Genomic DNA, 57671 nt, shown 5'->3' with positions numbered 1-57671 from the left:
GGAAGGCATTTGAGGACATCAAAATTTATAGTTAACTTTTCCAGAGAGACATCGGTTTTCATCATAATCCCTCTGCAGAGTCGCTCATAATCTGCCATACTATCATCCAACGTTGGCTGCGGCAGTTCAAGATACACTTTATTTACCAAAGGTTCTCGCCGGAAATGTTCTACTCGAGAGGTGGCTGCAGCCAGGGATCCTGAAAATTGCGGAAATTCACCAGCAAGGATTTGACTTTTATCAAGCTTCGATTCTTCGGGAATAATTACTTCCAGGTTGCCCATTACCTTCGTACTACATGCAAGGACAAACCCCTTTTGCGCTTCCGATACTGAGATATGTGTCGTGGGCATGCTTTCAATCATGCCGGAACCAAGAATCACCTTACACTTACCACACGTGCCGTCGCCACCGCAGAGGGCGTTTATAAACAAATCCCCCTTATACGCAGCATCGAGGATTGTTTTCCCCTTTTCAATCTCTACGGTAACATCAACGGGAAAGAAATGTACTTTACTGTGTGAGTTTTCCATATGTTGGACCTGAAGTGAAAATCCGTAAACAGCTTATTGTTTAACTCGTATAACCTTCTCTTTTTAACCTATAGTTGACCTCTCTCTTCGCACTTTTCGAGAGAGACTTATTTGCAGATTTTTGACGTATGTTACGATTTCCATACCGTTTTCAGATATGAAGGGAGTCCGGATGCCTCCCTGGGGCCTACCAGAATTTCCCACCCAAGGGTCTCCTGAAGTTTTCCGGACATTACTGCAACGAGGCCTGGAATTATCAGCTTCTTGTGCTTTACCTTGGTATCAACCTGCGCGTCCGTCATAGCCTTTGCTACAGCCTTATCGTTTAATTTATCCCCTGAGTACGCAGTTAATACAGAAGTCCCGCCCGTATCGACCGATAAAATATATGCAGGGATCCGGCTCGATTCAACCTCTCCCTCAACCGTGTAATAGGTAAGCGAAAAATTCGTGGTAAATAATACAGGAGAATCGTCCTTGACATCACCAACGGCATACAATCGTGGCTCCACCTGTATAGGCTTTTGCGGGTCTGTAAAGATATTAGTCCTGGCGGTAAGCAAGGGCATAATTGCCCATGGTTCGCATACATTCACCGCAACAATGCCGGCGTACTTCAGCAGATAGGTGCTCGCCAGCGCAATTTCCTGGAATGCATCTTCATCATTTACAAAGGTAATCATGGGGAATCCAAGGTCACGGAAGTTCTTCTTCAAGGCAAGACGTCTCACTTTGGTCAGTTTTTGCAGCACCTCTTTGGGATTATTACCACTTACATCTAACACAATTTCTTCAACACCCGCCTTCTTAGCACGTTCTGCAAGATCAACAAACTCCTCAAGGGTCTGAGCCGCTATAGTCATCGGGCACTTCTTTTCATGTGCAAGAGCTGCCATCGCCTCACAATTCCCTGCACTGGCTCCATGAATCAGAGGCCTCTTTTCTGCGCATTTTTGCAAGGCAGCTTTCATGTTGTCGACGGATGAACTACTTAAAATAATATTCAGGTGAGACCCATCGCTTACCTTTTTTGCCGTATCAGCAAATTTATCTGCTGTATTACTCTTATTTATGATGACAATCAGATCGATCTCGATTTCTGTACCAACACGCGCCATCTTTAAGCTGTTAATTTTTTTCAAACGATCGTTAAAAGCAGCTTCATCCAAGTCATCATGAATAGTAACGGCAACGCCCGTGGGATGATAAAATTTCTCTTCGTGCCTGAACAGGACATTTTCCTCACCAATCTGAACCTGCCTCGCTCCGGTGCCAACCGTCACGAGTTTAATGGGAGGGGCTGCAGCAGCTCCCAGTACCTTCTTCGCCTCTTCACTTACATCCGGACAATCTGACAGGTTTGCCTTTTTCTGTGCCAATTGCATTGCAAATGCCAGACAGGTAGGCCTTCCACACTTTTTGCAATTTGTTTTTGGAAGGAGTTTGTAAATGTCTAATCCTGTTAGTGCCATTCTCTACTATCCTTTCAAATTAAAGAAACTTGCGCAGTATCAAACAAAGAAACATCCATTCGTCCTTAATCGCAAAAGAAGGATGTCAATTTGATAACACAAAAAAATCTTCATATGATATTGCGCAATCACCATAGAATTATGCTTTTAAATCGTCGCTTGTCTGTATAATTTTCCTGACTAATCCATATTTGAAAGCCTCTTCAGCAGACATCCAGAAATTTCTCTTGGTATCTGTCTCCACCTTTTCCAGAGGCTGTCCCGTCTCAACAGAAATCAAACGGTTAATCTTTTCACGACATTTAAGGATTTCGCTAGCCTCTATTTGAATGTCGGCTGCAGTACCATGGATACCTGTGGAAGGCTGATGAATAAGCACACGGGCGTTGGGCAAACTAAAACGATTTTCCTTTTTTGCACCAAGCAAGATAATCACTGCTGCGCTGGCGGCGACACCTGCACAGATCGCTTTTACTTTGGGTTTTATAAATCGCATCATATCATAGATTGCAAAACCAGCATCAGCATCTCCTCCCGGAGAATTAATGAACATTTTAATGTCTTCATCGCTTTCTCCTTCAAGAAGGATAAGCTGGGTCATGATCTGTTGCGCCATTTTCTTACTCACCTCGTCTGAAACCATGACCGTGCGCGTCTTTAGCAATCTTGCAATCAGATCGCCTCCGGAGCGTTTTTCCTTTTCTTCACCACCACTTTCATCCTGCATACGCACCACCTGCCTCTTTCCTGCGAAGGGTATTGGCATATCAAAGATCATGTATCGACTCCACAAATTAAAAATAGATAAATTTAGTCATCCACACAGCCGAAAAAAATCAGCCTTTGCCCTTTTCTCTTTTATAGAAAAGAGTAGAAGGGAGATAATAATCGGCATCATCCAAATCCTGTTTTTCCTTTTCCGGTGTCGTCTTGTAAACGGGATACCCCATTATTCCCTAAAACATTGGCGCCATAGCAAGCGCCGGATGATTCACTTTTTGCATATATGCCAGCACTTCATCTTCGGTCTGGGCAACTGTTTCATCGGCTATTTTATTGAGAAAATCATCGAGGCCTAGTTCCTCCGCAGTCTTGACCAGTGTCTCTGTCAGCTCTTCCTTCAGAGCCTTGGGCATCCATACAACACGGCCCAACCCACCGTCTGCCGAAATAAACTTTCTGCTGCCCAAATAAAACTTGCTGTGGCCCATAAAGCCAGGGGTCTGCAAACCACCGCCAACCGTTCCGGCAAGCGTAGAAAATTTCATGCCGCATGGGGTCATTTCGGTAAAGTCGCGGTCTACCACCATGATACCATTAGTTGCGGGCAACATAGCTGAAATACATTCAAAACAGCCGCAACTAGTCATCGGGTCTGTCATAATACTATACAAACTCACCTTCTCCAGAGACCGGTTTGAACCATTGAAAATAAACGAATTTGTGCCTTCCCACTGACCAAGTCTTTCGTCAACGGTTTTTCCTCTTTCTATAGGCTGGTTTGGCCCCGTTGGATTTATCTCGTAACCCGCCTTGCCATCGAGCCAACTGACGGAGCCACAAAGGCCGGAGCGTTCCGGAGTAACAACACAAATATGGGTGGGAGCAAAACTTTGACAGAGCGTACAGCTATAAAATAAATTTACCGAGTCATCCGTCATACCCTTTAACCGCGCATCACGTTCTGCATAGGCAGCACGCACATCATTTAATACCTTTTCCACATCTTCTCTTTTTGTGTAAAAAGTAACCTGAACCTTATCAACAATAGCCCCGAAATTGTTATGGAACTGAGAGTGAATAATACTGCCGATGTGCTTGATCCTGAACCCTGACTTAAAGGCTTCTTTGCTGATACGATGACGAATGATATCCCTTTGCCCCATGTGAAACAACCCCTGGGCTTCACCGAGAAACCGATGCATCTGTCGTTCAAAGATTGGTTCGAAATCGGGCTGCATCTTTCTTCCAGCCACTTCAACCATAATGCCAATTGATACCCCAGGACCAGGCTTAATTTCGTCAAGATCGGGTCCAATAACCTGTATCTTACCGTCCTCTATCTCGTCAATTTCTTTGGTGCACACATATTCAAAGGCTGGGACGCCGGGGCCGCCAATCTCAATCTGCATATCCTCTTTTCTAATACGCTCACCTTCGAAGGCCGGACCGTAAGGCACAGGAATATCCATTTTATGGATAGAAACCTTCAAGCCGCGAACTTCAACACATTTATCCACAATCTTATCAACCGGCACTCGGGAGACAACATGTTCATAGGTACAAACACCCGTCGGCAATATCTCCGGGATGTCAATGTTCGAAATTGTAGGAAACCCGTAATTTATGGCACCAGCAGCATTGGCATACTGTTCATCGGTTACTGCAGTCCCTATTGCCATGACAAAGGCAAAAATACGGTTCTTATTGTATAAGAGGTTTCTTCTAAAATCGCCCGGTGGTACATTTCCAAAAGAAAGTGCTGCCCTATTTGCAAAACCGAGGGCATACACCGCTGCGGAAGTTTCTTTCCCGAATGGCACGAGCCTTGTGTCCCAACCCATCTGGACGCCCTTTTCAGCCAACTGCTCGGCAAAAGATATCCCAAGGTTGTCTGACTGTATAAAAACGTAAAGGTTCTTTTGCTGTAACTCTCTTGCAATTTTTACAGCTGCGTCCGCGTCAGGTGCACATCCAACAATAGCGGCAAATCCCGGCGCAGTACCATCCACGAACTCAATTCCACGTTCGCGCATAATAACATCGCTTGCCGCTCCCAACCATATCCCGTCAACCGGATGGGGCCCAATCAAATATTTACACGCCTCATACACCTCCTCGGCAAAAAGAGTGGCCATACCTGCATCCAAGGTATGCCCCAGATATGGCACCCAGTGGTGTTCCACGGGAAGCGGGGGCAGCATGCTCCGAGCCATACCCAGCACTTGAGCACAATCTTCCAGGGTTTTTACAGCAATACCTGTCATTGAATAAATAATAGGTAAGTAATAGGCCGTATTAGGAAATTCAACTTTACAATCACGCCCTTTTTGCTCAATTGCTTCAGCCAGTTTTTTATCAGCTTTATCAACAATCTGATATGCACCGCGAATAGCGGCGGAACATATAATTTTTGACATAAAAATTATCCCCTCTTAATTTCCCATTAATGATGTCCACCTGGAGTAGGCTTACACTCCCTTTCCAACGCTCTTCTTTCAGCCATATCGTAAAGTTTTCTTTCCTTTTTCACGTTTATACCGAGCGCATCTCTCTTCTTTTCTATATGATCCATCACCATTCTGGCGATTTTTTTGAAATCCTTTTCAAAATCCCACGTGGCGCCAACCAACTCTTCCATTTCACTGGTTAACAGCCTTTGCATATCAGGCGCACCTGCTACCGGAGAATTTGTACCAAAAACCGTGTATACGCCCGAAGCAACAAAATACTGGCCAATGGCTATTGCCTTTTCGCTCATCCATTCAAGGCATACCCCTGCGACAGGCAAATCGCTTATATCATTTCCCAAGCCTCCCTCTTTTGCCATTTCCGACACTGCTATAAGAATACGACTGTTATCGACACAAGCGCCGGAATGCAGTACGGGCGGTATGCCTACTGCCTCACAAACCTCTTTGAGCCCCGCACCGCACACATCTTTCATTTCAGGGATCATTAATCCCCCATCAGCACATTGTCCAGCAGCACAACCTGTCGCTACCACCAATATATCATTTGCTATCAACTCCTTTGCCAGATTTACATACGAAGTTTCACCCAATCCAATTTTGGGACTCGTACAACCGGCAATACCAACGACCCCCCGGATTCTTCCATTTATTATATTGTCGTTTAGAGGCCTGTAACTCGCCCTAAACCTTCCACCCAGCATATACTTAATTGTTTCATGACTAAAACCAGCAACAATATTAGGCTCTGCGCCACCGGGGATAAACACCTTCTTATTGTCACGATTTTTGTAGTTCTCAATAGCCATAAACAGAATCTTCTTTGCTGCCTCAATGGCATGCTCATCACTAAACTCTACGTGCTCTGCGCCAAATATTTTCGCTTTCGACAGCGTCGTTACTATCTTCGTATGGAAATGTTTTGCCGTCTCTACAATTGCCTGCATTACACATTGTATATCCACGACCATTAACTCCACCACACCTGTAGAAATCGCTGGCTCCTGCATTGTCATATGCCCAGCCATAGGAATTCCATGCCTGACAAGGAGTTCATTTGCCGTACAACACAGACCTGCAACCACCACCCCTTTGGCTCCTGTTGCAAGAACTGCCTTGGTAACCTCCGGATCGCTGGAAGCCAAAACTACCGCCTCTGCAAGTTGTGGTTCGTGACCATGAACAATCAGATTCACAAAATCTTTCTTAAGAACACCCATACTTGATCTTCCCTGAACGGGCTTGGGAGTGCCGAACAGGATGTCCTGTAATTCCGTCGCTATCATACTGCCGCCCCAGCCATCCGCCAGCGCAACACGCATGGCCTGTTTCGTCAGATTTCTATAGTCCTGATCGCCGCCTATTCCTGTTCTATGGAAACTTTCACACACCTCCCTATCTATAGCCCTGGACGCAATACCAATTTTTTCCCATATTTTTTGGCGCGCCTCTGGCGCTCTTTTTAGAAACAACAGAGTGCCATAGGGTTTTCCAAACTCCATCAGCGCCATCTCGCCTACCTCTTCAGCAATTTCATTAATCTTTCGATCCTTCGTCTTTATCCCGAAACACTCAGCAACCATCATCAGCTTATCGACGTCTTTGATCCTGTAGCCAGGAGCTTCTCCTCGCGCTGTAGCAACCAAAAGATGCGCCACCGCACGCCCGTGATCTGAGTGGCAGGCAGTCCCCGCACCGCTCATTCTCAGAAAGTGCCTTGCAGCAAAGGTATTGGCATCAGCGCCACAAATACCCTTCTTTGGCCCCTTGCCGAAAGGGTCGATATTACAAGGTCCATAGTTACAATGCCGACAGCATAACGCCAGACTACCATATCCACATTGCGGAAGCTGAGCCTGATACCTATCATACATTGTTTCCACTTTCATTTCTTTCATTCTATCATGCATCACCTGATCTATGTTTTTCTGTTTTTCTTCCATAATTTATAACCCTCCTTTGCTATATCCGCGAATACCACTCCGACTGCATTAAGACGTAATCTGCCAGTGCGCCAGATTACATATCCAGCACTCTCATGTGTAGCAATATAGAACAATACATTATAAAAATATACACATCGAAATCAAGAGAAAATAGAAACTTTTACGTTCCTTTTGTACTCTGCACCAAATTCTCTTTTATTTGTCTTACTTCTGACAGCAACTGATCATTTTCTGCGAAGACCGCCCTCCCCACAATGTCCGATTCAAGAATCTTATCATTGTAAGAAATAAACCCTAAGACAGGGATATTATTGAGTCCATTTTTAATCAGCGATTTATGTTCATCGGATGCCACCTTATTTCCAACGGCGTAAATCGACTTAAGGCCTATATCGTCAGCGAGTTTTTTTACCTGAAAAGCCGTCTGGATACTCTTGGAACCCGGCTCTACTATGACAATCAACGCATTTACCGCACGCACGGTAGCACGGCCAAGGTGTTCTACTCCAGCTTCCATATCCACGATTACCACCTCATCTCTTTGCACGATAAGGTGACTCAGCAATGCCCTCAAAAAAGCGCTTTCGGGGCAAGCACACCCGCCGCCTCCCCGCTTTATTGCCCCTAACACCAGCAGCCTTATGCCTTCATGTTCCAGAGAGAGTTTTTCAGGCAAATCTGTAACCTTGGGGTTTAATGAAAAAAACTTTCCATACTCATCAGAGGCACCGGTACGCTCCTTGATTAAGTCTTTCATCTGGCTAATCGGAACAATTTCTGATACATTTTTCATACCCAACGTTACTGCCAAATTGGCTACCGGGTCTGCATCTATTGCAATGACCTTTTTCCCGTTTTCCGCAAAAACCCTTGCCAGAGCAGCAACAAAAGTTGTCTTCCCAACACCGCCTTTCCCTGAAACTGCGATCTTCATAATATCATCACCTTTATCTCTCTGTTGATTTATGTAATCATTACAAATTAGTAGTAATTATATCATGATTTCAAAATATTTATATAAGAAAAATTTCAAGAAATTATTTTTTGTCCATAAAAGTTCGGCAAGGCATGATTCTGGTGCTTGCACGAAAACCAGATGAAGACGGATAATACGAAGAAGGCAAAAAAGAATTGAATAAATGAAACAGAAGAGATGCACTTGTGGCGAGAAATAAAGGTTTCGCGACCAGCGACAGAAAAGATATTTGTCTATGAACTTTGCAGTGCAATTGAACAAAAGGGGTCCGTCTTGTTAAACAAGATAGGCTCTATTCTCATTTTAGGCATGATTTACTGAAGCCGTGCAGTTACAAATTCATGTTGCCCTTTAAAGCATTAGATAGAATTCAGGCTATTTATCACAATGCCTGTTATTAATTTCGGATAAAAATATGTTGACTTAGGGGGCATGACCTTACGTGCTGTAGCAATTTCTCTGACTTGTTCAATACGGGTAGGCCTAAGAAAGAATGCCAGTTGATACTGTCCAGACTTCACGAGCGATACGGCTTCTGTCTCCTCCTTCACATATTTCACATAATCTTTCAAGGTTACGTCGTTGGAATCTATACCCAACACCTTGTTTATTATCGCACCGTGAAGGATACCCGCATCCAAATGTCGCCACTCGGGATGGTCTTTGGCAAATACCGCGTCAAGGAGTTTTTCGTTGCTCAGTTGCAATTTATAATAGGTATCGTCCTGACCGACATACATGATAAAAGCGTGGCCTTTGGTCTCATTGCTGAGGCTTGACATGAAATCCTCTACGCTGCACCCCCTGCCTAACCGCTCGACTTTAAAAGACTCTTGTATCGATTGTAGAATCCGGTCAAAGCGATAATCCTTTATATTCCGTACAAGCCTATGGGCAGGCAATATCTTCAGCCCATTATTATTCATTGACACGCATACCATCATCACATAATCCGAAGGCAGTTCCGCCCCGGTTCCGCCATTTTCTTTCCGCATCTGTTCTTTATAGACCAACGCAGTCTCATACCGGTGGTGTCCGTCTGCAATAAAAAGCGGTTTCTCCTTCATAAGGGCAACCAATCTGTTAATCGTGTGCTTTTCCTTGATTACCCAAAGTTTATTTTTCACCCCGGTATCATCTACAAAATCCACATCGGATTTTGTAGATGATATAGTAGACAAATAACTATCGATCTCATTATTCTCATCGGGAAAAAGGGCAAAGATAGAGCTGAGATTTGCCCGGCATGACTGGGTAAGTTTCAAGCGGTCAGCCTTTGGGCCAGGGAGTGTCTGCTCATGGGGATAAATATCTCCTTTATCAAAAGGTTCCAGCTTTACCAGCGCAACAAAGCCTCTCCGGACCAGCCACTTGTTACCAGACAAAAATTCCTGATCATAAATATAAATCGCAGGGGCGTCTTCCTGTTTAAGGATACCATTTTCCCTCCAACTCTTGAGAAATTCAGCAGCGCGGGTATATTTGTTGGATTCTTCGGTATCGCCGGGAAAATCCTTTCCCAAATCCAGGCGGATGATATTATTCGGGTGAATCTGATAAAATCTCTCTTGTTCCTGAGGCGAAATTACATCATACGGTGGCGTCACAACGGACGCCATGCCCGTAATGACATCTTGATTATACCGCAATCCCCGAAACGGTTTTATAATAGCCATAGTAAATTTATGATTTTTGATCTTTATATTCCATGTCGTTCACCTGTGTGTTTACGACAAAGTCCAAAATCGTAAGTCTGAAGTAAGAAATTCCCCACTTCGTTCAAATGCCATCCTGGGGCATTAAGATTCTTCGGCTTCATTTCAGAATAAGATTTAACGAAGAATGACAGATCTAGGTACCTTCCTCCCAGGAAGCAAGATACTTTTCCTGCTCTTTGGTAAGGGTATCAATCGAAATACCCATAGATTTCAGTTTGAGGCTCGCGACCCATTGATCAATCTCTTTTGGCACATCATAAACTTTTGGCTCTAATTTTCCCTTATTTTTTATGACATGTTCGGTAGCCAATGCCTGAGTTGCGAAACTCATATCCATCACGCACGCGGGATGGCCTTCCGCTGCGGCAAGATTAATAAGACGCCCTTCTCCCAAGAGATAAACCGATTTCCCGTTCTTTAAAACATACTGATCTACAAAATTACGAACCGATTTATTAATCTTTGATGATATTGTTTCTAATGCACCAATGTCTATTTCTACATTAAAGTGACCTGAATTGCAAACCATTGCCCCATTCTTCATGCCTTCAAAATGCTCTTTTCTGATTACATGAATATTTCCCGTTAACGTACAAAACAGATCGCCAATTTTGACTGCTTCACTCATTGGCATTACCATAAAGCCATCCATTGCAGCTTCCAGGGACTTAATCGGGTTAATTTCGGTAATTACCACATTTGCTCCCATACCCTTTGCACGCATGGCAAGCCCTTTTCCACACCATCCGTAACCAGCCACAACAAATACCTTACCAGCCAGCAGACTATCTGTGGCGCGAATAATGCCATCGATGGTAGATTGTCCGGTTCCGTAACGATTGTCAAAAAGGTGTTTTGTATCTGCATCGTTTACGGCGATGACAGGGATCTTCAATGATCCGTCTTTCTCCATAGCCCTCAATCGTATCACACCGGTAGTCGTTTCTTCCATGCTTCCCAAAATTTGCGGGATAAGTTCTTTGCGTTCTTTATGGATAGCAGAAACCAGGTCGGCACCGTCATCCATGGTAACAGTTGGTTTATGATCCAGTGCTGAGATAATATGCTTGTAATACGTTTTATTGTCTTCCCCCTTGATAGCAAAGACCGGAATACCATAGTCCTTCACCAGAGCGGCAGCAACATCATCCTGGGTAGATAAAGGATTCGAGGCGCACAGAACAATATCTGCCCCCCCGGCCTTAAGTGTCCTTGCCAGATTGGCCGTCTCGGCCGTTACATGAAGGCATGCCGACATCTTCATTCCTTTTAATGGCTTTTCTTTTTCAAACCTTTCCTTTACCTGAGCGAGAACTGGCATATCATTACTTGCCCATTCAATGCGTTTCTTACCGCCCGATGCCAGATTTATATCTTTAATATCATGGTTCATGAATTCTCCTTTTCTAAAGGTTTCCTTAACGGATGTTCTTTTTCCAAACTCTTTGTTAAGGACAGTTTTTTGTTAGCTCCGCTGTAAATAGCAAGGGGCACGTTGTAACGCGCCCCTTTATTCCACCAATTAAACGCCCGCAGCTTTTCGCAAGGCGTCCACCATGTCTGTCTTTTCCCACGTAAACGTATCTTCCGGGCGACCAAAATGGCCGTGACGGGCGGTAATCTTATATATAGGCCTTCTGAGTTTTAGCCGATCGATTATACCTTTCGGTGTCATATCAAAAACCTTTTCACAAATTTGAGTAAGTTTTTCGTCAGGAATCTTGCCTGTACCTTCTGTAGTAATGTGAACAGCAAGCGGTTTTGCCACACCAATAGCATAGGCCACCTGTGCTTCGCATCGGTCTGCCAGGCCAGAGGCTACCACATTCTTTGCAATATGTCGTGCCGCATAGCAGGCACTTCGATCGACCTTCGTCGGATCCTTTCCTGAAAAAGCACCTCCGCCGTGGCGTCCCCATCCTCCGTAAGTATCCACGATAATCTTTCGCCCGGTTAGCCCGCAGTCACCCTGCGGACCACCGACCACAAAACGTCCCGTTGGATTTATATGATAAATTGTTTTATCATCCAATAAATTAGCTGGAATTACCTGTTTTACAACCTTTTCAATCATATCCTCTTTGATCGTTTCATATTTTACATCAGGTGCATGCTGGGTTGAAACAACCACCGTATGTACCCGGACAGGTTTATGATCCTCATATTCTACCGTTACCTGGGATTTCGCATCGGGGCGGAGATATTTCAGTTTTCCGCCCTGTCTCAATTCGGCGTGTTTTATGATAATCCTGTTGGCCAGCATAATAGGAAGCGGCATCAGTTCCGGCGTATCATTGCAGGCATAACCAAACATCATACCCTGATCACCAGCACCCTGTTCCTTATGTAAACCTTCGCCTTCGGATACACCCTGCGAAATATCGGGGGACTGTTTTCCAATGCTGGTAATAACTGCACAGGTGTTGTAATCGAATCCTATCGACGCATCAATATAACCAATTTCTTTTATTGTGTTTCTTACAATATCAGGAATGTTCACATTCGCCTTTGTGGTAAATTCTCCCGCCACAAAGGCAACACCTGTCGTTACCAATGTTTCACATGCTACCCGGCTCATTGGGTCTTGCTCAAGCATTGCATCCAATACGGCATCAGATATCTGGTCAGCGACCTTATCCGGATGCCCCATAGATACTGATTCCGAGGTAAATAAATACCTTCCTTTCTTCATACTGATACTGTCCTCTCCTTCAATAAAATTTTTCTTAGTGCCTCTACATTACGATCGGTAGCACCCCTTTGATTTATCACAACCAATTGCGCCCTCTTGCCCATTTCCCTGGCTACGTCCGGACACTCCAATATATACATCATCGCATTTAAGAGTGCCGATTCATCCTGAACAATCTCTATGGCATCGGCCTCCTTTAATAACTGAACCTCCTCGCGAAAATTAAACGTATGCGGACCAACAATAACTGGTTTAGCCAGTCCCGCCGGCTCCATCATGTTCTGCCCGCCCTGAGGGACAAGGCTCTTCCCCACAAACACACAATCAGCAATGCTATATGTAATTTGTAAATCCCCCATAGTATCGACGAGGATAACCGTTTCTGCTTTCGGTTCGCTTATCTTTTCCCCCTTATCGAGAGAAGTTTTTCTGACACACCGAAATCGTAAAGATTCAATGAGTGTAACAACCTCATTCACTCTTTCAATATGCCGCGGCACCAAAATGAGTCTTACGTTCTGAATCTTCTCCCTAAGATGCTGGAAAATTCTTAATATAACGTCCTCTTCACCTTTATGAGTACTGCCACAGACGATTACTTTTTCCCCTTTGCCAATTCCAAAAAGGGACAATAACCGCTTTTTGATGTCTTCTGTGATATCAGTCACAACATTATCATATTTCATATTCCCGGTAATACCTACCTGGGATTCCGGAATACCTAAATTCATAAGACGGGAGGCGTCAATCTCCGTCCTTGCGCAAAAAACATTTTCCTTTTTAGTCAAACCCGCAAAGAACTCTTTCGAAATCTTTCTGAGCACGCGGTACCATTTCAGCGATCTTTCAGATATTCTGGCATTCAGTAACACTACCGGAATACGCATTTTTGCCGTGCTTATCAGGAAATTAGGCCATATCTCAAGCTCAACCAATATCACACAACAAGGTTGTATGGCATTCAGCGCCTTATTGACCACCCAGCTCAAATCGAGCGGAAAATAAAAAATCTTCTTACCATTAAAACACCTTTTTGCAACAGACCTTCCCGTGTTTGTATTGGTAGAAAGAACAATATCCAAATTATTAAACTCTTTTTCAATGGATTTTACAAGTGTTTTTACCATTAGAACCTCTCCAACAGAGGCACAATGGATCCATATGCAAGATTTCCCGCCTTTCCTTCTGCCAATCCAACCCAAACGTTGCATGAAACCAGACCGATAACGTTCGCTGCTTGCAAATTTCAAAAAAAAATATGGCAATCCTATGGTAAGCGCTGTTACATATGCAGCATCAAACAGTTTCGACATGTGTGGAGAATGGACTTTCCGGTTGTTATTTGTTTTGTTAATCGTACTCAGAGTGCGACAACATAAAAACTAATTTACTCTGCCACAACACTGTTTAAACTTTTTGCCACTACCACACGGACAAGGCTGATTTCTTCCTGTCTTGATACTAACTTTGAGAGGCTCTATCTTACGCCCAGCCCGTTCCTCTGAGTCCGCGGTGGCATCCTGGGGAACACTGGCAGGCACTGACGACTCTTGCATCGTTTTCAACCCGGAAACCTCCTGATGGACATAATGATCGGGGTGCCATACATCTCTTCGCTCTGCTTCCTTACCCAATTGTAATTTAAAGATAAGATCCGTCACCTCGTCCCGAATTGACAAATTCATACTCTCATACATACCCAAGGCTTCTCTTTTGTATTCTATTCTTGGATCAATCTGGGCATATCCTCGAAGACCAATGCCCGATCTCAAATGGTCCATGGCATAAAGATGATCTTTCCATTTTGTGTCGATCTTTTCCAGCAAGAGAATCTGTGCAATCTTTTCCATCTCTTCTTTGCCCATGGTATTTTCTTTGGTTTCGTATGCCTCTTCTGCTTTTCTTATGAAAAAACTTTCCACATTTCCGCGCGTCTTTTCTTTAATCTCATCTAAATCAATAGGCAAGCCAAACTTTTGCTGAAACCAAGCTGCAAGATCGAAGGGGTCTTCCACTCCTCTCCCATTCTTTGTATCGTAAGCAAAAGCTGTTGTCTCCCGGATGCTGTCCTCCATCATTCGGTAAACATAATCCCGGATATTCCTGCCCTCCAAGACATCCTGACGCAGTGCATAAACCGCTTTTCTCTGCTGATCCATAACCTCATCATACTCAAGCAGGTGTTTTCGTATTTCAAAATTATGTTCTTCAACCTTTTTCTGCGCCCTTTCAATGGACTTACTAACCATCGAGTGTTCAATTGCCATGCCTTCTTCCATCCCGAAGGTTTTCAGCAGAGAACTAACTCGATCAGAGGCGAAAATGCGCATTAAATCATCCTGAAGCGATACATAGAAACGGGAAGAACCAGGATCGCCCTGGCGGCCTGAGCGTCCGCGAAGCTGGTTATCAATACGCCGCGCTTCATGTCTCTCAGAACCAACAATATGAAGGCCTCCGATAGCCGCAATGCCTTCCCCTAACACAATGTCGGTACCTCTTCCGGCCATATTCGTTGCAATAGTAACGTTCCCCCGCTGCCCGGCTTTTGCAACAATGTGTGCTTCTTTTTCATGCTGCTTGGCATTTAATACCTCGTGCTCAATACCCTCCCGCATGAGTTTCTCACTCAGCAATTCTGACCTTTCAATTGAAACCGTTCCCACCAGTATTGGTCTGCCTGTTTTATGCACCTCTACAATCTCTTGAATGATGGCATCAAACTTTTCTTTTTCGGTCCGATAGACCCGATCGGGAAAGTTTGTACGACGCATGGGTTTGTTGGTGGGAACTATAACGACTTCCAGTTTATATATTTTGTCAAACTCTGCAGCCTCCGTCATTGCCGTTCCTGTCATCCCGGCAAGTTTTTTATATAATCGAAAGAAATTCTGAAGAGTAATCGTAGCAAGGGTCTGGTTTTCCTCTTTAATGCGTTGATGCTCCTTCGCCTGAACGGCCTGATGCAGCCCATCACTCCACACACGACCTTCCATCAAACGCCCGGTAAATTCATCTACAATAATTACCTCACCACCCTTAACAATATAATCTCTGTCATTTTTAAACAGATGGTGAGCACGGAGCGCCTGTTCTATATAATGCGGCCACTCCATATTTTTATCGGTATAAATACTTTCAACATTCAGTAATTTCTCAACTTCTTCAATACCCTCTTCGGTAAGATGCGCCATTCGTTCCTTCTCTTTTATCTCAAAGTGTTTCCCTGTTTTTAAACGTCTGGCGGCTTTATCAGCTAAATAATATTTTTCTGTAGACTCCTCTGCGGGACCAGATATGATTAAAGGAGTGCGAGCCTCATCAATCAATATGCTGTCAACTTCATCAACAATGGCATAATTGAGGCCACGGCTAATCTGTACCTGTTCTTCCGTTCTTACCCTCATATTATCACGGAGATAATCAAAACCAAATTCGTTATTTGTTCCGTAGGTAATATCGCATAAATACGCTGCCTTCTTATCGTCGTATGCCTGGTTTGATTGAATGGCGCCTGCTCTTAGTCCTAAAAATTCATACAAAGGATTCATCCAATCCCTATCGCGCTTTGCCAGATAATCGTTGACGGTAACCACGTGGACACCTTTTTCCGACAATGCATTCAGGTAAGCCGGCAGGGTAGCCACAAGAGTCTTACCTTCTCCGGTTGCCATTTCGGCAATCTTTCCCTGATGTAAGACAATTCCACCAATGAGTTGCACATCAAAGTGCCGCATGGTGCGATTGGGGCTGTCGGGATTAGGGGCAACAAGCACCCGGCGACTCGCTTCCCTTGTTGTAGCAAATGCCTCTGGCAGAAGATCATCTATGGTTTCACCGTTAGACAATCTTTCCTTAAATTTGTCCGTTTTTTGACGAAGCTCCGCATCCGTAAGCGACATCATTTGAGTTTCGAGAGCATTGATATGCACCACCATGGGCATTATCTTTTTGATCATTCTCTCGTTAGATGTTCCAAATAGTTTTGTTAGGAAACTCATAGGTAATTATGCCTTTTGTGTTTTTTTAAGAGAAGCACGGGGGTCTTTCATGCCCGCTGCATTAAACCAAATCGAATTTCTTGGTACTTTTAATATTCATTGCCCAAGAATTTCAAAGTTAAAATGAATGAAATTAGCTGGTTATTTTAAGCAAATGCCGATATATATGTCAAGGTAATGTTTATGGACAACAAAAAAGGAAGGCTGTTGAGCTATCCTTGATCAACAGCCTTCCAAGAAGTGCAATATTCTGTGTACAGATTGAAATACGTACGGAACACGGGCTAGAAAAGCCCCTTTACCTTCCCCGAATCAACATCGACATCCACGCGCCGGAATGCCGGGTCGGAACTCGTTCCGGGCATCAGTTTAATATCGCCCGCCATAGGCACTACAAACCCGGCTCCTTTGAACGTCAATATATCACGGATGCGTAATCTCCACCCCTTCGGTGCACCTTTTAATTGAGGATTGTCGGTGACAGAAAGATGGGTTTTTACCATACACGTTCCCATTTTTGAAATATCCGGGTCATTATCCAATGCCTTGATTTTTGTTAGGGCATCCGGTGTGAAATCAACCCCATCAGCGCCATAAACTTCCTTTGCAATCAGTTCAATACGCGTCTTTAACGGTGCACTTAAGTCATAAAGAAATTTAAAATTCGTTGGGTGATTACACGCGTCAATTACTGCATCGGCCAGTTCCAATGCGCCCTCTCCACCTTTCAGCCAGTGTTGAGATACGGCAACACGGGACCCAGCCGCATCTGCAATTTTACGAACCACTTTAATTTCTTCATCGGTATCCGTATGGAAGTGATTGATACAAACCACCGGATTAATACCGGCTTTCCTTACCGTTTCAATATGATGAACAAGATTTTCCGTTCCTTTTTCCACCCACGCAACATTTTCCTCTTTATAAGCAGGATCAAGTGGACGACCAGGCACAGGAATCGGAGCGCCACCGTGACATTTCAGCGCCCTGATGGTGGTAACAACCACAGCCGCATTGGGCCTTTGACCCGAGTAACGGCATTTTAAATTCCAGAATTTTTCAAATCCAATATCAGCCCCGAAACCAGACTCGGTTACGTGGTAATCCCCCAACTTTAAGCCAATCCTGTCGGCAATAACGGATGATTGACCAATAGCTATATTAGCAAAAGGTCCTGCATGGACAAAAACCGGTTGCCCTTCTATGGTTTGCATGAGGTTTGGATTAATGGTTGAGACCATCCATGCAGTCATGGCGCCAGCCACTTCAAGATCGGTAGTCGTTATGGGTTTGCCTTTTTTATCATAAGCAACAACCATCCTGCCGATCCGTTCCCTCATGTCTTTTAAATCTTTTGCAACTGAAAGGATTGCCATGAGTTCCGAGGATACCGCTATAGCAAATCCGGATTCCATCATGAAACCATCCATCCTGCTGCCAATACCAATTATTATTTTTCTCAGCGTCTGGGCGCAAAAGTCAATAATCCACTTGAGTTCAACCCTGTCGGGATCGATATCAAGACGTCTTAAATTGCTTTTTGCAAGCCTTTCGTCGTCGTAGTTGAATTCATGTTGTATTCTGGAGGTAATAGCAACCATAGCCAGGTTATGGGCATTTATAATGGCATTAATATCCCCTGTTAAACCCAATGAAAAAGGAGTCAATGGAATGCATTGGGAAAGTCCGCCACCTGCAGCAGACCCCTTGATGTTCATCGTTGGCCCCCCTGATGGCTGACGGATGGCGCCGATAACCCTTTTATTCCTTTTGCCTAAACCCTGCACCAGTCCCATGGTGGTGGTGGATTTCCCCTCGCCCAGTGGCGTTGGGGTAATGGCAGTTACATCAATAAATTTCCCATCGGGTTTATTCCCGACCCGTTTCAAAACCTTATCGAAATCAACCTTTGCGACATAATGTCCATGAGGAAGCAGTTCTTCTTTCTCCAGACCTAACTCATCGGCCAGTTGATACACCGTTTTCATTCGATTTTCAGCATCTTCAGCTATTTCCCAATCTGCATGCTTGGTGGGGTCCAATACCATATTTCACCTCCTAAAAATAGATTTCTGTTAGAATAAAATCCAAATTCATTAAAATTGTCGCTGCCAGATATTAAAAATCATACATTTATGCATCAAGACACCAAGTCCGTGGATTATACAAATAAAATTTTTAAGGTCAAGAAAAATGACTCACAAGCATAAAGATTATCATTACCATATTTAAAATTTTATTGACACGGGCTTTTATAAAAATAAAATGCCCATCGGATGGCTATCCAACACGTGCCTCATATAGGCAATTTTACGGTTAGATTCCAGGCAATAGAAAACCACACGGGATTATTAGTTTATTTAAATAGCGCCTGAACGAAAACACATGCTTTTGTCATTTCGACCGAAGGAAGAAATCTTCAAACCCTGCAATTTCAATGCTCAAAAGATTTCTCGCTCCGCTCAAAATGACATTTTTGGTAGTTTTTATTCAGACACTAAATATTTTTAAAATATAGTTTCTGCACCCTTATCATCATCTTTACCATGAATATTTCATCTGCACCATACCTACACTTGTGCATTATTTTCGTTTCAAAATTCGCCCGTTGCTTAAGAAAGGAGGAATCAATACATAATTAATTGCCGTAATTTATTTGTGGCTGATTTTGTAGTTCCTTCGCTCTTTTGAACAACCCGTGAATTTATTTAGTAGTTCCTTTTACTGCGAAAAGGAGGAGGTTTTTAATGAAGAATTTATACCACGGTGGTTTGCCGGGTATTGTATGCAGCGCAATGATATGTTTCGCTGCATCCGTTTTTGCCCAAGAAACTGCACCACTATCTGCACCATCGGAAGAAAGTAAGATAGCCAGTTTCTTTAAAAGTGTAGAAATAAGTGGGTTCATCGATACCTATTATAGCTATAACTTTTCAAAGCCGGATGATCAGCGGGGATCCGCCGGAGGATTTACCCGGGATGCTGCAGAGGGGGACTGGATAGACGTGAGGGCATTCGACAGGGAAAACAATTCCTTTACTTTAGACAACATCGAAATCTCTGTCTTTAAACCATCAACAGAAAAAGACCCCATTGGATTTGGCTTTACGACAAATTATGGTGAAATTGCACAGAGAATAACATTTGTGGATAGCGATGGTCGGCGGGATGGATCAGATCCATTGAGCAGTCAGGATTTTACTGTTAGCCAGGGGTTCATAACCTATAAGGCGCCCGTGGGGAAGGGGCTTGACTTTAAATTTGGCAAATTCGCCACCTGGATCGGCGCTGAGCTCTGGGAAAGCGTAGACAATCCCAACTTTTCCCGTTCACTCCTTTATCAGAATGCGATCCCATTTACCAATACCGGTCTGGTAATTAGCTATCCTCTTCTTGACCAGCTAACGACTTCCTTTTATCTTGTAAATGGTTGGGATACCTTTGTGGATAACAATGACAGCAAAACATTAGGATATCAGTTTAACTGGAAGGTAAGCGAAAATACGAGCTTCATTTTGAATGGCGTTCACGGAGCGGAACAAAATGAGGATATTGCACCAGGCGCCGACAATAACTTGAGGCATTTCTGGGATGTAATCATGGTATTTAAACCTTTTGAAAAGACTGCGTTTAACCTTAACTTTGATTTTGGCACCGAAGCTGATGCCGCAGGGTCAGCCGGCGGTTCCGTGGCGGGGCATGGCAATGGCAAATGGTGGGGATTCTCTGGTATTGTTAGCCGGGACATTACGGATTATTTTGGGCTGGCCCTGAGGGGTGAATATTTCGATGACCATGACGGGGCAAGATTGGGAGTTTCAGCCCTTCATCTCTGGGAAATCACCCTTACCGTCAATTTTAAGATTATGGAAAACCTCCTGGTCAGACCAGAAGTCCGTTATGACGAAGGAAGTCGGGATATATTCGGAGGTCACGACAATGAACTTACCACAGCAATTGATGTAGCGTATCTGTTCTGATCATGCTATTATCAAATTACTTTTGGCATTCATCATTTACCGTGAAATGCCAAAATGATATAATCCCCCTATATCGCATAAAAAACAAAGGTATGGGGGGATTTTTATTTATATGAGACTATCAATTGGTGCCTTTATTCTTATTGTAATACCCCTGTTTTCCACGGCGCTTTACTTAAACGCAACCTGCGGTAATTTTATCTGCGATGATTTTAAGATTGTTGCAGAAAACTCATTTATCAGGGAATGGCGATACCTCCCAAAAATCTTTACGAAAGATTATTTCTCCCTCTCCGGAGAAATGGGCTATCGTCCCCTGGTCATCGTTTCATATTTCATTGATTATGCCATATGGCAGACAAATCCCTTTGGATTTCACACCACAAACGTTGTTTTGCATATCATTAATACGGTGCTATTTTATCGTTTGCTCCGTGCTATTTTATCTAATAACAAGATCATTTTTCTTTCAATTTTGTTCTTTGTTAGTCATCCTGTCCTCGTAGAGACCGTAAACGCCATTGGCTATCGGGAAGACCTCCTGTCCGCAACCTTTCTCCTCGTCTCGTTTATTTACTTTATAAAATCTGACTCACTTTTTTACGGAGAACACAGGCAAATATTCCGTTGTGTCATTTATTATGCCGTCTCTCTGATTTCCTATCTCTGTGCCCTTTTTTCAAAAGAAACGGCAATAACCCTTCCCATTCTGCTGATGTTATTTACGGTGTTTTTTCATCAAAAACCGTGGTCATCCCTTACAAGAAGACTGAAAGGAATTTATACAGGATTCCTTGCTATTTCCCTGTTCTATCTCATCATTCGGTATATGATGTTCGGCAACCCTGCATTCCAATCTGGCTACCAACCAGGCAGTTTTTGGGTCAATGCCTCCACCATGATAAAGATTCTTGCATCTTACATCAAACTGTCATTCTTTCCGCTTCATCTTAATGCAGACTATGTGGTTCCCAGGGTAACGCATCCGTGGGAAGCATCATGGATTCTTGCCGTAACCTTCGTATGCTCAATTTTTATCATATTTGCGATCCTGTGCAGAACAAGGAACATATTTGCCCTTTGGATGTCGTGGTTTTTTGTCACACTCCTGCCCGTCATGATCATCAATCCGATAGACAATATCATGGCTGAGAGGTATCTTTATATTCCGGCAATGGGGTTTTGTGTGGCAAAAGGAATCCTCATTTACCGGATCACCGATCGCACCCTGTCTCCACGCGCCATCCCAACGAGACAGATAGTACAACGAACCCTGGTTATCCTCATGATTGGGGGCTACGGATTTACCATTATCCGGAAGAACGGGAATTGGCGGGATGAACTTACGCTGTGGACAAAAACCATTGCCGACTACCCGAACAGCTATCGCGCCCACAACAATCTCGGCAATATCTATTTCAATCAGGGGTCTCTCGATAAGGCAAGAATAGAGTATGAAGAGGCGTTAAGGATAAAACCTGACTATGCCCTGGCCCATAATGGACTCGGCAATATTGGCAATAGCATAGGCGATCCCGACAAGGCGATAGTGGAATTCAAAAAAGCCGTTAAATTGGATCCCAGCCAACTGCAAGGTCATTACAATCTGGCACGTGTTTATGAAAAGTTGGGGAAACACCACGAGGCAATTGATGAATATAATATTGTAATCCGCCTGAATCCCCATAACCTTGACACGTATTATGCGCTTGGAAGTTTATACCAGGGCGCAGACCTGACAGATAAAGCTATAGAGGTATACCAGAAAACAATTTTTCTGAATCCCGATATGATCGATAGTTATAAAAACCTTATTTTTATCTATCTTAACAAAAAAAATGACAAGGAAGTGGCCCGTCATTATCTGAAGAAATTGTTAAAAATAGACCCTGCACAGGCACAAAAAGAAGATATCCAGCAAGCCTTGGACCAGCTACGGTGATGAGGAAAAGGTATCTTAGGCAAATACCAATTCAGGGGAAAAGATGGGCCCACAAGGATTCGAACCTTGGACACGCGGATTATGAGTCCGCTGCTCTAACCAGCTGAGCTATGGGCCCCTGTATGACAAAGAAAAATTATAACAAACTCCTGTCTCTTTTCAATTTCATTTTCAAATAGCCCGTTCGAGTTTATTTTCTTCGAATGTTTCACCTTTTCCGCTTTACGGTTTTCGCCTCTGTTGCGTTTTTACTGCATATTTCGGTTTACGCAACACAGCATCTACTATATTATGGATCCAGTATACAACCCTGCATTTCTGACGGCAAGACATTCCAAAACATATTGAATTCTCTCAAACATTCCACTCTCCCTCAAATATTCTATAGCGCCCTGTCACGCATGAACCTCCCGCACCTTCTCTATAGCCCCTACGGGGCATTCCTCAACACATATGAGGCATCCCTTGCAATTGTCGTAATCCGTAAAGGGGAAACCGTCTTCATTCACTGCAATGCAACCATCAGGACATCTGGCAACACAGGTCATACACCGGGTACAGGATTCATAATTCCAGACAGGCTTGAACACCCGCCAGTTGCCGGTCCTTCTCAGGGGTGTATTCCCCGTAGTATTTATGGCAGGACTGGAAATCATGGCCGGCTCGAAGGGGACATTTGCAACCGGACTTCCTAAAAAAACGGCCTCTGATGTCTTTACTTCTATAGGTTGAATCGCATAAAAACAAGAGAGCGCCGCCTCCCTATTTTTCGCTACAAGCTCTTTGTCGGTCAGTATCTCCGATGCCTCCTTTTCAACTGCCTTTTTTAAGGAATCCTCTCTGAGGCCGGCAATCCTTGAGGCAACGCCACCGGCCAGGGTGCTCAGGACAGGCAGTCCTAGTATTTCAAGACTGATTTTCGTTATATCTAAGGCAATAACCTGTTCAGCGATTTTATATTTTTCTTTTGCGTCTGCAGGGCTATGGGTAGTGTTTATAAAGACAACGCCGCCCTCTTTAAGCCTTGATAGGGGATTTGCCAAGGGGTCATTCAGGATGGTTTCATCCAGAATGATTATTATGTCGGGTTCAGAAATTACCCCTCGTTCCAGAATGGGTACGTGAGATATACGTGTAAAGGCTGTTATTGGCGCACCCCGCCTCTCAGCGCCGTAAAGAGGGAAGTCTTGAGCATGGTAGCCTTCAAAAAAGGCGGCGGTACCAAGTACCCTGCTTGCGACCTTTACCCCTTGCCCACCCCTGCCGTGGAATCTGACCCTGAGCATCTATTCAGCTCCAGAAACGTATGAGAGGATTACGAAAACCCCCTTTCTGCACTTTTATCCTGTGGGAGTTTTTGTGTTAAGACATTTCAATCGGATATGATGGATTAGCATTATACCACATCCATTCTTGATAAGACAAGAGACGGTTTTTGAATACGGGCGGTACAACAGGTAATTTATTTGGTTGCGGCTACATCACAACAGGCATGTCAATGCCAAGTATAAAATTTGACTTAAGATAAGGCATTTGTTAAAATTCGCTCTTCATATTATATCGCACAGCAAGGCCGCAACCAAATCTCCCCTATCAAGGAGGGAGCAGAAAACTTGTCAAAAAAGATTTTACGTAATAATGCTACTAAGATTGCAGAGATTATCCTGATTGTATAGGAATTTTCATTTTATTTAAGCGGGTCACAGGGTAGCACTGGCAAACTCTGTTTGTCTGTGTGATATATTTCAAATCCGTGTGTATATTCAAACACCATGGACAATCAAGTTTGTCCATGCCACCCTGTAACCGAAGACATAACTTGACATACGGATTACAAATTGGAATTCACCGGTAAGTTCTCTCGTTTTTTAAAATAAATATCGTATTTTTTGGAATAAGGATTTATATTATTGAGTAATTGGATTGTTGGCATTGACCTGGGGGGAACAAATTTAAAAGCAGGCATCGTTGATACGGATGGGGGAGTTCTCCATCGCCTTTCCACAAAAACCGATTCTGATTCAGACACTCAGACCATTTCGAATCAAATCCTCGAACTCATCGCAGAAACGATTCGGGGCGCTCAGATAAAAGAATCCGACATTCTCGGTATCGGGCTGGGATCACCAGGCCTCGTTGATAAAGCAGGCGAAACGATTCTCTTTTCTCCCAACCTACCCCGTTGGCGCAATATACCTATAAAACACATCGTGTCAGAACGGTTTTCAAAACCCTGCGTGCTGGAAAATGATGCCAATGCTGCCGCCTGGGGTGAGAAATGGGTGGGTGCGGGCAAGAAAGTAAAATCGTTGGTAATGTTGACGTTAGGAACAGGGGTGGGAGGTGGTATCGTTATCGACAACAAGCTGTGGCGGGGCGCCAATAACGTGGCTGCAGAGATTGGCCACATGGTGATACAAATAGATGGACCACTATGCAATTGCGGGAACCGGGGGTGCGTTGAGGTGTTTGCATCAGCAACAGGCATGGTGCGACGTTTTAAAGAATTGCTAGATAACGGCGCCTTATCTTCACTGAAAGGTTCTGGTGAGATTACGGCAAGAATGATTAACGATGCCGCCATTCAAGGTGACAAGGTGTCATTGGATGTTATTGAAGAGACAGGTCGCTACCTCGGAATTACCCTTACCAATATCATGCATGTATTAAACCCGGAGATGATTGTATTGGCTGGTGGCATGGCTGGCGCCGGAGAATTATTGATGGGCCCTATCAGGCGAGTTACTACTCAAAGGGCATTTGAGGCATCATATCAAGATACGAAAATTGTGTTTTCAGAACTTGGAAATGATGCAGGGATTATAGGAGCGGCCGGATGTCTACTGAAAGAATTAGAAATTTCTGCATAATTGCACACATTGATCACGGGAAATCTACCCTGGCAGACCGCTTGCTGGAAAAGACCCATACCATTTCGTCCCGGGAATTCCGCAACCAGATGCTGGACGATATGGATCTGGAGCGGGAACGTGGCATTACGATCAAGGCGAGCGCGGTTGCTTTGAAACTGGTGCGGAATGGTGAGGAGTATAATCTCAATTTAATCGATACGCCCGGCCATGTGGATTTCAGTTACGAAGTATCGCGGAGCCTTGGCGCCTGCGAAGGGGCATTATTGCTTGTGGATGCATCACAGGGCGTCGAGGCGCAGACCGTTGCCAACACCTATCTTGCCATGGAGCACAACTTGACGATTATTCCCGTCATTAGCAAGATCGACCTGCCACAGTCCCGTCCTTACGAAGTGCTTACCGAAATGGAAAAAACCCTGGGCATCGATCCTGCAGATGCATTAATGGCAAGCGCAAAGACCGGAGAAGGTGTTGATGAAATCTTTGGAGCTATAATCAGACGCATCCCTCCGCCTAAGGGGAGTCCCAGCGCACCGTTAAAATCCCTGATCTTTGATTCCATGTATGATGCGTATCGGGGCGTCATTGTGTACCTGCGTATCTTTGACGGCTCTGTTAAAGTGGGTGACGAGATATACATGATGAAGACAAACCGTTCGTTTAAAGTAGAAGAGGTCGGTGTCTTTAAACCTAAGATGGCAGCCAAAAATTGTCTTTCAGCGGGCGAGGTAGGTTACTGCATTGCCAATATTAAATCCATTCATGATGTCAAGGTGGGAGATACGGTAACTCACAATAGGGAAAGGGCTGCCGAGGCGTTGCCGGGATATCGTCCGCCCATGCCCATGGTATACTGTGGTGTATATCCGGCGGATAATGCTGATTTTCACGTATTGCGCGAGGCACTGGAACGGTTGAGACTGAACGATTCGTCATTTACCTTTGAACCGGAGACTTCCCAGGCGCTTGGGTTTGGGTTCCGGTGTGGATTCCTCGGTCTCCTGCATATGGAAATTGTACAGGAACGTCTGGAGCGTGAAAGCAACATCAATATTGTACAAACCGCCCCCAACGTGACCTATGAGATATTGAAAACCAACAAAGAGGTAATTAAGGTCGATAATCCGGAAAAGGTTCCGCCGGTAAATGAAATTGATGAATTCAGAGAACCGTTGGTCCGCGCCAGCTTTGTTTTGCCCACAGAATATGTCGGCACTATTATGCAATTTGCCGAAGGGCGCAGGGGAAGATATAAAGGCACTGAGTACCTCAGTGAAAGGCGTGCAATACTTATTTATGAAATGCCATTAGCTGAAATTATCTTTGATTTTTTTGATAAGCTGAAATCTGCTACACGGGGCTATGGAACGCTGGATTATGATTTTGTGGGTTATGAGCCTGCCGACCTGGTAAAACTGGACATTTTGGTGTCGGGCAAACGTGTGGATGCACTTTCAACCATTGTCCACAGGAAAGATGCAGAGACAAAAGGACGAAGGCTGGTTAAAAAACTCAAGAATGAAATTTCACGACACCTCTTTGAGGTGGTTTTACAAGCAGCAATTGGAAGCAGGGTTATTGCCAGAGAAACTATACGGCCGATTGCTAAAAACGTAACGGCCAAGTGTTATGGCGGTGATATTACACGGAAACGAAAGCTTTTGGAAAAACAAAAAGAAGGCAAAAAGAGAATGAAGTCCGTCGGAAATGTGGAGATTCCGCAAAAGGCCTTCTTGTCGGTATTATCTGTTGATGAATGAGGTGTAAAGTGGCTGATATAAAAGAAAAACAAGCAATTATCAGAGGAAATGAGGGGGAGAAAAAGAAGAAGGGTAAGTTACGTGAAAATATCGAATCGATAATTATCGCCGTAGCCGTGGCCTTTGCTATCCGTTATTTTGTCGTGGAGGCATTCAAAATCCCCACGGGCTCGATGGCGCCCACCTTGTTAGGCGAGCACAAGAATGTGAAATGCCCGAATTGCAGCTGGTTTTTTTATGCCGATCGTCAGAGTGAAAATGCCCAATGCCCTAATTGTCAATTCGAGATACGCCTCTCCGCTTATTGCGACGTTTGCGGCTCCAGGATCCGGTATAACTGGCCTGCATGGTTATGGAGGAAAGGATATTGTCCAAAGTGTCAAGTTGCAGTTAGCTGGCCAGACCTGGCGAACCGGATAATTCATGGTGGGAACAGAATCGTGGTGAATAAATTCTGGTATAAATTTAAAGGCCCACAGCGGTGGGACGTTGTGGTGTTTATTTATCCGTTGTACGATCTCACGTGTAAAAATTGTTCCACACAACTTCCCGACACGGAGTGGCACGAAGGAATCCGGTGTCCACGGTGTGGTTTAACGAAATTTTCAAAGCAGAAGAAAAATTATATTAAACGACTTGTTGGATTACCTGGTGAAAAGCTTCAGATTGTTAATGGCGATCTTTATATCAACGACAAGATACAAAGGAAGCCGGCTCCTGTGCAGGAAACGTTATGGCTTCCGGTCTACGACAGTAATTATCCGGCGAAAGAAGAGGATGCCCCGGTATGGATAACCGACGGCGATGCATGGCAGACCCACGACAAGTCAATTACACTGGATACCCTGTCCAGAGCAAATCCAAACGCATCTCTCGCGACATTTGGACGAAGTATTTCCGATCAAAACGGGTATAATAGCCGGACCGGACATACGGAAATGGGCGATACAAAGATCAGCTTTGACGTTACCCTCTTAAAAGGTTCTCAACTCCTGACACTTGTCCTGGAAAAAAATAATGACATATTTACCGCCCTTATTCCCGCAGACAACGCTGATAAAAAAACTCGTCTCCTGAGGAATGGAACGATTGTGGTGGAAAAGGATATCGGTTTGCAAACCGGACATTCGCATAAGATTGAATTCTCCAATGTGGATCGTATGGTACCCCTCACCATAGACAATAAAGAGGTCTTTGCATTTGACTATGACGATGGAACGGTCCCTGATCAGCGTTCCTTTGAAACAAGTAAAATTTGCTTTGGCGGCACCCGTATTCATGCCACCTTTGAGAATATTAAAATATTTCATGATCTTTATTATACCAGTCTCTCGTCGGGTACGTGGGGCACCACTAAGCCGGTACAGTTGGGAGAAAAGGATTATTTTATGCTTGGAGACAATAGCAGAAACAGCAACGATAGCCGCGTATGGAAATTTGTCCCGAAAAAGAACATTGTTGGCAAGGCATTTTTTGTTTTCTGGCCTCTGAACACAATTAAATTTATAAAATAACGTTATGAATTTGCTAAGAGCAGAGGGATTAACCAAGTCATACGGCAAGCGTACCGTTGTAAATCATGTCAGTTTTGAGGTCAATGATGGAGAGATTGTAGGAATACTCGGTCAAAATGGGGCAGGGAAAAGCACCTCCTTCAGTATGATTATTGGCGCTGTCCGTCCCGACAGCGGCCGTGTAATCTTTCAAAATGAGGATATTACAGATCTTCCCATTTACATGCGTGCACGGAAAGGGATGGGATACCTGTGCCAGGAACCATCCGTCTTTCAGCGTCTGACGGTCGAGGAAAACATTCTGGCAATCCTGGAGACCCACCGGTATAATTCCGACGAGAAATATAAACGACTGATCGGGCTACTAAACGAATTTAACCTGGCATCCTTGGCGAAAAACAAGGCTTTTACCCTTTCGGGTGGAGAAAGGCGACGGCTTGAAATCGCGCGGGCGCTTGCCAGCTCTCCTACCATGATCCTCCTCGACGAGCCATTTACCGGAGTCGACCCTATTGCTGTTGGCGAGGTGCAGGACATCCTCCTGAAACTGAAGAATAAGGGGATTGGGCTCCTGATTACCGACCACAATGTCCGCGAGGCGCTGAGTATTACAAATCACTCGTATATAATCAGTGAAGGCACCGTCGTTGCCAAAGGCACCACCCAGGAAATCCTGAATAACCCCATTGCGCGCCAATCCTATTTAGGAGATAATTTCCCTACCAGCGAACATCGGCTAGCCGACTTCAAAGACGTCCATAGCAAGAAGCCAAATGACTCTGACCAAAAGCCCATCATTCGCAAAGATACCAAGACCAGGTAATCGTCGTCATTCTGCATTTTTTAAGAACGAAGCTTCCCCGCAAATGAAAAGTATGGTTCAGCTTTGCTGTCGTTCCCACTTACCTTATGGATAAAGAAGAATTTTTCACCGAAGACGTTTTAGCAGATAAAATATATGATAAGGCGGTTATCAGAAAGCTGCTGTCGCATGTATTGCGGTATAAGGCATCAGGTTTGTTATCTGTCTTTATTGTGCTTATTACTACCGTTTTATTTTTACTGTGCCCGTATCTCTTTGGATATGCAATTGATCATGGAATCGGTAAGGGTGATACGGCGTTACTCTACAAAACGGCATTCGCCATCCTCGGGATCGAAACTTTAAGGCTCCTATTAGTCGTGGTTCAAAGCTATAACATTCAGGCCATTGGACAGAAGGTTATGCTGGATATACGCATGGAACTTTTTCGCCATGTTCAATCACTCCCCGTTTCTTTTTTTGATAAAAATCCTGTTGGGAGAGTTGTTACACGTCTGACCAACGATATTGCAGCCATTGGAGAGCTTTTTTCCGCCGGTGTTATTGTGGTAATCGGAGATATCTTCATCATCATTGGGATATTTGTGGCCATGATAATTCTTAACTGGAAGCTTGCTGCCATCACCCTTTCCGTCTTCCCCATAATCGTGATAATTGCCCTCTGGTTCGGAAAACACATGAAGAGTTCTTTCCGTGAAATACGGCGCAAGCTGGCAAGTATTAACGCATATCTCAATGAAAATATCACCGGGATGAAGGTCATCCAGCTTTTTAACCGGGAGAAAAGAAATTACGCCAAATTTGACGCAATCAATGATGACTATTTAAAAGAACAGGTCAAATATATCCGCTATTTTGCGATATTCCAGCCGGCAATTAACATGGTAAATGCATTGGCGGTAGGCCTGGTGATATGGTATGGCGCAGCGAGATACATGCATGGTTTTCTTACCCTTGGCGTCTTAGTGTCGTTCCTGGCGTATATTCATGACTTATTTGACCCCATCCGTGATATTGTCGAGAAATATAATATTTTTCAGGGGGCCATGGCGTCATCAGAACGGGTGTTTGGTCTCATGCAGGAACCAGCCGAAATAGATTATGCCATTTCTAATCCCGCCAGAGAAGTCCCTCTGAAGGATTTTAAAGGAGAAATAGAATTCCAAAATATCTGGTTTGCTTATCATAAAAATGATTATGTGTTGAAAGATATTTCTTTTCATATTAAACCCGGACAATCGGTTGCGCTGGTAGGAGTAACTGGCAGCGGAAAGACGTCGATTGCAAGCATCCTGACGCGGCTCTATGAAACTCAAAAAGGAACTATTCTGCTGGACCGGATTGATATACGGAATATAGAAAAGATAGGATTGCGATACGTTGTTGGATTGGTAAGCCAGGATGTCTTTTTATTTGCAGGCACCTTGCGGGACAATATCACCTTATTTAATCCCATGTCCGACACAAAGGTGTTAGAAACCATTGAGGTATTGGGGCTGATGCCCTTTATTGATCGCATGCCCGGCGGGCTCGACATGGAAATTGCCGAGCGTGGCGCAAATCTCTCGGTAGGCGAACGCCAATTTATCTCACTTTCCAGGATCATCCTGTACGACCCACAGGTAATAATCCTTGACGAGGCAACGTCCAGCATGGACACAATCTCCGAGGTCTTGATCCAGAATGCCCTTCTTAAAGCCACCAGAGACCGGACTTCTATCTTCATTGCCCACCGATTGTCCACCATTCTTCATTGTGACAAGATCATAGTATTAAGCAGAGGCGAGAAGGTGGAAGAGGGCAGCCATGAAGAACTCCTTCGTTTCGGAGGGCTTTACAGCCAGTTATATAAGATGTATAGGAAAGAGAACCTGACAGAACATGGGTAAGCATGCAAAATTATGGAGATTTTAGACACGGAAAAGGGTAAAATTGCCATCAATACATATGCACGTTACTCGCAGGTAATTGCTTATACATCAAAAGAGTATGTAAGCAGCCATGAACTCTGACCTCACCTTTATCACCAACGAAGAAAATAAAAACCTGCAAGAAAGATTCAGGGTGCTCATTCAAGACACCCAATTTTTTGATGTGCTTGTTGGTTATTTCTATACCAGCGGGTTTCATGCCATCTACAAATCTCTGGATAATACCGAAAAGATCCGGATTCTTATCGGAATAAGCACAAACAAACGAGCAACAGAACTCATCCAAAAAGCAAAAATCGATGATCGGCCAATCCCCCAATACTCTCACTCTGAAGTAAAAGAACAATTCGAACAATCTGTCGCTGAAGAAGTAGAGAATTCTGAAGATAATTCCCCTGTTGAAGAAGGTATCCTTAAGTTTACGGAATGGCTTAAAAGTGGAAGGTTGGAAATCAGGGCGTATCCGACGGAAAATATTCACGCAAAGCTTTACATCATGACCTTCGTTGCAGGCGACAGGGATATTGGTAGGGTGATTACCGGGTCGAGCAATTTTACCCAATCAGGTCTTATCGATAACTTTGAGTTTAATGTCGAGTTAAAAAACAGGGCAGACTATGAATTCGCATTACAAAAATTTAATGAATTATGGAAAGACGCAGTTGATGTAAGGGAACGATATATTGACACCATTCAAATAAAAACCTGGTTGAACCATACGATTACTCCTTATGAATTGTATCTGAAATTTTTATATGAGTATTTCAAAGACGAACTCGGTCAGACAGATGAAGTGTTTTTAAAATATCTTCCCGAAAAATTTAAAAAACTGGAATATCAGGAACAGGCCGTTTTAAATGCGCGTAAAATACTTCTGGAATATGGAGGTGTCTTCATTTCTGATGTTGTTGGCTTAGGCAAGACGTACATATCGGCAATGCTGGCGGGTCAGCTTGACGGCAGAACCCTTGTCATTGCCCCGCCCGTGCTTCTCGAAAAATCAAACCCCGGTTCATGGCCCAATGTCTTTTCTGATTTCAGGATGCCGGCAGACTTTGAATCTCTGGGCAAACTGGATGACCTTGTTGACAGAGGGACAGAGAAATACACCAATATTATCATTGATGAGGCGCACCGTTTTAGAACCGAAACAACGGTTACCTATGAAAAATTGGCGGAAATCTGCCGCGGTAAAAGGGTTGTTCTTGTAACGGCTACGCCTTATAACAATGCGCCAAAAGATATTTTGAGCCTTTTAAAACTATTTCAAAAGGCCAGAAAAAGCACTATCCCAAATCTTCCTGACCTTGAAGGCTTCTTTCATGGCCTGGATAAAAAGTTGAAAAAACTGGACCGGCAGAAGGATTATGCCAAATACATAAATACGGTAAAAGAAAATGCGCGGGAAATACGAGAAAAAGTCCTCAAATATTTAATGGTTCGACGTACCCGAACAGAGATCGAAAAATATTTCGGTGAAGACATAAAGAGCCAAAACCTTAAATTCCCTGATGTTGAAAGGCCAGTCCCCCTTTTTTACGAACTCAATGATAGGGAGGACGAGATATTCAACAAAACCATAGAATTGATAGCGCAAAAATTCAAATACGCCCGTTATATGCCCATGCTTTATTATGAAGGTAAAGTTGGCCAGCTTGAACAGCAGTCCCAGAGAAATATGGGCAAGTTTATGAAAATCCTGCTGGTGAAGCGTCTTGAAAGCAGTTTTTTCGCCTTTAAAAATTCGGTGGACAGATTCCTGCGCTCTTACGAGATGTTTATAAAAGAGTTTGATAACGGCAATGTGTATGTAAGTAAAAAGCACACGAATAAAATTTTTGAACTCCTTGAGAACGATGACGATGAAGCCGTCCAGCGATTGATAGACGAAGGCAAGGCGGAAAGATATGCAAGCAGTGAATTTAAGGAAGGCTTAAGGGCAGACCTGCAACACGACCATGACCTTCTCCTCGAGATTAAACAACTATGGCATCACGTTGACCGAGACCCAAAGCTTTTAAGATTTTTGGGGGAACTATCCAAAAATCCTGTTTTGAAAGAAAATCATCTGATTATCTTTACCGAATCAAGGGAAACCGCAAACTATCTCTTTAAAAACATAAACCAGCAATATCCTGATAGGGTGTTGTGTTTTACCGGAGATTCTGGTGAGACAACCCGCGACAAGGTCATTGAAAATTTTGACGCCCGGGCACGTCATCCGAAAGAAGATTATCGGATACTGGTCTCTACTGAAGTATTGGCTGAGGGTGTTAACCTGCACCGCTCAAATACCGTGATCAATTACGACATCCCCTGGAATCCTACCCGCATGATGCAGCGGGTAGGACGTGTTAACCGTGTTGATACGCCATTTGACAAGATCCATACCTTTAATTTTTTCCCGACCAAACAATCAAATGACCAGATAAAACTGAAAGAAGCGGCAGAGGTGAAAATCAATGCCTTTTTAACCTTGCTTGGCGGAGACGCAGAGCTTTTGACCGAAGGAGAGCCGATTGGCTCGCACGAACTCTTTAACCGGTTGATTTCCAAACAGACACTGGAAGGTGAGGAAGAATCTGGGGAAAGCGAATTGAAGTACCTCCAGGTGATAAAAGAGATTCGCGATAAAGCCCCCGACCTCTTTGAAAGGATAAAACGTCTTCCCAAAAAGGCGCGCACCGCCAAAACCCTGACAGGGTTGGGAACCCTGTCAGGGTTAATTACTTACTTCAGACGGGGAAAGCTGCAGAAGTTTTTTAAAGCCGACATTAAAAATATGGGGGAAGAAATGGATTTCCTGTCTGCGGCAAAACTGCTGGAGAGCAGTCCTGATGAAACGAAGGAAAAACTCCCCGAACATTTTTACGAACTCCTGGAAAAAAATAAAGAGGCATTTATTTTGGCGACAACGGAGGAAATGCCGCATCACGGGCAAAAGGGCGGACGTGACAGCGCTGCAAATATCCTGAGAATTTTAAAAGCGACCCTGAAGAATACACAAAAACTGACAGAAGACCAGGAACTGTACCTGAAAAAAGTCCTGATACAACTTGAGGAAGGGGGACTGCCCAAACAGACGGCAATCCAAACGCTGAAGGCCCTGAATGCACTTACGAATGAAATCGTTAACCCGTTCAAGGTGTTGGCAGTGCTTCAGACCCACATCCCGGCAAGACTCCTGGAAGAACATTACGCAGAACAGAACCCTGTGGTATTTGGCAAGCGGGAAGTTATTTTGTCTATGTATCTGACGGGGAAATAAATGATAGATACAAAAACTAAAAAGATGCTTAATGTCGGAGAGTCTGAGACAGTTGAATTCAAACTCAGCTTTGACCGGGAAGCTATAGAAACCCTTGTAGCCTTTGCCAATACCAGCGGCGGCAAGGTTTTTATTGGCGTATCCGATAAAGGAGAGATAAAAGGAACGGAAGTCGGCAAAGAGACTATTCAAAACTGGATTAATCATGTCAAACAAGACACATCACATGCAATAATACCTGATGTTGAGATTGGAACAATCAAAAAGAAAAATATTGTAATCTTTTCTGTGCAGGAATCACCGATAAAGCCTGTTGCGTGCAAGGGGAGATATTACAAACGCTTCAAAAATGCAAACCACCAGTTGTCTGTGTCAGAAGTGGTAAATTTACACCTCAGGACATTCAACTCAAGCTGGGACTTTCATATTGATGAGCATCACTCCGAAAAAGACATTTCGCTTGATAAGATTCAAAAATTCATTGAACGTACCAATACAAACAGAGAGAATCCTATTCTGGATGACCCGTTGACAGTATTACAAAAATTTGAATTGATGCGCGAAGGCAAAATAACCTACGCCGGCTTTCTCCTTTTTATGGCAGGAGAATCGGGTATCAGCACCATAGAACTCGGCAGGTTTCAGACAGATACCATTATCAAGGATGGCGCCACTCTCAAAGCCGACCTCTTTTCAGAGGTAGAGGGCGTTATGGATTTTATTAAAAAACATATCAACAAGGCATACATTATTACCGGCAAGCCGCAGCGGGAAGAACGATGGGATTATCCGCTTAATGCAATCCGTGAAATAGTCATTAATGCAATTATACACAGGGACTACACAAGTCCGGCGGACTCTATAATCAAGGTTTATGATAATAAAATCGAATTTTTTAACGCCGGCAAGCTGCCCAACGGGCTTACTATAGCCAAGCTTTTAAAGGGTGATTATGTTTCAATCGCCCGCAACAAGAAGATTGCAGAAGCCTTTAAATCTGCTGGTTTGATAGAGAAATACGGCTCAGGCATTAAAAGAATACTTAATGGATTTAAGGAATACGGACTTCCAACTCCTGAATTCAAGGAAATGAGCGGCGGCTTTATGGTCACTGTTTTCAAGAAGACCGAACAAGTCACCGAACAAGTCACCGAACAAGTCACCGAACAAGTAGAAAGGCTGTTGTTATCGCTGCGGGGAGAAACATTGAGTGGCAGCGAACTTATGCGAAGGCTTGGTCTGTCACACCGCCCTACATTTCTATACAGCTATATACGACCAGCGATACATTACCGGCTAATAGAAATGACTATCCCGGAAAAGCCGCAGAGCAGGCTTCAGAGATACCGGCTGACGGGTAAAGGCAAAAAGTACCTCATGAGACTGCCGGAAAAATAGATTATGGATAAACATCAGGCACAAAACATTATCAGAGAAACCTTTGAAAGTACTTTTGATAAAGAGAGGTTTGTCGGTTTTATCAAAAACCTTTTGAAGCGAATTGAAGAAGCCTCGTTTACTTACCAGGGTCAGTTCGTCCCCGATGCCTACAAGGCATATATCAGCAGTCTGGAGCGAATTGGTAAATTCAATGATGGTGAAAACAGGATTGATATGCTTATCGTAAAACTCCAGAAAGAGACCTCCCTTGAACGCGCCCGCACCATGCAGCGCAATTTTGTTGCATGGTATCTGAACGGCAGCCGTGGCGGTGAACTGAAGGATGCGGCGCTGGTTGCCTTTGTATCCCCCGATGCGAAAGACTGGCGATTTTCACTGGTCAAGATGGACTATAAGTTTGAACAAGCTCAAACCGGTAGGATGAAGGTAAAGGAAGAGTTCACCCCTGCACGTCGGTGGTCATTCCTGGTTGGCGTAAATGAAAACAGCCATACCGCCCAGAGCAGACTGGTGGACATCCTCGCAAATGATGAACATAGTCCAACCCTTGCCGAACTGGAACAGGCATTTGATATTGAGACCGTTACCAAAGAATTTTTCATCAAATACCGTGAACTTTTCATCCGCACAAAAGAAGAACTGGACAAGATAGTAGCGCAGGCTTCCAGCCTGCAGAATGAATTTAAATCGAAGGGGGTTGATACCGTAAACTTCGCCAAGAAACTCTTTGGCCAAATTGTCTTTCTCTATTTTTTACAGAAAAAGGCTGGTTCGGCGTTGCCCGTGATGCCGCATGGGGCACAGGCTCCAAACGCTTTTTGCGTGAGCTTTTTGAGAAAAGAGTAACTCAGGCTTTTAGCCTGAGCTCAACCAATACAAACCGCAAGCAGGATGCTTGCGATACTATAAATTTCTTCAATGATATCCTGGAGCCGCTCTTTTACGAAGCCCTGCGCATCGACCGCAGCCATGATGATCACTATTACAGCCGTTTTAACTGCAAAATCCCCTTCTTAAACGGTGGCCTCTTTGACCCCATCGGCAGCAACGGCGGCTACGACTGGGTGCATACCGATATCTGTATACCGGACAGCCTGTTCTCTAATAAAAACAAGACCAAAGAAGGTGACAAGGGTGATGGCATTCTGGATATTTTTGACCGCTACAACTTTACCGTCAGAGAAGACGAGCCGCTGGAAAAGGAAGTTGCCATTGACCCAGAACTTTTGGGCAAGGCGTATGAAAAGTTCAACGCTATCCGCCCTGATAACTTTGAAGAATACAAGAAGGCATTAAAGAGCGGGAAAAAAGGCGAAGAAAGCAAATTCAACAAGCAATATGGCGTCTATTACACACCCCGTGAGATTGTCCACTATATGTGCCAGCAGAGCCTGATAAATTACCTGCATACAGAATTGGCCGATTCTAATTCCAACTCTGACAGGGTTTCAAACCCTGTCAGAGTTAAGTCAAAAAACGGCATTGCCTCCAATCAAATATTAGGCGGAAAACAGTTGTCTATATTTGCCAAAGAAGACAAACAGAGGCAGTTGGACTTAAGGATTGATCCCAACCCTGACAGGGTTTCAAACCCTGTCAGGGTTAATAAGGTAAGCAAAGAGGACATTGAAACCCTTATACATGTCGGCGAGCAGGTTAGTGAGAATGAAGAAACCGCATTAATCAAAGAACAAAAAATCTTAGAGGGAAAACAGAAATCTTCGGATTACAAAGTAAAACTGCCTGAAAGCATTCGCAAGAATGCCATATTGATCGATCAAAAGCTGGCAGACATCACCGTCTGCGACCCGGCGGTAGGTTCTGGCGCCTTTCCCGTGGGCATGATGAATGAAATTGTAAAGGCAAGAAATGCACTTATGGTTTATTTTAAGGGTGATGGTGACACAGACATTCCTGTCTGTGATAATAATGATACTACCACAGACAGGAATGTCTGTGTCACCACCATAACCCGTCGCAACTTGCCTCATTGGACAAAGGAAGGCTCTATTTACTGGATCACCTTTCGCCTTGCCGATTCACTACCTCAGGAAAAACTCAATACATGGAAAGACGAACGCGATCTCTGGATAAGCAAACATCGTGAGCCCTGGAGTGAAACAGAATGGAAAGAATACGGTGAACAATTTGAAAAGAGATTGGAAAGTTGGCTTGATTCAGGCTACGGTTCATGTGTACTGGCACAACCGGAAGTTCGAAGGATTGTTCAGGAATGTCTCTTGCGGTTCAATGAGGAAAGGCTGCAACTTCATGCAGCGGTCATCATGCCGAATCATGTTCATCTCCTTCTTGAACCATTGGCAGGCAATTCACTTTCTGAATTGCTAAAAGGAATCAAAGGCGCGAGTGCAAGAAAAATAAATCAGATGTTAGGAACAACGGGCAGCAAATTTTGGATGGATGAATCCTATGATCATATCGTTCGCAGTGAAGCCCAATATCAGCGCTTTATCCGTTACATTGCTGAAAATCCAGTTAAAGCCAATTTATCAGAGGATAAGTATTGGTTATATCACGGTAGCACAGGCATTCCTGCCAGTGATCAGCCCAAAGATACACAGACAATAATGTCCGAGCCAGATAGACCACAGACAAGAATGTCTGTGCTACGCTCAACCTACAACTTCAAACGCCACTGCATCGAACACTCCCTTTACGGTGTCGATATCGACCCCGGCGCCGTGGAGATTGCAAAACTCCGGCTGTGGTTATCGCTTGTGGTAGATGAAGATGACATAAAAAACATCAAGCCCCTGCCCAATCTGGATTACAAGATTGTCTGCGGGAATTCGCTTTTGGGAGTGAAGAAAAACCTGTTTAACAGTCATCTTTTCTCTAAACTGGAAAAAATCAAACCACTCTACTTCAACGAAACCAACCCCACAAAAAAGCAAGACTATAAAAAGCAGATTGATGAACTGATAAGCCAGATCACCAATGGTCATAAAGAATTTGATTTTGAGATTTATTTTTCCGAAGTGTTTCATGCCTCCTCCAATTCCCCCTTAGCAAAAGGGGATACAGGGGGTTGTTGGGGATTTGATGTGGTTATTGCAAATCCACCATATGGAGCCAAAATTGATGGAGTCGCGCTAAAAAAGACAAAACAGAATCTTTCAGATACGACTAATTCAAACAGTGCTGCAATTTTTATCGATTATGGCAAGAACAGATTAATAGGAGAAAAAGGAACGCTTACTTTTATCGTACCTAAATCGCTTCTCTATTCAGAAAACTGGTTTAGTCTTGTTAAATCAATGCTCGGAAACGTCAGTATCCTTGTGGACGTTGAAAAAGCCTTTGAAAACGTAAAACTGGAACAGGTAGTATTCGTTTATAGCAAGTCAATCCATATGAAAAAATATTTAGCAAGAAAACTTTTAGACAATGAATTTGTCCGCTCGACAAATGTTCCCAATGATCTTGTTCTGAGATACAAAGCATGGATATGCGACGTAACTCAAAAAGAATTAAAAATCGTAGAAAATCTAAAAACAGCTTGCGTTTACATGAAGGATATTTCAGAAACGAAAAGAGGTGTTGGACTTCAAAAATATCTTTCTCCAGAAGGGGATTATCCTGTTATAGGTGGGAAAAACATTTTTAGATACGGATGTAACGGTGTAAAAGGATATTTATCAAAAGATGTTCTTAGAGGTGAACGGAACAAATTATCCTTCATGCAACAACCGAAAATTATTTCACAAAGGCTTGTAGCCCACATTCAGAATCCTGTACCGCGCATTATGATTATGTCAGCTTACGACTCTCAAGGTAACGTTTTAAGTGTTGATACAGTTGAAAATACTATAATCAATGATAAACAGTATGATTATCGATATATATTAGCATTATTAAATTCGACATTTACAAGCTGGTATACCTACAAGTTTATTTTTTGTGCCGCAATTAGAACAATGGATTTCGATAATTATTATGTTGGTAAAATCCCCGTTCCGAGAATTTCTCATCGGGATCAGCGTCCGGTTATTGATCTCGTTGACCAAATCCTCGCCGCAAAGCAAAAAGACCCCAATGCCGACACCGCTGTTCTTGAACGCCAGATTGACCAAATGGTTTACAAACTTTACGGTCTCACACCTGAGGAAATTGAGATCGTAGAGGGGAAGGCATGATTTTTTCCATTTTTTATTGTAGAGACAGGTTTCAAACCTGTCTCTACGCAGGGTTTCAAAACAGATGACATTACTCAAAAACGCAGATCAGTCGGCACATAGATGGTTAAGAAGATTTTTATCATGCATATCTCTCGTACAGCAGACTTCCAGACAGATGGGTAAAAATTTGAGGTTTACCGCGATATCACCAGGCTTGTAAAACGGCAGGGTGCACAAGCAGTTGCGCATAAAGCGCTGGACGACAGGCCTTTTTATCTCACTTTACCAGCGCCGTCGCGCCCCAAACACTTCTGCAATTCAATATTCCTCCCAAAAATCGGGCAAAAAGCATGGGAGAGAATTGCGAGAGAAGATGAAACCTTGATATGAGCAAAATTGCGTCTTAAAACTTTTAACCTTTTCTCAAGGACAGTTTGACAAGATACCCAAACTCTTCCAGTTTAAGCAGCAAAGAGGTCGCTGCAAATGCAGCAAATGCCAAAAGCATAGGGATAAACAGCCGAAGCCCTTTGGCATAAAGGCTTCCGCCACCGTTTAAACCAGGAAACATCCTGAGGGCGAACCAGCCAGTCACTGCCATCGCTAATGAGGCAACTATCGTTTTTAATAATGAGGCAAAAACCTCTTTTTTTATCTTAATTTGAAGTCTTTTTTGCAAGCTCAGGGTCAAAATAACTATCTGTACAATAGAACTGATGGCGGTGGAGAGCGCAAGGCCGCCTTCCTTTAATACCCAGATAAGTGAAAGATTTAACACGAGATTTAGCCCAACACAGGTTGCCCCGATTTTTACCGGAGTAACGGTATCTTTCACGGAGTAAAATGCCCGGATTAAGACATGCAACCCGCAGTAGGCCCATACCCCAATGGCATAAAAGAGGATAACGCGTGATGTCCGGTAAGCCGATTCTGCATCAAACTGATTTCGCCGGTAAAGGAGATCGATGATCGGTTCCCGAAAGACGATAAGACTCAGCGACGCCGGAATCCCGATGAAAAGAATAAATTTTAACGCCCTGTTAAAGGCCGTCGAAAAATTACTCCAATCTTCCCGGACTGCATGGGTGGAAAAGAGTGGAAACACAGCGGTAGCCATGGCAATCCCGAATACCCCCAAAGGAAATTGGATCAACCGGTCGCTGTAATAGAGTACGGATGCGGCACCGGCCTTCATGGGAAAAGGGATGGTCATTCCTCCCAGGGTAAAGTGATCCGGCCCGCCTTGCGGCGAGGAAAACCCAACGGCAATGATGCTATCGAGTAAAACGTTGACCTGAACAATACCAAGCCCAAAGACAATGGGAGCCATGCGGATTAATACCAATTTTAAGCCCGGATCCGTAAATCTGGGAATAAACTGATAGTATAGCTCTTTTTTACGAAACGCAGGAATCTGAATGATCACCTGAACAAGACCTGAAAGGAAGGTCGAGATGGCCACAGCATAGATCATGGTGCCCAACGTCTTCCCTGTGTAGGGAGCAACGACTGCCCCGATGATCCAGCATATGTTCATAATAACCGGCGCAATGGCGGGCATAAAAAAATGACGAAGGGTGTTCAGCACCGCACCCATAAAAGCGACCAGGCAGATGAAGAAGACATATGGAAACATGATGATAAGCAGTTTCAGGACGAGTTGCCATTTTTCCTGTATCTGAAATGCCCTCGGAATAATAAAAAAAGACCCTTCACCCACCAGGACAATACCACCTAAGATAATAATGAGCGCTGTAGCTACAACGTTAAAAAATACCAGGGCTTCTTCTCTGCCGTGCTTTTCGATCCGTTCTGTAAAGATAGGGATAAAAGCTGCACTGAGTGCGCCTTCACCGAAGAGCCGGCGAAATAAATTTGGAATCTTAAAGGCAACCGTGAAGGCATCCCACACCATACTTGTTCCAAAGATGCTGGCGCAGATCATATCCCTTGCAAGGCCCAGGATGCGGCTTAAAAAGGTGCAAACGCTGATAGTCTGCACAGAGCGGAGCAGATTTTTTGATTCAGACACAGGTGATTGTGATACTCCTTCGGAGCTTGTTACCGACCCTTATACTCTCTCATACATGATTTCTCTTCTTTTTATTTTCCACAGATTTTAAGGGTATTTTCAATATTTGCAATTCTATTCGGCATTTCTTGACCTCTACCGCGAGAATTTGAAAAATTACCCGTGCGCTGTGTCTGCACTACTGCCACTTCCCCCATCCAAACCACGGTATACATGCTATGGTTTTGTTCGAGAACAGGATCATATGGTAAAATAGGGAAATTCAATGCGGTTAAATATTATCACAGAGTTACTATGAATTCCAAGATATAAAATACGGCAGTGTGAGTAAAGGGGCTGTTAAGGGAATTAGCGTTGGAGAAGATGGAGAAGGTGAAATCGCCCCGTCATATAAGCATAACCGAAGTTGCGTGGCAGAAGTGGCGTAAGCATGCCATGAATGTTATGGTTTAGGCATAAGGTAATTTGAAATCACCCTGAGCATGGAAAGTCTAAGCCAGGTACATTTTGTCATACGGCAGGGGCGTGGGATTGTAAAAAGATAAAGGCAGGTGTCATCCCCTTTTATCATTTTCCACCGTAATTGCATCCATCGGACAGCATTTTTCAAACCCCGGCGGGATATTCCAGCTTGTTGCCTTCCCGGCAATAATCTTTGCCTTATCTTCAACCAGATCCATAACCCCCTTTGCATTTTCAACGCAAATTCCACATCCCACACATCGCGTCGGGTCTATACTCACCGTAGTGAGGTCATCATCTTTTTTTATATTTACCTGATCAAGGTAATGAATAGACTTTTGTTCTGGAATTATACCCGAATATGTCAGGGAGTGTTTTTTTATCTGTTGCCGACCTGCACGGTCGTAATGGAATATTGACCGGCCACATCGCTCGCACGTATGCAACTCCTGCAATTTTTCCAGGTAATCCATAACCGTTTGTACCACCATGGCATGGCTCCATGTCAGGGGAGAAACGGAAATTGGTTCACCGGTAAACGGGTTTATTTGTTCTGCAAGCACACCGGAGGGCAACGCACGGGACACGGTCCATCTGAGATAATTTACGACACGTTCAAGGTCTTCGATAGACTTGGCAATCGCTACATAGTATTGCGCCAGCCACATGGTACAGATTATCCAGGGATTTCCCGGAATCGTGTCGTCACTCCCGACCCGCTGATAGAAGTCGCGCTCATAGCGTGCAATACCCCCGATTTTTGTCTTGACCCATAAGGTATCTTCAATCGCTTTCATGGTATTTTGTACCTTGATATCATCCGGGGCATATACACCAAAGGCAAACATCCCATACAAACTGGCGTCAATTGTTGCATCAATTTCATACCCACCGTCTTTCTTTGGATAGATCATGCGCAGAAATCTCTGATGCTTTTCACTGTAGAGATATTGATCTATTGCCTTTTTAACCTGCATTGCAGTCTGCCGGTATAACAATGCCTTTTCCGTATGGTAAAAGATATCGGAAAGGTTTGCGGCGGCCAGGAGTCCGCCATATACCGTCGCCGCCGTAAAGGAGAGTATGCCGCGCCTTTCTTCCCATAAGTCGTAGGAAGGGAGTGGCAATCCTGTCTGTTCATCCCGGTAGCTTACCAGAAAGTCCGCTGCCTTCTCGATAAAGCCGTGATAAAGAGGACGAATCTCATCCGTTCTTCTGTACAGATCATAGTAACGCCCCATGGCCCAAAGGATCAGGGCTGTTTCATCTTCCTGTATGGGCACATGTATCTCCTCTCCTTTTACCCAGGGATGCCAGGAACTTCCGAAAGAACCGTCAGGGTTGTATTTATGCAATAAAAACCCATCTTCCACCATAACGCTTGCACAGAAGTTGTACGGTGTGATGGTGTTTGCACAGAAGTTGAAAAAATTTCTACAGGTAGTCGTATATCCTGCTTTCATCAATGCATAGGCGACCAAAGCTCCGTCTCTTGGCCACATATAACTATACGTATCTTTTGCAAACTGCTTAATATCGGAATCATTTGCCGCAATAATGGCGCCTCCGCTGTCTATCTGGGTCATAAGGACCAGCAGACTTCTTTTAAAAAGATCCACAACGTCTGCAGGCAGATTTCCAAAATTAAACTCCTCTTTATTTACCCAATATTGCCAGTAACATGCAGTTCTGTCGATTATTTTTTGTGGTTTGTCGTGTAAAAGAATGTCGTTCAGGGAGTCCACCTCGCCATAATTTCTGCCAGCGGCGATCCAGTAGTAGACGACGGACTCTTCAAGGGGTGGAATAGTCAGTTCAATACCAATGGTCGAGTCAACAGACCCTTGTGCAATAGGATTTCCGCCCAGGATTCCGTCCTCAGCGTCACGCCATGTCCCCTCAGCGCCACGGAGTCTTTTGATCCCCGTTGCATATTCTCGCACCCCCCACACATCTCCGGCAGAGCAATTGATTAAAAAATAGCGGGGACCCTTGTAGTGGATAAGGCAATTCAGTTTTGCATCATAAAATACGGTATCGCCAATCTCGTTCTCCATGACGCTCAGATCCTGATGGAAAAAAAGCCGGACTTCTCTTTCGTAGTTTTTGAGGTTCCGGACGATTACCTTACGGACATAGATATTTTTCTCAAAGTCAACAACATCGTTGCAGACAAGCTGAATGCCCAGCCTTTCGTTTAACGCCCGCGTATCTGTTACAAGAGTTTCTTTCACATATCCCGCGACAATCTTCCATTCCTTTGCGTTGACCCACGAAAAGCCTTCGTGCGTCCACACACCAAATCTGTTGGGATAGCCGAGGGTTTGGTTTTCCTTTCCCACCCGTGGATAGTACAAATCCCTGATGTTGTAGTCGACGTCAAATGCGATCAACAATGAACCATTTCCAACGGGAATATCTCTGGGCAAAGTTCTTTTCTCCCCTGATAGATGTCAAAGTATATCTTCGGTTACCGGGCGGCATGGACAAACAAGTTTGTTCATGCCACCCTGTAACCCGCTTAAATAAAATGAAAATTCCTATACAATTGAATCAAGGAAATAATAAGATGCAATACGTGGGATACTACAAGACCGGAAATCTTTTCAAGTCTCTGAGTTGTTACAAATTTTCCAGTCTGGGTCTGGGGTATAACTGGGCTTGTTGGACAATTTCACGAACGGCCTCTTCCCATTCAACGGCCATGATATGGACGCCGGCGACACCTTTAACTTCCCTGACCTGTTCGATAACCTCCAGACATATTCTGATACCCTCTTCCTTGCCTTTCTTAGCGGCAGAAGCGGCTGTCATGCGATTTATAATCTCGTCGGACACATCCATGCCAGGTACGTTATGCTTCATGTGTCTAGCCATGCCGACAGACTTGAGCGGAGCCACACCGGCCAGGATAAACGCCTTTTCATGGAGACCCATGTCAGCAACCATCTTCATCCATTCTTTGAATTTTTTGGTATTATAAATGATCTGTGTCTGAATGAAATCGGCTCCGGCAGCAATTTTCTTGGCAAGTCTGATCGCGCGGAATTTAAAGGGATCGGCAAAGGGATTCTCGGCGGCACCAATGAAGAACCGTGGCCCGGCCGTCTTCAACTCTTGTCCACTCTGGAACTTACTTTCATCCCGGAGCGTCTTCACCATGTGAATCAGTTGGATGGAATCGATGTCAAAGACGCCTTTTGCCATGGGATGATCACCAAATTTCTGATGGTCACCCGTTAAGCACAACAGATTTTTTGCACCCAGTGCTGCAGCACCCAGGAGATCGCTCTGGATGGCAATGCGGTTCCTGTCGCGGCAGGTCATCTGAATGATAGGCTCTAATCCTGCATCAAGGACTATACGGCCGGCAGCAATGCTGGACATACGAACCACGGCGGTCTGACAATCGGTAATATTGAAAGCATCACCATAGCCTCTTAATAACTCCGCCTTTTTTTCTATTGCAGAACGGTCAGAACCACGAGGCGGTCCCAGCTCTGCTGTTACGGCGAATTGTCCGCTTCTGAGGATTTTTTCTAAGTTGCTATCAGATTTTGCGTCAGAACTGTTTTTGATCATAGGGTACGCTACAATAAGACCGCAAGCCAATTTGAATAATTGCACAACTTACAAAATCTGTAACAATTCAGTTTTTTGAAAATTTCCAATAAAAACCGGGTATTACATGCCGTGTAGGGGTAGGTTTAAAACCTTCCCCTACAAGTCGACATTATTTATACAGAGGGTTTTTTAAACTAAATTGTTACTAAAATCTATACGGTTTTTCGATCCTTTCGTGTGGTGCAAAAGAATATTGGTATCTATCAGAACTCACCCGTGAGCATTCTGCTCCCGCATTTCTCTTAGTTTTTCGACTCAGTTTTTTCATCTATACCTTTGTAAATTCCGGATGTTTCTCTAGCTACTTTTAAAGCCTTATCTTCTGATAGAGGAATTTCTTCAAAAACGTAGCAAAGACATGAACTTTCATTCTCTCACAAAGCAATTTTTTGCCAACGTGCTTTCACAGTCCATCCTCCATAATAGCTTCAACGAAAAATAGGCCGTCTTTACTGTTTTTTCATGACCAAATGTTCGAGGATCATCTTTCGTGGATGGTTTTCCATGCCAGTTGTCCAGTCCTTGGGTGGCACAATCGTTTCCATCGTTGCTAATAGTTGCTGGGTATCGAGCTGATCATATATTTGATGCCACACACAGGGGGTTTCCTGAGAAACTTCACATTTTCCATTCTGTGAACCACCACACGGTCCATTTAACAAACTCTTTGCACATCGGCTTATAGGGCACAAGCCACCCGTGGTTTCCAAAATACAATTTCCGCAGCCAGCGCATCGTTCCCAAAAAATGCCCTGTTCGGTAGGTCCTCCCATAAAGGTAGTGTTTAGGCCGGGGAATATCCTGATCTTAGGAAATTTCTCGGCCATGTATTGCACGCCTACGCCGCAGGCAATGGAAAGAACGGCATCACAGTCCTTAATCACCTCTTTAATATCATCAATGAATTCCCATTCGCACTGTCTGAGTGTGGAATCTTCCTTGACCTCAATCTGTCTGCCTTCTAATTTGGCAGCAAGCCGGAGTTGCGCAGCAAGCTCTGTAACCTGTTTTTCGCCTCCGGTATGGCATATGGTTACGCATGAACCGCATCCCAGCACGCAGACCTTCTTAAACCCGGAAAGCATCTTTTTGATTTCTGGAAACGGTTTTGATGACGCTACGATCATAATAACAGACCACCACGAATTTTCACGAAACTGTAAGAAAGAATCTCAACGCAGCACAGCTACAATCAGGTTATGTCTTCGACTACAGGGGTGCATGGACAAACTTGTTTGTCCATGTTGTTTGAATATACACATGGATTTGGAACATATCACACGGAAAAAAAGTTTGTCCGTGCCATCCCGCAATCCATTAAAAACCCAGGTTTTTCAATTTACAAAAATCGCTAGAAACCTTATAAAACAAGGATTTTCTGGCTCTTTGAAAATTTAATTCGGACAAGAATGATACCATTAAGTTAAACGTCTTTTATTTCCCGCTATTGTCCTTTGTGAGAAACGGACTAATAGAGGGGTTTGTACGGTACGATAAATTTTTCAGTTCATCAGCCATGTTAAAAGCAATTTCAAGGATTTCTTTGCCGTTCTGCGAAGAAACAAAACGGGTTTGAAATCTTTGGATATCCATCCCCAATCCACTTAAAAGCTGGCTGGTAAACTTTGACCGCCTTTCAATCCATTCCTGTTCCTTACAAAAATGGCAGGTAACGTCCTTGCACGCCGTTACCAATACCCCATGAGCACCTAACTCAAATGCCCTGAGGTATAACGAAGGCTCCACCTTGCCCAAACCCAGAACACCTACCCGTTTGAAATGAAAAACCGGTAAGTCATCTATTGCGCTTTCCTTGTCCTCTTTATAAGCACTATATTGGCAATAAAAATTAACAATACATGGTTTTGTGTCCTGCACAAATATTCCCTGGAAAACCGACTCAAGGGCTTCTTTCCCACAATCTTCCAGAGGGGTTTTAAAACTGATTGCCTTTGCGGGGCATTCCACAACACATAAACCACAGGATTGACAATCTCCGTCGATATAAGCCGTAGTATTGCCTGTTTCAATCTTTGGCACTTCAAAAGGACACACACGAACGCAGGTAAGGCATCCGACGCAAAGATGATCGTCCACCAGGGCGCCCGCACCGCAGTTCATGCACCGCTGCGCCTCTCTTACCGCGACATTCCTGGAGAATCCCAATTCTACCTCATCAAAGTTATTCAGCCTTTTATCCAAAGCCATGGTAGGCATCTCTTGTTTTTGCTCTTTTTTGATAAGCGCAATTTTGGATACAGCCACATCGGGCACGGCAGGTTTGTGTGCCCATTTTTCATCTTTCAGCGACGTATTTCTCAAGGCATTATGAATAGCGATAGCCGCTCTTTTACCATGGGCCATACTTTCGGTCATGGTTCCCCGCCCAAGTACAACATCACCTCCGGCATAGATATTACGAACAGAGGCGCTGAAAGTAGTTGGATTAACAATGATCGTGCCACCTCGTGTAACCTGAATATCTTCCTGGCCTTGCAGGAAAAAAAGACTTGATGCTTGTCCTATTGCAAGAATAATTGTATCCGCTTCGATAATTGATTCAGACCCCTCATAAAAGGCTGGATTGAATCGCCTTTGTTCATCAAAGACATATTTCACCTTAAGGGTCTCCAGGCCTGTTACTCTCCCATCTTTTCCGATGATACGTTTTGGTCCAACCGAGTTATGAAGCACCGCACCTTCATGGATAGCTTCCTCGATTTCAAAATCGGTAGTTGGCATTTCCCTCCGGGATTCGAGACAGGCGACAGACACTCTGTCGGGTTTCAACCGTAGCGCCGTCCGTGCACAGTCCATAGCAACAGCGCCTCCACCTATTACAAGCACCCGTTTTCCGATTTTAGCCCGTCCCGTCGTATTCACCTCATTCAAAAAGGGGATCCCTTTAATGACGCCATCGAATTGTACCCCTTCAATGTTTAATGTGCGGCTTTCTAACAAACCCACACCAAGAAAAATCACAGAAAACCCATCGTTCTTCAGACTGTCGAAAGTTATATCTGTACCAAATGTTGTATTATATCGAAATTCTACGCCCAGCTTTTTAATAAAATCGACGTCATCATCAATAGATGTCCTTGGGAGACGATAGGTTGGAACCCCCATACGAAGCATCCCACCAGGAGTTGCATTTGATTCAAATATAGTACAGGAATACCCCAGAAGGGCTAAATCGTTTGCCGCGGCAAGGCCGGCTGGGCCTGCGCCAATAATGGCGATCCTTTCCGGATAATTCTCAGCAGTTGTCTTCCTGGTTTCTTCGGAAAAATTATCACCAAGAAAACGCTTGAGCCATGCGATTGCAATCGGGGTATCAATGCTGTTTCTCCGGCATTTCGTTTCACACGGATGGGTGCAGATGCGGCCACAGGCTGCTGGCAAAGGATTTCTTTCCCTCACCAGTCGAAAAGCCTCTCCGAAACGCCCTCTGGCTATGAGCTGGACATAATCACGGGCATCCTGCCGTATGGGACAGGCCAGGATACAGGGCGCCTCTTCATTTGTTTTTTTGTCAGACATGGTACGGGTATTTATTGTCATAGCCAAATTTCACTGATTTTACATATCATCAGAAATTCACGGCAAAACTTCTACTCTCCCATTACTTTGATAATAACGCGCTTGCTGCGCTGACCGTCAAATTCTGCGTAAAAAACCTTTTGCCACTGCCCGAGGTCTAATTTACCCTCAGTTACCGGTATAATTGCCTGATGTCCAAGGAGGAGGTTTCTGAGATGTGCATCGCCATTCACTTCACCGGTCCGATGGTGGTAATAATCATGGCCTTCCGGAATCAGTCTGAGCATCCACTCTTCGATATCCCGATGGAGTCCGGGTTCTGCATCATTAACGAAGATGCCCGACGTTATATGCATGGCAGACACCAGAATCATGCCTTCTTTAATACCGCTCTTCTGCAAGACCCGTTCGATTTCACGTGTAATGTTAATAAACTCACGGCGTTTTTTGGTTTGAAATGTCAAGTATTCAGTCAAAAATTTCATAGAAAAACCTTATTCGTTTAATGCTCAGAATTTTAAAGCAGGTGCAAGGTATGAACCCTGCCCCTCCATAAGACCTCTTGGAATTCGTATGCCTGTACTTTACTCTCCGTTCCAGTTACTAAAATGTAAATTTTACCAGCAATCTTAAGCTATTCAAGAAAATTTCATTATTTTTCCGTTACCCCTTAGCCATCCGGTCATCAGCCTTGTCTGGCCCTCGCAAACCCTTATGCATCGGGGAAAAATCCACAAACCATAATTTGGTAATGCGAAAAGGAGATACCTTGTTATTTTTTTCGGTAATTCTCTCTTCTGACAGATGAGACTTCATTCGAAAAACTTGACATTATTTTGCCTATTACGTATTATACCGGCAAATAGTTTACAAGGCTTATTATATTATGTCCAAATGGCCGTATAAAAAGCCCCTGTAAACGTATTATACGTACTAACAGACGTTTTATAAAACAACGATTAGCGCTGGCTAATTTATGTTCAACGAATCTGTGAATAAAACAAGCAAAACGTCTAACAAGACGCTGCATCTGAGACCGCTATTCCGCTGTGTTCCATAGCAAAAGGTGAGCGTCGTCGTTAGCAAGCCGGCGAGAAAGTGTAATACAAGCAAGAGGATAGTCTATGCAGAAATCACTCGTGTGCTTGATTGATGAAGCGGGGTCTCCCAAGGTAACCATATCAAACCATTCCGGGTCGGTTTTTTTATTAACCTTTCAACTCGAACATCTTATTTCGGACTTACGTGCGCTAAAAACGGAACTGTCACCTCGCGGCAAATCCGGTGAGTACCATGCCTGCGAAGATCTTCTAAACACCAAAAGCAGAATCCGGGCACTCCTGTGCCTCCATAAAGAGCTTCGTATGTACATCGTGGAACGGGACAAGACAAAATTTTCGCCTGATCATATTGCGTTTGAAAAACAGGCTAAGATTAAGAAACCGCCGACAGGACAATTATAGAAGAAGAATGGATATTGGATGTCCTCAAAAAAACCTTTACATCGCATTAAAGGAAAAGGGCATTGTCCGATAAATCATCCGCGCAGACGTGTATTTGGCCGATGCACAGTTTTGCTGCTAGATTTTACTTCAATCTTCAGAAAAAATTCCCTATACTATATTGGTACGAACGTTTAAAAAACGGCGTTGCAAAAATGATTCATCCCTTGCCGGAAGACGCCACACGAGAAGACATTCAATACCATCTTTATGTGCCAGAAAAGATCAGAAAAGACCAGGAGTTCAAAAAACCGTAAAGATTTTCCCTGGGTGGAAACCAAATTACACCTTGCAAATTCCCGCTGCGGCTGAAACTGATGTTGGGTGTCACAACAACCAGAGGTCAATAGGATATGTATATCGTATGGAGGAAGCGCGAATGAATATCACTCTCCGTCCGGGCAATGCCGCAGACGCACTGTCTTGCGGGGCGATCTGTTATGAGGCCTTCAAGACGATTGCCAGGCAGCACAACTTTCCGCCTGATTTTCCCTCGCCTGCGTTCGCCACGGAATTTCTGTCAGGGCTGCTGGCGCACCCAGGCGTCTATGCAGTGATCGCAGAGTTTAATGGCCGGATTGTCGGCAGCAACTTCCTCGACGAGCGCTCGACCGTGGCGGGCATCGGCCCGATTACAGTCGACCCTGCCATGCAAAATCGGACGGTCGGACGCCAGTTGATGCAACATATTCTTGATCGGGCGGCGCAGCGGCGTTTTCCGGGGGTTCGGCTGATCCAGGCAGCTTATCATAACCGATCGCTTTCTTTGTATACCAGACTGGGATTCGTGGCCCGCGAGCCCTTGTCCAACCTGCAGGGAGAGCCCCTTGCCGTGCAGATTCCCGGCTACACGGTACGCCCTGCTACAGAACATGATCTGGACGCCTGCAATCGGATCTGTGTGCAAGTCCATGGCCATGACCGTAGTGGAGAGCTGTGCGATGCGATCCGGCAGGGCACTGCGACCATCGTCGAGCACGGGGGACGTATCACCGGCTATGCCACACCGGTCGCTTTCTTTGGCCATGCCGTTGGCGAGACAAACGAAGCGCTGAAAGCCCTCATCGGGGCGGCACCCACGTTCCCGGGTCCCGGCTTTCTCCTGCCAATCCGCAACGGGGAGTTGTTCCGGTGGTGTTTGGACCATGGGCTCCGCGTGGTCCAACCGATGACGCTCATGAGCATGGGTCTTTACAATGAACCCGCGGGCGCATTCCTGCCTTCGATTCTCTACTGAGCCTGCATATCACTCATGAACAAAACGGGGAGGGTAGCTCAAAGGCACGTGGGATGGTGGGAAACTATGGTGAAAAAGTCGGGAGAACAGGGACGAGGCTGTTACATACCCCCGTTTGTATTTCGAATCAGGATTTCTGCCTTTTCACGGCAATATGTCTCTTCCAGTGGGTATTATCTGTTTCAGGATAGTCAGACCGATGGTGAACACCGCGGGATTCCTTGCGTTTACGGGCTGAGGCTACAATGAGACGGGAAACCAGCAGCATGTTCTGCAACTCCCATCCCGTTGGATTGGCAAACTCTTTATCCATAACATACCGGCACCACATTTCAATCATCTCTTCCGCCTCAAGCAGGTGTTTTTCGTCCCGTTCTATCCCGGCATCCCTCCACATAAGACTCTTGAGGGAGTTTCCAATATCGTTCAGATCCAGCCAGCTAATCTTTGATCCGCCTGCAAGCTCCTGTATGGGGAAAGGAAACAATTCCCGTTTCGATCTTTGGATGGATCTGCTGGCATCTATCCCGGCAGCAGAGCCCGCCACCAGGCCTTCAAGCAACGAATTGCTGCCGAGCCGATTGGCCCCATGCATTCCGGTACAGGCCACTTCGCCGCAAGCGTAAAGCTGCCGGATGGTTGTTCTGGAAAAACGGTCGACTTTAACTCCGCCAATCATATAATGAGCACTGGGACGGACCGGTATGAGTTCCCTGGCAATGTCAATTCCAAAAGATGCGCAGATTTCCCTGATCTTGGGGAAACGAGAGTATAACCGCTCCTTGGGAATATGACGAATATCGATATATACATGGGTATGATCCGTCTTCTGCATCTCTTTCAGGATACTCTGGCTAACGACATCTCGTGGCGCCAGTTCGGCCTGCGGATGATACTTTGGCATGAATCGTTCGCCCTTTTTGTTTTTTAATATACCCCCTTCACCTCTCACCGTCTCCGTGATGAGAAACCGCACTGCCCCGGCAATGTAAAGCGTTGTGGGATGAAACTGTACAAATTCCATATCCTGAAGGGTGGCGCCAGACCGGTAGGCTATTGCCAATCCATCTCCTGTTGCTACCCCCGGATTTGTTGTCTCACGATAGACTTGCCCGCATCCCCCCGTTGCAAGAATGGTTCGCTTCGCCCATATCAGCATCTTTCCTTTCTTTGCGTGCCAGGCAATAGCACCGTGACAAACTTCATCTTCTGTAATCAAATCGATTATAAAGGTATGTTCAAAAACCTTGATATTTTTGTTTTCTTTTGTAACCCGGATGAGGGTTTGTTCTATTTCTTTTCCGGTAGAGTCGCCCTGGGCATGAATAATGCGAGGAAAGCGATGCCCGCCCTCCTGAGTAAAAATCAAAAGGTCATCTTCTTTGTCGAATGATGCACCCCATCCGATCAGTTCATTTATCCGCTTAGGACCTTCGCCAATAATGGCTTTTACTGTCACTGCGTCACACAAACCCTGCCCTGCATCCAGGGTATCTTTGATATGTTTCGATACCGTGTCTCCGGCGGAGAGAACAACCGCCACGCCTCCCTGGGCATAGGCAGTGTTATTTTCATCCATCCTTTCTTTGGTGACAACCAATACGGTATTATGTCTTGCTGCCTGTATAGCAGCGCTGAGCCCTGCGACTCCGCTTCCAATCACCAGGACATCGGTAAAAACGTGAGCAGTCGTACGGCTATCAAAGGAAATGAGATATCTTTTTGGTTCTGTTTGTTTTTTCACAGAACGAATTCTATCTTTAATAAATTTATTTGTCAAAGAAAACTGCTTTTCACCAAGATTTCCCACTTGCATATTGATGAAAATGTTGTAAAATTCACCCTAACCCTCTCTAATCCCCTAAAATATTTGGAATTCATTAATACTCAAAGAGATATTCCTTTATGAGAACAATAATTACAGGCGGTGCAGGTTTTATTGGTTCACATCTATGCGATTATTTGATAGAAAAGGGGCACGAAGTAGTATGTATTGACAACTTGTTAACCGGTAAAATGGATAACATTGTCCACGTGATAGGGAATTGTCAATTCCGTTTTATAAAACACAACGTAAGTGATTATATTTATGTTGACGGGCAAGTGGATAATGTATTGCATTTTGCGTCACCAGCCAGCCCTTCCGATTATTTGGAATTTCCTATACAAACATTAAAGGTTGGTTCTCTCGGTACGTTGCATAGCCTTGGGCTTGCCAAGGCAAAGAGAGCCAGGTTTCTTTTAGCCTCTACCTCTGAAGTATATGGCGATCCGCAAATCCATCCGCAGCCGGAGGATTATTGGGGGCATGTCAATCCTGTGGGGCCCAGAGGGGTTTATGATGAAGCAAAACGATTTGCAGAAGCAATGACCATGGCATATCACCGGTTTCACGGCATAGATACCAGAATTGTGAGAATATTCAATACGTATGGTCCAAGAATGCGGGTGAATGACGGCCGCGCACTACCGAACTTTATGTGTCAGGCATTGAGGAATGAAGATATTACGGTATTTGGAGACGGTTCGCAGACAAGAAGTTTCTGCTATATCTCCGACCTTGTGGAGGGCATTTATCAACTGCTCCTTTCGCATGAGCATGATCCGGTAAATATCGGAAACCCCGAAGAGATAACCATCCGCCAGTTAGCACAAGAAATGATTGCGCTTACCAACAGCAAAAGCAAGATTGTATTTAAGCAACTTCCTGTTGATGACCCGAAGATCCGGCAACCGGACATTTCCAAGGCACGAACCGTCTTGAAATGGGAACCAAAAGTTCTGCGGGCAGAAGGAATGCGAAAGACACTGGCATATTTCAGGGATGAGTTAATTTCCGGTGGAAAACGTGTATGAAAAAAGTGGTTGCCATTTTTGGCAGTCCGCGTGTCAATGGAAACTCTGATATATTGCTCAATCAGGCGATAAAGGGCGCAGAGGCAAGTGGCGCCAAGGTCGAAAAGATCGTAATCCGCGATTTACAAATCGCCCCGTGCAATGCCTGTGACGGTTGTTTTGAAAAAGGTACATGCGTTATCTATGATGATGTGCAACAAATTTACTCACACCTTGTCGATGCTGACGGCATTATCGTCGCTTCGCCTGTCTATTTTATGAGTGTAAGTGCGCAGCTGAAAGCTTTTATTGACCGGTGCCAGCCATTTTGGGCAAAAAAGTATATCCTGCATCTTCCGGTCAGGAAAGGTATGGGAAGCGCGAATGGTTTTCTGATTGCAACCGCAGCACGGAATGCGGGAGATGACTTGTTTGCTGGTGTTATAAAAACAATAAAGGCCTTTTTTCACGTGTTAGACATAAAATACACGGGGGAAATATTGTGTTGTGGAGTAGAAGAAAAAGGTATGGTAAACATGAAACGGGACTTATTACAAAGGGCATTTGATGCCGGCAAGCAGTTGCTAACATGGTAACGACTTCTTGAGGAAATAATCTGGTATGAAACAAGGACCTATAAGAGGAAAGGCTGAAGAACGACAACGCCGTTGTCCCGGTGAGTCTTACACGATAAGCGATTCCGTGTGTAAGGGAAGGCAGAGAGTAAATTATCCTAAATGCAATGTGTGTCTGGAAAGGGTTGAACCAGGAAATCTTACCCAATCACCGCAAGAATCCAAATTGTCGCGGGATATATTTAAGAGCTACGATATTCGCGGAAAATATCCCACAGAGCTAAATGAAACAACGGCCCGTAAGATTGGGGCATCCATAGCCCAGTTTTTTAAGGAAGAAGAACCAGATGTGAAAAACATTGTTGTCGGAAGGGATATGAGAACCTCTTCCCGATCACTTGCCAACGCCTTGATTGAAGGGTTATGCACGGCCGGGCTTAACGTCGTAAATTTGGGTGTAGTTTCTACGGAGATGATGTATTTTGCCGTGGGTCACTACCAGTACGATGGCGGGGTAATGGTTACCGCTTCTCATAATCCTGCCGAATATAATGGATTTAAAATATGCAGAAAAGATGCCGTTCCCGTCGGTTTTGAAACGGGGATCGAACGTATTTCAAAGCTGACAAGTCAGTATCACCCGCCGCGTGGTGAACAACTTGGTAAGGTTATCCTGCGCGATATTTTTGGAGATTATAAGAAGTACGTCCTGAAATTTGCCAGTAACCTCAGACATCTCCGTATCGTTGTTGACGCAGGAAATGGAATGGCAGGGAAAACAATTCCTGTCGTCTGCGCGGGGCTTCCTATGGAAATTATTCCTCTTTATTTTGAACTGGACGGGACATTTCCCAATCATGAGGCCAATCCACTGAAATCTGAAAACATGGTTGATTTACAAAAAAAAGTCCGTGAGACAAGGTCTCATCTTGGAGTAGCTTTTGACGGAGATGCTGACCGATGTTTTTTTGTAGATGAAATGGGAAGAATCATTGGAGGCGATATTATTACAGCGTTGATTGCAAAACAGATTCTTGAACGAGAAAAGGGAGCTACCATTCTCTATGATCTCCGCTCAAGTTGGATTGTTCCCGAAGAAATAAAGGCAAGTGGCGGCATACCGCACCGCGAGCGTGTCGGCCATGTTTATATGAAAGCGGCCATGCGGGAAAAGAAGGCTGTCTTTGGCGGAGAACTATCCGGACATTACTACTTTAAAAATAATTACTACTCTGATTCGGGAATGATTGCCTTCCTTATGGTTCTGGAAATTCTGAGCTCAAAACGCGTACCCTTCTCAAATATGGTGTCTCCCCTCAAACGGTATTATTCTACGGGTGAAATAAATTTCAAGGTAGAGGATGCGGATGAAAAAATTACTGAAATTGCCAAGAAATTTTCAAACGGAAAAGTAGACTATATGGATGGAGTTACCGTAGAGTATATTGACTGGTGGTTCAACGTCAGAAAATCAAATACGGAATCCCTGCTCCGTTTAAATGTGGAAGGAAAAACACAAGAAATTATGGAGAAAGGAAAAAAATCCTTAATCAATATCATTCAAGGAAAAATGGTATAAAACAAATATTCTAAAATGGTAACTATTCAGCGAAACGGATGGTGAGAGAGAATATTTTCTCAGAATAGTCAGGAGCCGATAGGGAAAACGGGCAGACGGGAAAATCCCGAAGGGATGACATGATT

The 57671-nt window shown here is 44.3% G+C and carries 36 protein-coding genes and 1 tRNA gene (1 of these 37 running past the window's edge); 16 read left to right on the top strand and 21 right to left on the bottom strand.

Going from position 1 to position 57671, the window contains the following annotated elements; all coding sequences use genetic code 11:
• The 12 genes from BIY37_RS00945 to BIY37_RS00890 form a co-directional block, all read right to left on the bottom strand.
• A protein-coding gene (locus BIY37_RS00945; RefSeq protein ID WP_070065975.1) for an ASKHA domain-containing protein crosses the window boundary here: on the bottom strand, positions 1 to 533 show its beginning. It extends 1396 nt beyond the left edge of the window; 533 of the gene's 1929 nt are visible here — the first part of the coding sequence; it begins with the start codon at positions 531 to 533; its stop codon lies beyond the left edge, outside the window.
• A 131-nt stretch (positions 534 to 664) separates the two neighbouring features.
• Positions 665 to 2005 carry an acetyl-CoA decarbonylase/synthase complex subunit gamma gene (gene acsC, locus BIY37_RS00940; protein WP_070065974.1) on the bottom strand — a complete coding sequence of 447 codons (1341 nt, stop codon included), beginning with the start codon at positions 2003 to 2005 and terminating at the stop codon, positions 665 to 667.
• A 139-nt stretch (positions 2006 to 2144) separates the two neighbouring features.
• Positions 2145 to 2783: an ATP-dependent Clp protease proteolytic subunit gene (locus tag BIY37_RS00935; RefSeq protein ID WP_080324756.1), complete on the bottom strand. Its 639-nt coding sequence runs from the start codon at positions 2781 to 2783 to the stop codon at positions 2145 to 2147.
• A gap of 178 nt (positions 2784 to 2961) precedes the next feature.
• Positions 2962 to 5145 carry an acetyl-CoA decarbonylase/synthase complex subunit alpha/beta gene (gene acsB, locus BIY37_RS00930; protein ID WP_070065973.1) on the bottom strand — a complete coding sequence of 728 codons (2184 nt, stop codon included), beginning with the start codon at positions 5143 to 5145 and terminating at the stop codon, positions 2962 to 2964.
• A 26-nt stretch (positions 5146 to 5171) separates the two neighbouring features.
• Positions 5172 to 7139: an anaerobic carbon-monoxide dehydrogenase catalytic subunit gene (gene cooS / locus BIY37_RS00925; protein ID WP_070065972.1), complete on the bottom strand. Its 1968-nt coding sequence runs from the start codon at positions 7137 to 7139 to the stop codon at positions 5172 to 5174.
• 163 nt (positions 7140 to 7302) lie between these two features.
• Positions 7303 to 8076 carry an ATP-binding protein gene (locus BIY37_RS00920; protein ID WP_070065971.1) on the bottom strand — a complete coding sequence of 258 codons (774 nt, stop codon included), beginning with the start codon at positions 8074 to 8076 and terminating at the stop codon, positions 7303 to 7305.
• Between the two features lie 401 nt (positions 8077 to 8477).
• Positions 8478 to 9794: a DUF1015 domain-containing protein gene (locus tag BIY37_RS00915; RefSeq protein ID WP_070065970.1), complete on the bottom strand. Its 1317-nt coding sequence runs from the start codon at positions 9792 to 9794 to the stop codon at positions 8478 to 8480.
• 175 nt (positions 9795 to 9969) lie between these two features.
• Positions 9970 to 11229: an adenosylhomocysteinase gene (gene ahcY, locus BIY37_RS00910; RefSeq protein ID WP_070065969.1), complete on the bottom strand. Its 1260-nt coding sequence runs from the start codon at positions 11227 to 11229 to the stop codon at positions 9970 to 9972.
• A gap of 129 nt (positions 11230 to 11358) precedes the next feature.
• On the bottom strand, positions 11359 to 12528 hold the full coding sequence (metK, locus tag BIY37_RS00905; protein WP_070065968.1) for a methionine adenosyltransferase: 1170 nt from the start codon (positions 12526 to 12528) through the stop codon (positions 11359 to 11361).
• Positions 12525 to 13739, bottom strand: a complete 1215-nt coding sequence (locus BIY37_RS00900) for a 3-deoxy-D-manno-octulosonic acid transferase (protein WP_230402401.1) — start codon at positions 13737 to 13739, stop codon at positions 12525 to 12527. The genes metK and BIY37_RS00900 overlap by 4 nt, the downstream gene beginning before the upstream one ends.
• Positions 13740 to 13910: 171 nt before the next feature.
• Positions 13911 to 16529, bottom strand: a complete 2619-nt coding sequence (secA, locus tag BIY37_RS00895) for a preprotein translocase subunit SecA (RefSeq protein WP_070065966.1) — start codon at positions 16527 to 16529, stop codon at positions 13911 to 13913.
• 284 nt (positions 16530 to 16813) lie between these two features.
• Positions 16814 to 18577 carry a formate--tetrahydrofolate ligase gene (locus BIY37_RS00890; RefSeq protein ID WP_070065965.1) on the bottom strand — a complete coding sequence of 588 codons (1764 nt, stop codon included), beginning with the start codon at positions 18575 to 18577 and terminating at the stop codon, positions 16814 to 16816.
• A 699-nt stretch (positions 18578 to 19276) separates the two neighbouring features.
• Here BIY37_RS00890 and BIY37_RS00885 point away from each other — a divergent pair.
• Positions 19277 to 20509, top strand: coding sequence for a porin (locus BIY37_RS00885; protein ID WP_070065964.1), 1233 nt, complete (start codon positions 19277 to 19279; stop codon positions 20507 to 20509).
• Positions 20510 to 20621: 112 nt separating this feature from the next.
• Positions 20622 to 22451 carry a tetratricopeptide repeat protein gene (locus tag BIY37_RS00880; RefSeq protein WP_070065963.1) on the top strand — a complete coding sequence of 610 codons (1830 nt, stop codon included), beginning with the start codon at positions 20622 to 20624 and terminating at the stop codon, positions 22449 to 22451.
• Between the two features lie 44 nt (positions 22452 to 22495).
• Here the strand turns inward: BIY37_RS00880 and BIY37_RS00875 are convergent.
• Positions 22496 to 22569, bottom strand: a tRNA-Ile gene (locus BIY37_RS00875).
• 277 nt (positions 22570 to 22846) lie between these two features.
• Positions 22847 to 23737, bottom strand: a complete 891-nt coding sequence (locus tag BIY37_RS00870; RefSeq protein ID WP_070065962.1) for a 2-oxoacid:acceptor oxidoreductase family protein — start codon at positions 23735 to 23737, stop codon at positions 22847 to 22849.
• A gap of 624 nt (positions 23738 to 24361) precedes the next feature.
• On the opposite strand from BIY37_RS00870, the gene BIY37_RS00865 reads away from it, so the two are divergent.
• From BIY37_RS00865 to BIY37_RS12990, 9 genes are all read left to right on the top strand, one after another.
• Complete coding sequence (locus BIY37_RS00865) at positions 24362 to 25321, top strand: ROK family protein (RefSeq protein ID WP_179129194.1); 960 nt, start codon at positions 24362 to 24364, stop codon at positions 25319 to 25321.
• Complete coding sequence (lepA, locus tag BIY37_RS00860) at positions 25288 to 27084, top strand: translation elongation factor 4 (protein ID WP_070065960.1); 1797 nt, start codon at positions 25288 to 25290, stop codon at positions 27082 to 27084. The genes BIY37_RS00865 and lepA overlap by 34 nt, the downstream gene beginning before the upstream one ends.
• 8 nt (positions 27085 to 27092) lie before the next feature.
• Positions 27093 to 28598 carry a S26 family signal peptidase gene (locus BIY37_RS00855; protein WP_143299112.1) on the top strand — a complete coding sequence of 502 codons (1506 nt, stop codon included), beginning with the start codon at positions 27093 to 27095 and terminating at the stop codon, positions 28596 to 28598.
• A 4-nt stretch (positions 28599 to 28602) separates the two neighbouring features.
• Positions 28603 to 29421, top strand: a complete 819-nt coding sequence (gene lptB / locus BIY37_RS00850; protein WP_070065958.1) for an LPS export ABC transporter ATP-binding protein — start codon at positions 28603 to 28605, stop codon at positions 29419 to 29421.
• An 86-nt stretch (positions 29422 to 29507) separates the two neighbouring features.
• Positions 29508 to 31310: an ABC transporter ATP-binding protein gene (locus BIY37_RS00845; protein ID WP_070065957.1), complete on the top strand. Its 1803-nt coding sequence runs from the start codon at positions 29508 to 29510 to the stop codon at positions 31308 to 31310.
• Between the two features lie 112 nt (positions 31311 to 31422).
• Entirely contained in the window at positions 31423 to 34620 is a 3198-nt protein-coding gene (locus tag BIY37_RS00840) for a helicase-related protein (RefSeq protein WP_070065956.1), read from the top strand.
• Positions 34621 to 36018 (top strand): Fic family protein, encoded by a 1398-nt coding sequence (locus BIY37_RS00835; RefSeq protein WP_070065955.1) that lies wholly within the window; start codon positions 34621 to 34623, stop codon positions 36016 to 36018.
• Positions 36019 to 36021: 3 nt separating this feature from the next.
• A complete protein-coding gene (locus tag BIY37_RS12995) occupies positions 36022 to 36867 on the top strand; it encodes a hypothetical protein (RefSeq protein WP_070065954.1) in 846 nt (281 codons plus the stop codon).
• Positions 36840 to 40178 (top strand): Eco57I restriction-modification methylase domain-containing protein, encoded by a 3339-nt coding sequence (locus BIY37_RS12990; protein WP_070065953.1) that lies wholly within the window; start codon positions 36840 to 36842, stop codon positions 40176 to 40178. The genes BIY37_RS12995 and BIY37_RS12990 overlap by 28 nt, the downstream gene beginning before the upstream one ends.
• A 394-nt stretch (positions 40179 to 40572) precedes the next feature.
• Here the strand turns inward: BIY37_RS12990 and murJ are convergent, their stop codons facing one another.
• The 6 genes from murJ to BIY37_RS00795 form a co-directional block, all read right to left on the bottom strand.
• Positions 40573 to 42192 carry a murein biosynthesis integral membrane protein MurJ gene (gene murJ / locus BIY37_RS00820; RefSeq protein ID WP_070065952.1) on the bottom strand — a complete coding sequence of 540 codons (1620 nt, stop codon included), beginning with the start codon at positions 42190 to 42192 and terminating at the stop codon, positions 40573 to 40575.
• A gap of 554 nt (positions 42193 to 42746) precedes the next feature.
• Positions 42747 to 45083, bottom strand: a complete 2337-nt coding sequence (locus BIY37_RS00815; RefSeq protein WP_070065951.1) for a glycoside hydrolase family 15 protein — start codon at positions 45081 to 45083, stop codon at positions 42747 to 42749.
• Positions 45084 to 45276: 193 nt separating this feature from the next.
• The gene (locus tag BIY37_RS00810) at positions 45277 to 46236 is read right to left on the bottom strand and encodes a methylenetetrahydrofolate reductase (protein WP_070065950.1); all 960 of its coding nucleotides are present in this window, start codon (positions 46234 to 46236) and stop codon (positions 45277 to 45279) included.
• A 491-nt stretch (positions 46237 to 46727) separates the two neighbouring features.
• Positions 46728 to 47405 carry a methylenetetrahydrofolate reductase C-terminal domain-containing protein gene (locus BIY37_RS00805; RefSeq protein WP_070065949.1) on the bottom strand — a complete coding sequence of 226 codons (678 nt, stop codon included), beginning with the start codon at positions 47403 to 47405 and terminating at the stop codon, positions 46728 to 46730.
• A gap of 307 nt (positions 47406 to 47712) precedes the next feature.
• On the bottom strand, positions 47713 to 49839 hold the full coding sequence (locus tag BIY37_RS00800; protein ID WP_070065948.1) for an FAD-dependent oxidoreductase: 2127 nt from the start codon (positions 49837 to 49839) through the stop codon (positions 47713 to 47715).
• 50 nt (positions 49840 to 49889) lie between these two features.
• On the bottom strand, positions 49890 to 50303 hold the full coding sequence (locus tag BIY37_RS00795) for a secondary thiamine-phosphate synthase enzyme YjbQ (RefSeq protein WP_070065947.1): 414 nt from the start codon (positions 50301 to 50303) through the stop codon (positions 49890 to 49892).
• A 639-nt stretch (positions 50304 to 50942) separates the two neighbouring features.
• On the opposite strand from BIY37_RS00795, the gene BIY37_RS00790 reads away from it, so the two are divergent.
• On the top strand, positions 50943 to 51281 hold the full coding sequence (locus BIY37_RS00790) for a hypothetical protein (RefSeq protein WP_070065946.1): 339 nt from the start codon (positions 50943 to 50945) through the stop codon (positions 51279 to 51281).
• A 418-nt stretch (positions 51282 to 51699) separates the two neighbouring features.
• A complete protein-coding gene (locus BIY37_RS00780; RefSeq protein ID WP_070065944.1) occupies positions 51700 to 52557 on the top strand; it encodes a GNAT family N-acetyltransferase in 858 nt (285 codons plus the stop codon).
• Between the two features lie 127 nt (positions 52558 to 52684).
• Here BIY37_RS00780 and nadB read toward each other — a convergent pair whose 3' ends face one another.
• Positions 52685 to 54301: an L-aspartate oxidase gene (gene nadB, locus BIY37_RS00775; protein WP_070065992.1), complete on the bottom strand. Its 1617-nt coding sequence runs from the start codon at positions 54299 to 54301 to the stop codon at positions 52685 to 52687.
• 161 nt (positions 54302 to 54462) lie between these two features.
• Between nadB and BIY37_RS00770 the strand changes: the two genes are divergently transcribed.
• Genes BIY37_RS00770 through BIY37_RS00760 form a run of 3 tightly spaced genes read left to right on the top strand, consistent with a single transcriptional unit; the run spans position 54463 to position 57546 of the window.
• Entirely contained in the window at positions 54463 to 55413 is a 951-nt protein-coding gene (locus BIY37_RS00770; RefSeq protein WP_070065943.1) for a UDP-glucuronic acid decarboxylase family protein, read from the top strand.
• Complete coding sequence (locus BIY37_RS00765) at positions 55410 to 55988, top strand: flavodoxin family protein (RefSeq protein ID WP_070065942.1); 579 nt, start codon at positions 55410 to 55412, stop codon at positions 55986 to 55988. The genes BIY37_RS00770 and BIY37_RS00765 overlap by 4 nt, the downstream gene beginning before the upstream one ends.
• 25 nt (positions 55989 to 56013) lie before the next feature.
• Positions 56014 to 57546 carry a phosphomannomutase/phosphoglucomutase gene (locus tag BIY37_RS00760; RefSeq protein WP_080324755.1) on the top strand — a complete coding sequence of 511 codons (1533 nt, stop codon included), beginning with the start codon at positions 56014 to 56016 and terminating at the stop codon, positions 57544 to 57546.
• The last annotated feature ends 125 nt before the right edge of the window (positions 57547 to 57671 follow it).

Source organism: Candidatus Brocadia sapporoensis, from assembly GCF_001753675.2.
Lineage (GTDB): Bacteria > Planctomycetota > Brocadiia > Brocadiales > Brocadiaceae > Brocadia > Brocadia sapporoensis.
This window is presented reverse-complemented; position numbering and strand designations above follow the sequence as displayed.

Coding starts and splice junctions, on each gene's coding strand:
- BIY37_RS00770 (WP_070065943.1), top strand. CDS start 54,463: ATGAGAACAATAATTACAGGCGGTGCAGGTTTTATTGGTTCACATCTA.
- BIY37_RS00760 (WP_080324755.1), top strand. CDS start 56,014: ATGAAACAAGGACCTATAAGAGGAAAGGCTGAAGAACGACAACGCCGT.
- BIY37_RS00920 (WP_070065971.1), bottom strand. CDS start 8,076: ATGAAGATCGCAGTTTCAGGGAAAGGCGGTGTTGGGAAGACAACTTTT.
- BIY37_RS00870 (WP_070065962.1), bottom strand. CDS start 23,737: ATGCTCAGGGTCAGATTCCACGGCAGGGGTGGGCAAGGGGTAAAGGTC.
- BIY37_RS00900 (WP_230402401.1), bottom strand. CDS start 13,739: ATGCAACGTTTGGGTTGGATTGGCAGAAGGAAAGGCGGGAAATCTTGC.
- BIY37_RS00845 (WP_070065957.1), top strand. CDS start 29,508: ATGGATAAAGAAGAATTTTTCACCGAAGACGTTTTAGCAGATAAAATA.
- secA (WP_070065966.1), bottom strand. CDS start 16,529: ATGAGTTTCCTAACAAAACTATTTGGAACATCTAACGAGAGAATGATC.
- acsC (WP_070065974.1), bottom strand. CDS start 2,005: ATGGCACTAACAGGATTAGACATTTACAAACTCCTTCCAAAAACAAAT.
- BIY37_RS00810 (WP_070065950.1), bottom strand. CDS start 46,236: ATGATCAAAAACAGTTCTGACGCAAAATCTGATAGCAACTTAGAAAAA.
- BIY37_RS00885 (WP_070065964.1), top strand. CDS start 19,277: ATGAAGAATTTATACCACGGTGGTTTGCCGGGTATTGTATGCAGCGCA.
- metK (WP_070065968.1), bottom strand. CDS start 12,528: ATGAAGAAAGGAAGGTATTTATTTACCTCGGAATCAGTATCTATGGGG.
- lptB (WP_070065958.1), top strand. CDS start 28,603: ATGAATTTGCTAAGAGCAGAGGGATTAACCAAGTCATACGGCAAGCGT.
- BIY37_RS00880 (WP_070065963.1), top strand. CDS start 20,622: ATGAGACTATCAATTGGTGCCTTTATTCTTATTGTAATACCCCTGTTT.
- lepA (WP_070065960.1), top strand. CDS start 25,288: ATGTCTACTGAAAGAATTAGAAATTTCTGCATAATTGCACACATTGAT.
- BIY37_RS00840 (WP_070065956.1), top strand. CDS start 31,423: ATGAACTCTGACCTCACCTTTATCACCAACGAAGAAAATAAAAACCTG.
- BIY37_RS00765 (WP_070065942.1), top strand. CDS start 55,410: ATGAAAAAAGTGGTTGCCATTTTTGGCAGTCCGCGTGTCAATGGAAAC.
- BIY37_RS00780 (WP_070065944.1), top strand. CDS start 51,700: ATGAATATCACTCTCCGTCCGGGCAATGCCGCAGACGCACTGTCTTGC.
- BIY37_RS00890 (WP_070065965.1), bottom strand. CDS start 18,577: ATGGTATTGGACCCCACCAAGCATGCAGATTGGGAAATAGCTGAAGAT.
- acsB (WP_070065973.1), bottom strand. CDS start 5,145: ATGTCAAAAATTATATGTTCCGCCGCTATTCGCGGTGCATATCAGATT.
- BIY37_RS00935 (WP_080324756.1), bottom strand. CDS start 2,783: ATGATCTTTGATATGCCAATACCCTTCGCAGGAAAGAGGCAGGTGGTG.
- ahcY (WP_070065969.1), bottom strand. CDS start 11,229: ATGAACCATGATATTAAAGATATAAATCTGGCATCGGGCGGTAAGAAA.
- BIY37_RS00805 (WP_070065949.1), bottom strand. CDS start 47,405: ATGATCGTAGCGTCATCAAAACCGTTTCCAGAAATCAAAAAGATGCTT.
- BIY37_RS00790 (WP_070065946.1), top strand. CDS start 50,943: ATGCAGAAATCACTCGTGTGCTTGATTGATGAAGCGGGGTCTCCCAAG.
- cooS (WP_070065972.1), bottom strand. CDS start 7,139: ATGGAAGAAAAACAGAAAAACATAGATCAGGTGATGCATGATAGAATG.
- BIY37_RS00915 (WP_070065970.1), bottom strand. CDS start 9,794: ATGGCTATTATAAAACCGTTTCGGGGATTGCGGTATAATCAAGATGTC.
- BIY37_RS00795 (WP_070065947.1), bottom strand. CDS start 50,303: ATGAAATTTTTGACTGAATACTTGACATTTCAAACCAAAAAACGCCGT.
- BIY37_RS12995 (WP_070065954.1), top strand. CDS start 36,022: ATGGATAAACATCAGGCACAAAACATTATCAGAGAAACCTTTGAAAGT.
- BIY37_RS00800 (WP_070065948.1), bottom strand. CDS start 49,839: ATGACAATAAATACCCGTACCATGTCTGACAAAAAAACAAATGAAGAG.
- BIY37_RS00835 (WP_070065955.1), top strand. CDS start 34,621: ATGATAGATACAAAAACTAAAAAGATGCTTAATGTCGGAGAGTCTGAG.